This window comes from Brevibacillus aydinogluensis (assembly GCF_961514395.1).
Lineage (GTDB): Bacteria > Bacillota > Bacilli > Brevibacillales > Brevibacillaceae > Brevibacillus > Brevibacillus aydinogluensis.
In genome coordinates, this window is the sequence record NZ_OY569118.1 from 2,500,030 (window position 1) to 2,557,483 (window position 57,454).

56 protein-coding genes, 1 other RNA gene and 1 pseudogene (2 of these 58 running past the window's edge) are annotated in these 57,454 nt (G+C 57.9%); 23 read left to right on the forward strand and 35 right to left on the reverse strand.

Translation table 11 applies throughout. The annotated features are described in order from the left end of the window. The 4 genes from Q7F15_RS12310 to Q7F15_RS12325 form a co-directional block, all read right to left on the reverse strand. A protein-coding gene (locus tag Q7F15_RS12310) for a solute symporter family protein (protein WP_171566520.1) crosses the window boundary here: on the reverse strand, positions 1–903 show its 5' portion. The gene continues 624 nt to the left of window position 1, outside the view; only the first 903 of its 1,527 coding nucleotides appear in the window; it begins with the start codon at positions 901–903; the stop codon falls past the left edge of the window. After that, positions 900–1,247: a DUF485 domain-containing protein gene (locus Q7F15_RS12315; RefSeq protein ID WP_171566519.1), complete on the reverse strand. Its 348-nt coding sequence runs from the start codon at positions 1,245–1,247 to the stop codon at positions 900–902. The genes Q7F15_RS12310 and Q7F15_RS12315 overlap by 4 nt, the downstream gene beginning before the upstream one ends. A 161-nt stretch (positions 1,248–1,408) precedes the next feature. Beyond that, positions 1,409–2,134, reverse strand: a complete 726-nt coding sequence (locus Q7F15_RS12320) for a LytR/AlgR family response regulator transcription factor (protein ID WP_304414431.1) — start codon at positions 2,132–2,134, stop codon at positions 1,409–1,411. Then, positions 2,135–3,886: a LytS/YhcK type 5TM receptor domain-containing protein gene (locus Q7F15_RS12325; protein WP_171566517.1), complete on the reverse strand. Its 1,752-nt coding sequence runs from the start codon at positions 3,884–3,886 to the stop codon at positions 2,135–2,137. It lies immediately after the preceding gene. Between the two features lie 137 nt (positions 3,887–4,023). Between Q7F15_RS12325 and asnB the strand changes: the two genes are divergently transcribed. Continuing rightward, positions 4,024–5,871: an asparagine synthase (glutamine-hydrolyzing) gene (gene asnB / locus Q7F15_RS12330; RefSeq protein WP_304414432.1), complete on the forward strand. Its 1,848-nt coding sequence runs from the start codon at positions 4,024–4,026 to the stop codon at positions 5,869–5,871. 23 nt (positions 5,872–5,894) lie between these two features. Here asnB and Q7F15_RS12335 read toward each other — a convergent pair whose 3' ends face one another. The 3 genes from Q7F15_RS12335 to rnpB all read right to left on the reverse strand — a co-directional run bounded on the left by Q7F15_RS12335 (position 5,895) and on the right by rnpB (position 7,151). Beyond that, entirely contained in the window at positions 5,895–6,275 is a 381-nt protein-coding gene (locus Q7F15_RS12335; RefSeq protein ID WP_304414433.1) for a hypothetical protein, read from the reverse strand. A gap of 5 nt (positions 6,276–6,280) precedes the next feature. Next, positions 6,281–6,469 (reverse strand): hypothetical protein, encoded by a 189-nt coding sequence (locus Q7F15_RS12340; RefSeq protein WP_304414434.1) that lies wholly within the window; start codon positions 6,467–6,469, stop codon positions 6,281–6,283. A 292-nt stretch (positions 6,470–6,761) separates the two neighbouring features. Continuing rightward, an RNA gene (rnpB, locus tag Q7F15_RS12345) (RNase P RNA component class B) lies at positions 6,762–7,151 on the reverse strand. A gap of 133 nt (positions 7,152–7,284) precedes the next feature. Between rnpB and Q7F15_RS12350 the strand changes: the two genes are divergently transcribed. Together Q7F15_RS12350 and Q7F15_RS12355 are read left to right on the forward strand one after the other, a co-directional pair. After that, the gene (locus tag Q7F15_RS12350; protein ID WP_212132789.1) at positions 7,285–7,593 is read left to right on the forward strand and encodes a HesB/IscA family protein; all 309 of its coding nucleotides are present in this window, start codon (positions 7,285–7,287) and stop codon (positions 7,591–7,593) included. Positions 7,594–7,608: 15 nt separating this feature from the next. Further along, on the forward strand, positions 7,609–8,139 hold the full coding sequence (locus tag Q7F15_RS12355; protein ID WP_171566515.1) for a gamma carbonic anhydrase: 531 nt from the start codon (positions 7,609–7,611) through the stop codon (positions 8,137–8,139). 113 nt (positions 8,140–8,252) lie between these two features. Here Q7F15_RS12355 and Q7F15_RS12360 read toward each other — a convergent pair whose 3' ends face one another. Then, entirely contained in the window at positions 8,253–8,933 is a 681-nt protein-coding gene (locus Q7F15_RS12360; RefSeq protein ID WP_304414435.1) for a DUF1385 domain-containing protein, read from the reverse strand. 78 nt (positions 8,934–9,011) lie between these two features. On the opposite strand from Q7F15_RS12360, the gene yfkAB reads away from it, so the two are divergent. Continuing rightward, positions 9,012–10,127: a radical SAM/CxCxxxxC motif protein YfkAB gene (yfkAB, locus tag Q7F15_RS12365; RefSeq protein ID WP_171566513.1), complete on the forward strand. Its 1,116-nt coding sequence runs from the start codon at positions 9,012–9,014 to the stop codon at positions 10,125–10,127. Positions 10,128–10,158: 31 nt separating this feature from the next. Then, positions 10,159–10,413 carry an alpha/beta-type small acid-soluble spore protein gene (locus Q7F15_RS12370; protein ID WP_171566512.1) on the forward strand — a complete coding sequence of 85 codons (255 nt, stop codon included), beginning with the start codon at positions 10,159–10,161 and terminating at the stop codon, positions 10,411–10,413. 77 nt (positions 10,414–10,490) lie between these two features. Here Q7F15_RS12370 and Q7F15_RS12375 read toward each other — a convergent pair whose 3' ends face one another. From Q7F15_RS12375 to Q7F15_RS12395, 5 genes are all read right to left on the reverse strand, one after another. Then, positions 10,491–10,988 carry a hypothetical protein gene (locus tag Q7F15_RS12375; RefSeq protein WP_171566511.1) on the reverse strand — a complete coding sequence of 166 codons (498 nt, stop codon included), beginning with the start codon at positions 10,986–10,988 and terminating at the stop codon, positions 10,491–10,493. Between the two features lie 204 nt (positions 10,989–11,192). After that, positions 11,193–11,381 (reverse strand): hypothetical protein, encoded by a 189-nt coding sequence (locus tag Q7F15_RS12380; RefSeq protein ID WP_171566510.1) that lies wholly within the window; start codon positions 11,379–11,381, stop codon positions 11,193–11,195. A 177-nt stretch (positions 11,382–11,558) separates the two neighbouring features. Continuing rightward, complete coding sequence (locus Q7F15_RS12385) at positions 11,559–12,353, reverse strand: carbon-nitrogen family hydrolase (RefSeq protein WP_171566509.1); 795 nt, start codon at positions 12,351–12,353, stop codon at positions 11,559–11,561. A gap of 131 nt (positions 12,354–12,484) precedes the next feature. Further along, positions 12,485–12,769, reverse strand: coding sequence for a LysM peptidoglycan-binding domain-containing protein (locus tag Q7F15_RS12390; protein ID WP_171566508.1), 285 nt, complete (start codon positions 12,767–12,769; stop codon positions 12,485–12,487). A 264-nt stretch (positions 12,770–13,033) separates the two neighbouring features. Then, positions 13,034–14,569: a fumarate hydratase gene (locus Q7F15_RS12395; RefSeq protein WP_171566507.1), complete on the reverse strand. Its 1,536-nt coding sequence runs from the start codon at positions 14,567–14,569 to the stop codon at positions 13,034–13,036. A gap of 287 nt (positions 14,570–14,856) precedes the next feature. Between Q7F15_RS12395 and Q7F15_RS12400 the strand changes: the two genes are divergently transcribed. From Q7F15_RS12400 to Q7F15_RS12410, 3 genes are all read left to right on the forward strand, one after another. Further along, complete coding sequence (locus Q7F15_RS12400) at positions 14,857–16,782, forward strand: LTA synthase family protein (protein WP_304414436.1); 1,926 nt, start codon at positions 14,857–14,859, stop codon at positions 16,780–16,782. 130 nt (positions 16,783–16,912) lie between these two features. Next, on the forward strand, positions 16,913–18,862 hold the full coding sequence (locus Q7F15_RS12405; protein WP_304414437.1) for a beta-propeller domain-containing protein: 1,950 nt from the start codon (positions 16,913–16,915) through the stop codon (positions 18,860–18,862). 41 nt (positions 18,863–18,903) lie between these two features. Then, a complete protein-coding gene (locus Q7F15_RS12410; RefSeq protein ID WP_304414438.1) occupies positions 18,904–19,590 on the forward strand; it encodes a tetratricopeptide repeat protein in 687 nt (228 codons plus the stop codon). A gap of 26 nt (positions 19,591–19,616) precedes the next feature. Here Q7F15_RS12410 and Q7F15_RS12415 read toward each other — a convergent pair whose 3' ends face one another. The 13 genes from Q7F15_RS12415 to Q7F15_RS12475 all read right to left on the reverse strand — a co-directional run bounded on the left by Q7F15_RS12415 (position 19,617) and on the right by Q7F15_RS12475 (position 32,348). Beyond that, on the reverse strand, positions 19,617–20,309 hold the full coding sequence (locus Q7F15_RS12415) for an MBL fold metallo-hydrolase (protein ID WP_171566503.1): 693 nt from the start codon (positions 20,307–20,309) through the stop codon (positions 19,617–19,619). 88 nt (positions 20,310–20,397) lie between these two features. Beyond that, complete coding sequence (locus tag Q7F15_RS12420; protein ID WP_371808905.1) at positions 20,398–21,201, reverse strand: ABC transporter ATP-binding protein; 804 nt, start codon at positions 21,199–21,201, stop codon at positions 20,398–20,400. Between the two features lie 179 nt (positions 21,202–21,380). Next, positions 21,381–21,917 (reverse strand): hypothetical protein, encoded by a 537-nt coding sequence (locus Q7F15_RS12425; RefSeq protein WP_212132785.1) that lies wholly within the window; start codon positions 21,915–21,917, stop codon positions 21,381–21,383. Between the two features lie 18 nt (positions 21,918–21,935). Then, positions 21,936–23,219, reverse strand: a complete 1,284-nt coding sequence (locus Q7F15_RS12430; RefSeq protein ID WP_171566501.1) for a transglutaminase-like domain-containing protein — start codon at positions 23,217–23,219, stop codon at positions 21,936–21,938. Between the two features lie 82 nt (positions 23,220–23,301). Then, complete coding sequence (locus Q7F15_RS12435) at positions 23,302–24,702, reverse strand: DCC1-like thiol-disulfide oxidoreductase family protein (protein WP_171566500.1); 1,401 nt, start codon at positions 24,700–24,702, stop codon at positions 23,302–23,304. Between the two features lie 21 nt (positions 24,703–24,723). Then, positions 24,724–25,410, reverse strand: a complete 687-nt coding sequence (locus Q7F15_RS12440; RefSeq protein WP_304414439.1) for a DUF5819 family protein — start codon at positions 25,408–25,410, stop codon at positions 24,724–24,726. A gap of 97 nt (positions 25,411–25,507) precedes the next feature. Beyond that, positions 25,508–25,816 carry a hypothetical protein gene (locus Q7F15_RS12445; protein ID WP_171566498.1) on the reverse strand — a complete coding sequence of 103 codons (309 nt, stop codon included), beginning with the start codon at positions 25,814–25,816 and terminating at the stop codon, positions 25,508–25,510. Between the two features lie 314 nt (positions 25,817–26,130). After that, positions 26,131–27,660 (reverse strand): amino acid permease, encoded by a 1,530-nt coding sequence (locus tag Q7F15_RS12450; protein ID WP_171566497.1) that lies wholly within the window; start codon positions 27,658–27,660, stop codon positions 26,131–26,133. Positions 27,661–27,679: 19 nt separating this feature from the next. Next, a complete protein-coding gene (locus Q7F15_RS12455) occupies positions 27,680–27,817 on the reverse strand; it encodes a hypothetical protein (protein ID WP_171566496.1) in 138 nt (45 codons plus the stop codon). A gap of 53 nt (positions 27,818–27,870) precedes the next feature. After that, positions 27,871–28,638, reverse strand: coding sequence for an SDR family NAD(P)-dependent oxidoreductase (locus Q7F15_RS12460; RefSeq protein WP_171566495.1), 768 nt, complete (start codon positions 28,636–28,638; stop codon positions 27,871–27,873). 13 nt (positions 28,639–28,651) lie between these two features. Further along, complete coding sequence (locus Q7F15_RS12465; protein WP_230076791.1) at positions 28,652–30,037, reverse strand: glutamine synthetase family protein; 1,386 nt, start codon at positions 30,035–30,037, stop codon at positions 28,652–28,654. 46 nt (positions 30,038–30,083) lie between these two features. After that, positions 30,084–31,541, reverse strand: coding sequence for an NAD-dependent succinate-semialdehyde dehydrogenase (locus tag Q7F15_RS12470; RefSeq protein WP_409978418.1), 1,458 nt, complete (start codon positions 31,539–31,541; stop codon positions 30,084–30,086). Positions 31,542–32,006: 465 nt separating this feature from the next. After that, entirely contained in the window at positions 32,007–32,348 is a 342-nt protein-coding gene (locus tag Q7F15_RS12475) for a carboxymuconolactone decarboxylase family protein (protein WP_171566492.1), read from the reverse strand. A gap of 441 nt (positions 32,349–32,789) precedes the next feature. Between Q7F15_RS12475 and Q7F15_RS12480 the strand changes: the two genes are divergently transcribed. From Q7F15_RS12480 to Q7F15_RS12490, 3 genes are all read left to right on the forward strand, one after another. Beyond that, positions 32,790–33,140, forward strand: coding sequence for a hypothetical protein (locus tag Q7F15_RS12480; protein ID WP_171566490.1), 351 nt, complete (start codon positions 32,790–32,792; stop codon positions 33,138–33,140). A 361-nt stretch (positions 33,141–33,501) separates the two neighbouring features. Then, entirely contained in the window at positions 33,502–35,007 is a 1,506-nt protein-coding gene (hutH, locus tag Q7F15_RS12485) for a histidine ammonia-lyase (protein WP_171566489.1), read from the forward strand. Between the two features lie 179 nt (positions 35,008–35,186). Next, positions 35,187–35,603: a thiol-disulfide oxidoreductase DCC family protein gene (locus tag Q7F15_RS12490; protein WP_171566488.1), complete on the forward strand. Its 417-nt coding sequence runs from the start codon at positions 35,187–35,189 to the stop codon at positions 35,601–35,603. A 147-nt stretch (positions 35,604–35,750) separates the two neighbouring features. Here Q7F15_RS12490 and Q7F15_RS12495 read toward each other — a convergent pair whose 3' ends face one another. The 7 genes from Q7F15_RS12495 to splB all read right to left on the reverse strand — a co-directional run bounded on the left by Q7F15_RS12495 (position 35,751) and on the right by splB (position 40,782). Next, on the reverse strand, positions 35,751–36,260 hold the full coding sequence (locus Q7F15_RS12495) for an acyl-CoA thioesterase (RefSeq protein WP_171566487.1): 510 nt from the start codon (positions 36,258–36,260) through the stop codon (positions 35,751–35,753). A 163-nt stretch (positions 36,261–36,423) separates the two neighbouring features. Further along, entirely contained in the window at positions 36,424–36,744 is a 321-nt protein-coding gene (locus Q7F15_RS12500; RefSeq protein ID WP_171566486.1) for a hypothetical protein, read from the reverse strand. A 100-nt stretch (positions 36,745–36,844) separates the two neighbouring features. Next, the gene (locus Q7F15_RS12505; RefSeq protein ID WP_171566485.1) at positions 36,845–37,129 is read right to left on the reverse strand and encodes a 4a-hydroxytetrahydrobiopterin dehydratase; all 285 of its coding nucleotides are present in this window, start codon (positions 37,127–37,129) and stop codon (positions 36,845–36,847) included. Positions 37,130–37,203: 74 nt separating this feature from the next. Then, a complete protein-coding gene (locus tag Q7F15_RS12510) occupies positions 37,204–37,953 on the reverse strand; it encodes a class I SAM-dependent methyltransferase (protein ID WP_171566484.1) in 750 nt (249 codons plus the stop codon). Between the two features lie 213 nt (positions 37,954–38,166). Next, positions 38,167–38,853 carry a deoxynucleoside kinase gene (locus tag Q7F15_RS12515; RefSeq protein ID WP_171566483.1) on the reverse strand — a complete coding sequence of 229 codons (687 nt, stop codon included), beginning with the start codon at positions 38,851–38,853 and terminating at the stop codon, positions 38,167–38,169. 45 nt (positions 38,854–38,898) lie between these two features. Then, a complete protein-coding gene (locus Q7F15_RS12520; protein WP_171566482.1) occupies positions 38,899–39,534 on the reverse strand; it encodes a deoxynucleoside kinase in 636 nt (211 codons plus the stop codon). Between the two features lie 174 nt (positions 39,535–39,708). Then, positions 39,709–40,782 (reverse strand): spore photoproduct lyase, encoded by a 1,074-nt coding sequence (splB, locus tag Q7F15_RS12525; RefSeq protein ID WP_304414440.1) that lies wholly within the window; start codon positions 40,780–40,782, stop codon positions 39,709–39,711. 217 nt (positions 40,783–40,999) lie between these two features. On the opposite strand from splB, the gene Q7F15_RS12530 reads away from it, so the two are divergent. Together Q7F15_RS12530 and Q7F15_RS12535 are read left to right on the forward strand one after the other, a co-directional pair. Continuing rightward, positions 41,000–41,506, forward strand: coding sequence for a sigma-70 family RNA polymerase sigma factor (locus Q7F15_RS12530; protein ID WP_171566480.1), 507 nt, complete (start codon positions 41,000–41,002; stop codon positions 41,504–41,506). A 5-nt stretch (positions 41,507–41,511) separates the two neighbouring features. Then, positions 41,512–42,864: a DUF4179 domain-containing protein gene (locus tag Q7F15_RS12535; RefSeq protein ID WP_304414441.1), complete on the forward strand. Its 1,353-nt coding sequence runs from the start codon at positions 41,512–41,514 to the stop codon at positions 42,862–42,864. Between the two features lie 357 nt (positions 42,865–43,221). On the opposite strand, the gene thiD is transcribed toward Q7F15_RS12535, so the two are convergent. Continuing rightward, a complete protein-coding gene (gene thiD, locus Q7F15_RS12540) occupies positions 43,222–44,016 on the reverse strand; it encodes a bifunctional hydroxymethylpyrimidine kinase/phosphomethylpyrimidine kinase (RefSeq protein WP_230076783.1) in 795 nt (264 codons plus the stop codon). Positions 44,017–44,130: 114 nt separating this feature from the next. Between thiD and Q7F15_RS12545 the strand changes: the two genes are divergently transcribed. The 5 genes and pseudogenes from Q7F15_RS12545 (at position 44,131) to Q7F15_RS12565 (ending at position 49,887) form a co-directional block, all read left to right on the forward strand. Then, positions 44,131–44,940 carry a sensor histidine kinase gene (locus tag Q7F15_RS12545; RefSeq protein ID WP_171566477.1) on the forward strand — a complete coding sequence of 270 codons (810 nt, stop codon included), beginning with the start codon at positions 44,131–44,133 and terminating at the stop codon, positions 44,938–44,940. Further along, entirely contained in the window at positions 44,937–45,584 is a 648-nt protein-coding gene (locus Q7F15_RS12550) for a response regulator (RefSeq protein WP_171566476.1), read from the forward strand. Before Q7F15_RS12545 ends, Q7F15_RS12550 begins: the two co-directional genes overlap by 4 nt. Before the next feature lie 574 nt (positions 45,585–46,158). Next, entirely contained in the window at positions 46,159–47,538 is a 1,380-nt protein-coding gene (locus Q7F15_RS12555; protein ID WP_304414442.1) for a hypothetical protein, read from the forward strand. Positions 47,539–47,814: 276 nt separating this feature from the next. Then, positions 47,815–48,885 (forward strand): annotated as a pseudogene (locus tag Q7F15_RS12560) (flavin-containing monooxygenase). Positions 48,886–48,897: 12 nt separating this feature from the next. Next, complete coding sequence (locus Q7F15_RS12565) at positions 48,898–49,887, forward strand: cation diffusion facilitator family transporter (protein ID WP_304414444.1); 990 nt, start codon at positions 48,898–48,900, stop codon at positions 49,885–49,887. Between the two features lie 380 nt (positions 49,888–50,267). Here Q7F15_RS12565 and acsA read toward each other — a convergent pair whose 3' ends face one another. Beyond that, positions 50,268–51,983 carry an acetate--CoA ligase gene (acsA, locus tag Q7F15_RS12570; protein ID WP_230076779.1) on the reverse strand — a complete coding sequence of 572 codons (1,716 nt, stop codon included), beginning with the start codon at positions 51,981–51,983 and terminating at the stop codon, positions 50,268–50,270. A 169-nt stretch (positions 51,984–52,152) separates the two neighbouring features. On the opposite strand from acsA, the gene Q7F15_RS12575 reads away from it, so the two are divergent. The 5 genes from Q7F15_RS12575 to Q7F15_RS12595 form a co-directional block, all read left to right on the forward strand. After that, a complete protein-coding gene (locus Q7F15_RS12575) occupies positions 52,153–53,115 on the forward strand; it encodes a metallophosphoesterase (RefSeq protein ID WP_230076778.1) in 963 nt (320 codons plus the stop codon). A gap of 41 nt (positions 53,116–53,156) precedes the next feature. Continuing rightward, a complete protein-coding gene (locus Q7F15_RS12580) occupies positions 53,157–54,158 on the forward strand; it encodes a PucR family transcriptional regulator (RefSeq protein ID WP_304414445.1) in 1,002 nt (333 codons plus the stop codon). A gap of 115 nt (positions 54,159–54,273) precedes the next feature. Continuing rightward, the gene (locus Q7F15_RS12585) at positions 54,274–55,389 is read left to right on the forward strand and encodes an ABC transporter ATP-binding protein (protein ID WP_171566469.1); all 1,116 of its coding nucleotides are present in this window, start codon (positions 54,274–54,276) and stop codon (positions 55,387–55,389) included. 71 nt (positions 55,390–55,460) lie between these two features. Continuing rightward, a complete protein-coding gene (locus tag Q7F15_RS12590; protein WP_230076776.1) occupies positions 55,461–56,237 on the forward strand; it encodes a Cof-type HAD-IIB family hydrolase in 777 nt (258 codons plus the stop codon). A gap of 114 nt (positions 56,238–56,351) precedes the next feature. Beyond that, on the forward strand, positions 56,352–57,454 hold the 5' portion of the coding sequence (locus tag Q7F15_RS12595) for a S8 family peptidase (protein WP_304414446.1). It continues 289 nt past the right edge of the window; 1,103 of the gene's 1,392 nt are visible here — the first part of the coding sequence; it begins with the start codon at positions 56,352–56,354; the stop codon falls past the right edge of the window.

The following is a 57,454-nucleotide window of genomic DNA, read 5'->3' on the forward strand; positions in this document are numbered from 1 at the left end:
CGCCGGGTCCATGTTGTCCTGCCCGACGAACGCAGCCGCACCAAAGCCCAGGAAAATGGTCATGACGTAGAAAATGCCGATGATCCAGGTGGCGTACACTACCGACTTTCGGGCGGTCGGCGCATCCTTCACGGTAAAGAAGCGAATCAGGATGTGCGGCAGGCCGGCCGTGCCCAGCACCAGCGCCAGGTTGAGCGAGATCGTGTCCAGCCCGTCCTTGAACTTGTTGCCGGGATGGAGAAACTTCTCGCCCAGCGGCGTTGCCGTCTGCATGTGTTCAAACATGGCCGTAAAGCTGAAGCCAAATTTGGCAAACACCATCAGTGAGATGATGAACGTGCCGGCCATCAACAGCACCGCCTTGACGATCTGCACCCAGGAAGTGGCGGTCATCCCGCCGAAGACCACGTACACCGTCATCAAGGCGCCGACGATCAGCACGGACGTGGTGTATTCCAGCCCGAGCAAAAGTTTGATCAGCGCGCCGGCCCCCACCAACTGCGCGATCATGTAAAAAATGGAGATGGCGACGGAGTTGAGCGCTGCCACGCCGCGAATCTGCTTGTTGTTGAAGCGCGCCGCAATCATGTCCGCCATCGTGTACTTGCCCAGATTTCGCAGTGGTTCGGCCACCAGGTACAGCACGACCAGGTACGCGACGAGAAACCCGATGCTGTAGAAAAAGCCGTCGAAGCCGGACAGCGCGATCATCCCGGCGATGCCGAGGAACGAAGCTGCCGACATGTAGTCGCCGGCGATCGCCAGGCCGTTCTGCCATCCGGTCAGGCCGCCCCCGGCGGTGTAAAATTCGCTGGTCGTATTGGTTCGCTTGGAAGCGTAGTAGGTGATGATGAGCGTCAAGATGACAATGGCCAGAAACAGCAAAAACGCGGTTACGTTCATACCTGTTTCCCTCCCGTCTCCTGTTTGATCTGTTCCACCATCCGGTCAAACTCTTCCGAACGCTTGGTGTAGATGATACAGAGCGTCCAGGTCATGATGAACTGGGCAAAAGCAAATACCCATGCCCAGGTGATCACCCCGATAGCGGGACGGTTCAGGACTTCAAAGTAAGAGGTCATGATTGGGAGGGTGAAATAGAACACGAAGAAAAAAATGGAATAAGGCAGAATGAAAGCTTTTTTTCGCCTCAGCAGTTCCTTGAAGGCGGCGGAACGGCTTACGGCCGTGTAGTCAATCGACTGCGGCTTCGACTTTCCTTGGACCGCCGGGCTCGTATTTCCCATTGGAACTCCCCCTCTTGCAAATGTGGCGCCTACTGGATTGTAAGCGCTTCCTTTAGTTTTTTACAGTTTACAAAAAAATATCAATATTGCGTATATTTTTGCGTATCTTGCACAATCTCGTGCGCCACATGCACAAAACGAGGAATCAGCGCAGGCAGCCTTTACCCTTCCAAGCGTTTCAGCAGGTCTTTTGCCGCCGTGCGGGAGACGGGTACGCGCACTTTTTTCGGTCCTTTCAATATCAGGTTGTACGCCCCGTTGAACCATGGCTCCAGCTCGCTGACGTACTGCAGGTTGACCAGGTAGCTCTTGTGCGTGCGGAAAAAGGAATGGGCTTGCAGCTTTTCCTCCAACTGCTGCAAGGTCATCCGGGTGGTGTACACCTCTGTCTCCGTGCAGATGCGCACTACCCGATCGTCCCGAACGGCGTACAAGATCGCGGCCGGATCGATCACCACCAGCCGGCTGCTCTCTTCCACAATCAGCTTGGAGACTTTTCCCGCCTGCGGCCCGGATGTCTCCGCCAGCCGCTTGCGCACGCGCTGCAGTGTTTCCCGCAGACGTTGGGGTTCCGTCGGCTTCAGCAGGTAATCGACGGCATTCAGCTTGAACGCTTCCACCGCGTAGTCCTCGTGGGCGGTCGAAAAGACCAGCAGCGGGCGATCCTTGCGCGCCGCCAGCATGCGGGCTGCCTGATCCCCCTCCAGTTCCGGCATTTTGATGTCCAGAAACACCACGTCCGGGTCGTGCTCTTCCACCAGGCGCAACAGTTCCCTGCCATTGGAGGCACAGGGCAGGAGTTCTACGTCGCTTTCCTGCTGAAGCAGGTAGGTCAGCTCTTCCCGAGCCAGGTGTTCGTCTTCGGCTATCATGACACGAATGACCATCTAGGCATCCTCTCCTCCTCTGTGAGGTATGAAAAAGGTGATCCGGCTGCCCCCCTCCGGTTTGTTGGCAAAACGCAGACGGGCTGATTGGCCGAGCAGGCTGACCAGCCGCTGGTTGACGTTGTAGACGCCGATCCCGTTTCCGTCGCGGCTCTCCAGCGGCATCGCGCCCAGCTTGTCCAGGATGTCCGCGGGGATGCCCGCACCGTTGTCCTCGATGACCACGGCCACCCGTCGTCCGTCCTGCTTTACACGCACCTCGATCTCCCCGCCGCTGGTCTTGCCCCGCAGGCCGTGGTGAATGCTGTTCTCCACGAGCGTTTGCAGCGTTCCCGGCGGGATCAGCGCTTCTTCGACTCCGTCGTCCGCCTCACAGCGGACGACAAACTGTTCCGCAAAGCGAATGTTGATGATCTCCAGATATGCGTTCAAGTGATTCAGTTCCTGTCCGACGGTGACCAGCGGGCTCGCCGTCAGCTTCAGGTTGAGGCGCATGAACACGCCGAGCTGGATCGTCATGTGCCGCGCCAGATCGGGATTGATCCGAATCAGGGTGACGATGGAATTGAGTGTGTTGAACAGGAAATGCGGCTGAATTTGCGCCTGCAGCATCCTGAGCTCCGCATCCTTCATCAGCCCTTTCATTTTCTCAGCCAGGGTCAGCGTCAGCTGATTGGACAGCAGGTTGCCCAGTCCTTTGGCCAGTGCTTCCTGCACCTTGCCGATCTGTTGGGGACGGCGAAAATACAGCTTGATCAATCCGACCACGCTGTCCCCTTCCCGGATCGGCACCACCACTGCCGCTTGCAGCGGACAGTGCTTTTGCCCACAGGAGACGCTCTCACGGGTAAGTCCCGTCTCGATACCGCCGCTGAACATCGCCCGCCGGTCCAGATCGCTCCCGATCGGCTCGCCGGGCAGGTGGTGATCCGCACCGGCACCGACGTGGGCGAGCAGGCGCTCCCGGTCGGTGACCGCCACAGCAGCCGCCTTCGTCTCCCGCAGCAGCAGCTGAGCGGCGGCTTGAGACGTCTGCGGCGTCAGGCCCTGCTTGAGATGCGGCAGAATCCGCTCGGCAATGGTAAAGGCCCGTTCCGCTTCCGTCGCGGCGGAGCGCTCCTCCTCTTTCAGGGCGACGTGAATCATCGTGGTAAAGATGGCGATGGAGATGCTGTTGGTCAACACCATGGGAATGCCGATCAGATTGACGACAGTCCGAACCAGCTCGGGAGGATGTGCGAAAATCAGCAGCAGCGACATTTGGATGATGGGGGCGAACATGCCGATAAACAGCGCTTTGGCGGGAGAGATTACCCGCTCCTGGGAAAAAAAGCGCGCCACGTAACCGGCGAAGAGACCGGTGATCGGCACGGATAGTCCCGCCGGCCAGGCGGCAAATCCACCCAGGCTGTAGAGATGAGCTCCGGCGATCAAGCCCGCTCCCAGTCCCACCAACGGCCCGCCCAACAGCCCGCCGATCACCACGCCCACCAGGGTGGAGTTGGCGATCGCTTCATCGGACTGCAGGGAAAAGATCCAGAAAGCAGGGTGGTACACCTCCTCCCGCACCACCACGCCCGCATAGGTGCCGGCCATTCCGAACAGGCCAAACAACAACGAATACGCAATCGACGTCCCGAGGTGAACGTCCCGGTCCAGCAGCTGGCGAAACAGCGGGATGCGCGTCAGAATAAAGGCGAGCGTAAGCAATATCCCCATCCGCTCAATCAACAACAGCGTCAACTGTTCCACTGCGCCATCCCTCCGCAACTCTCTCCATCTGTTAACAATTCCGCTTTCGCTTTTGCTTTCCCTGCTGGACAGACAACTTGGCTGGGCGCCCTGCATAGGCTGGATGTGCAACGCTTCATGCGGAAGGGTGACCGATTATGTGCGGAATTGCTGGATGGGTTGACTGGGAAAAAGACCTTTCCCGGGAGAGAGCCACGATTGAAACCATGACACAGACGCTGACCAGCCGGGGACCTGACGACGAGGGATACTGGCTGTCGCCGCGGGTCGCATTTGGACACCGACGGCTGTGCGTCGTCGACCCTGCGGGCGGCCGTCAACCGATGACGCGCTACCGGGGCGGACACGCCTATACCTTGATATACAACGGGGAGCTGTACAACACGGACGATCTTCGCCAGATTCTAGTGGAAAAGGGCCATACGTTCCACTCTCACTCGGACACGGAAGTGCTGCTCGCTTCCTACATCGAATGGGGCAGCGAGTGTGTCCACAGGTTAAACGGCATCTTTGCCTTTGCGGTCTGGAACGAACGGGAGCAAACCCTGTTTCTTGCCCGCGACCGTCTGGGGGTAAAGCCGCTCTTTTACGCCAGACGGGGCAGTTCGTTTCTGTTTGGGTCAGAGCTGAAGGCGCTGTTGGCCCATCCGGATGTAGAGCCGGTCTTGTCCCGGGAAGGGATCGCGGAAATTTTTGCCCTCGGTCCGGCCCGGACACCTGGACACGGCGTTTTTCACGACGTCTTTGAACTGCGCCCCGGCTGCCACCTGACGGTCACCCGCGAGCGCTTCACCATCAAGCGGTACTGGCAAGTGGAAAGCCGCCCCCACACCGACGACGCGGACCGAACCGTCCAAACCGTACGGACGCTCTTGATCGATTCAATTCAGCGGCAGCTGGTCGCGGACGTCCCGATCGCCACGCTGCTCTCCGGCGGGCTGGACTCCAGCGCCATCACCGCGATCGCGGCCGAGACCTTCCGGCGCGACGGACGGGGCCCGCTCCACACCTATTCCATCGACTATGTGGACAACGACCGCCACTTCCAGGCAAACGCCTTTCAGCCCAATGCCGACGCCCCGTACGTGCAGAAGGTCTCCCGCTTCTTTGGGACCATTCACCACGCCATCGAGATTGACACGCCCGAACTGGTGGATGCCCTGCGCACCGCCGCGTACGCTCGCGACTTGCCCGGCATGGCTGACGTTGACGCGTCTCTTTACCTGTTTTGCTGCGAGATCAAAAAGGAAACTACGGTGGTCCTCTCCGGGGAGTGCGCAGACGAAATCTTTGGCGGCTACCCCTGGTTCCACCGCGAGGATCTGCTCCACTCCCGCACGTTCCCTTGGTCACAGGCCATCGAACAGCGGGCCGCCTGGCTTTCGCCCGATCTGCGGGAGTGGGTGAAACCGGTGGAATACGCAGCGCAGCGGTATGAGGAGACGCTTGACGAGGTGCCGCATCTGCCCGGCGAAAGTCCGCTGGAAGCACGCCGCCGGGAAATGTTTTACTTAAACCTCACCTGGTTCATGAACACGCTGCTGGATCGCAAGGACCGGATGAGCATGGCGGCCAGCCTGGAAGCACGTGTGCCGTTTTGTGACCATCGGCTGGTGGAATACGTCTGGAACATCCCCTGGTCGCTAAAAATGTGGGGCGGCCGCGAAAAGGGCATTCTGCGCAAGGCACTGGAGGGCATCGTGCCGGACGACGTCCTGTACCGCAAAAAAAGCCCCTACCCGAAAACGCATAATCCTGCGTACACGGAAGCGACCCGCACCTGGCTTCTGGAGATTCTAAACGATCCCTCCTCTCCCCTGCATCAGCTGATCGACACGGCAGCGATCAGACGGCTGGCCATGACAGATGCGAAAGCGACGGACGTCCCGTTTTTCGGCCAGTTGATGAGCACGCCCCAACTGTTTGCCTACCTGGCACAGATGGATGTGTGGTTGCGGGCGTATCACGTCACGATCCGTTCCTGACGAAAAAAGCTCCTCGACCCCACTTACGGGGTCTTGAGGAGCTTTCTTTTTTTCCTGACGGCGTTCCGCTTCGCGGCCGGTTGGGCGGTCGGCTTTGCGGCGGGAATGATGAACGGTTCGGCAGCTGCCGCTGGCTTCGCCGAACAGGAACGGTATCGGATATCAAACTGTCGGGCTGTGCGTTTGGCGATGGAAAAGGGACTGGACGGCCCTGTGCGGACAAAGCGGTAATCAATGCAAACGCGGGTGGCGCCTCCGGTGAGCACGGCCCGGACCACTTTTTGATTGGGGCGATTTCGTACGATGCGCAGCGATTGGACCATGGTGGGGAACAACGGCACGTCCCCTGCCGGCACGCACAGTTTACCTTTGACGAGGCGCAGGTTCAGATTGCACACCATCACCCGTGTCAGTCGCTTCCCCAATATCGACGAAAATACCGGGCTATTTTGCGTCGAGTGTTAAACCGATCCGGCAAGGGGGTGTAGTCGACGCCGTTGACCGTGTAGATGACCTTGCGACGCGGAGAAGACATCACCCTGCTCCAGACCTGTTCCGCCTGTTCGATCATGTTTCGGAAAAAGCGTTCGTGATCCAAGAAATCACCTCCTCCTAAAACCTATGGAATAGGGCTTGTGCTAGTACGCCCGATTGACCGCCTGTTTTTCCGGCGTGAGCCGTCACGACAGGCTGTTCGCTTGCTTCGTTCGGGTGCCTGAAAGGCGGGAGTATGTATTGACGATATGCTCGAAGGAGTTGGCAAACATTCGGATTTGGGGAGCGAGTTGAAGGTTTCTTTGAGGACATCCCTCGCTTGCGTCGGGAGAAGCAGGCAATAAAAAAACCGTCTGGTGACCAGACGGTTTTGCGTACGTCGTGATAGCAAGGAATGCTGTAAGCCAGGTTCTGTGTCTCCCGTGCTGCAAGCGGGGCTTTTTCCCCTCGCACCAAGAGCGGTAGTCATCTATCTATGGCAGCTTACAGCCGCCATCCGTCCCTCCGTTCATTTCCTTCGGGACGGTTCCCCTACCAAATTTGGGTTTCTCGCTCGCAGGGTTTACCGCGTTCCATCTCCCCTGTCGCCAGGGAAGCTCCGTTTCTGTGGCACTTTCAGCGTACTCGGGTCTCAGGGAGAACCCTTTCCGCGCCGTCAGCGAAGCCGAAGCCTCACTGCCCTGGTTTGCACCAGGTACGAACACTCCAGGCATCTCAGCCTGGGCGAGCCTGGACTTTCCTCTACCGCCGACCGAGAACGGCCGCGGCAGCGACTACCCACATTCCTTGCTATACCGAATCAGTACCATATAATTTAGCACATGGCGGATGTTCAGTCAACGAGAATCATCTGGCAAGCATGGCAAATTGTTAACAGGACCCGCCTGTAGTACAATGAGGGACAAAGGAGGGCTGAGCGTGATCACCATTACTCCGGCCGCTGCCGCCCGTCTGTCCGCGTTGATCGCACAAGAGCAGGACGCCGACCGTCTGGGCATCAAAATCATTGCAACCACATCGGGCTGCGGCAGTTTAGCGTACAGCATTGCCATCACGGAGGCGAGCCGCATGGACAAATCGATCGACGTGAGTGGCATACGTCTGTTTTACCGCGAAGAAGAAAAAGACATGCTGAACGGAATTATTGTGGACTTTGATCCAATGACCGGCCGATTTTCTCTCGCCCATCCCCGTCCGCCGCAGACCGGCTGCCCGTTATCTCACTGACAGGAGGGATTTTTCATGCTGCTGCTTCCATTTGAAAATAGCGTTCCCCGGATTCACGAATCCGCATTCATCGCCCGCGGGGTCGTCATCTCCGGCGATGTGACCATCGGCGAAGACACCTCGATCTGGTACAACACCGTCATCCGCGGCGATATCGCGCCCACCGTCATTGGCCGCAGGGTGAGCGTCCAGGACAACAGCACCTTGCATCAAAGCCCCGGCAAGCCGCTCATCCTGGAAGACGAAGTGACAGTCGGCCACAACGTTGTGCTGCACAGCTGCATCGTTCGCCGCGGGGCCCTCATCGGCATGGGCGCGATCGTCATGGACGGCGCGGAAGTGGGCGAAGAAGCGATGGTGGCCGCCGGTGCGCTGGTTCCGCCGGGGATGAAGGTGCCGCCCCGCTGCCTGGTGGTGGGCTCTCCCGCCAAGGTAAAGCGGGAACTGACAGAAGACGACTTCCGCGAGATGCGCCGCATCCGCCAGTCCTATGTGGACAAGGGGAAAATCTACCGGAAGCTGGAGGAACAGCCGCTCAGCCGGTAAGCGTGCATGAAAAAAGCCGCGTCTTGGCGGCTTTTTTTATTCCGCTCAAGCCTTTTGCCCCTCGTCGTTCGCAGTAAAAAGCACGCATGTCGTCAACACGTCTTGGCCGCAAGTCACGCCGCCCGCTGCAGTTCCTTGCTGCGGATATGCTCAAACAGGCGATACGAACGAATGGCTGTCTCCAGGTGCAGACGTGCCGGTTCTTTTGTGGTCACATGCCGTTGAAAAAAGGCAGACAAACGGTAGATCACCCGGCAGTACCTGCGCAGATGGCGGTCACCGATCACGCCGGCCAGCAGGAACGCGACACCCGCCGCCACGCACCACTGCAGCGGCGCAAACGGCAACGTCAGCAAAAACCCGGCGAAGAACCACACCACCAGATTGGTGGAGCAGCCGGCATTGACAATGTCGGCCCTGGCGATCTCACGCCAGGACTCCAACCGCTTTTCCCCGTGATAGCTGAAGACCTTGTGCTCTGCACCGTGAAATTTTTTCAGCTCCCGCGGAAAGATGAAGTGCAATCCCGCCACATACACGGCAGCCCACCACGGATCGACCACGGCCAGACGCGGAAAGGCGACCGCCGTGATCACATAGAGGACGAGCGCCAGATGCAGCAGCTGATACGGCCAGGGGAAGGAAAAACAAATGCGCAGCCATATTTTTCCGATGGTCCGAAAGGTGATTTTTTCCGCCCAGAGGTGAATGACACCGTCTTTCACTTCTGCGCAGGCCAGCACGTTCCGGTCGTGAAATATGACACCGCGTCCAAAAGACATGCCCATTATCATGTTATTCGCTATTCTCCTTCCGCTCCCTAGTCGGTATAATTATATGAATGTACGTGTGTAATTGAAGGAGGTCTCACCATGATCCGCATGGTTCCAACCACACCACTGACTCCGCGGCACGACCCATGGGAGCCGCTTTTTAACGCGACGCCGCCTGCTTACAAGCTGACCAGCGTCGAATTGACCGTGACCAATCTGTGCAATCTCCGCTGCGAGCATTGTGCCGTCGGCGATACATTGCGATTCAAGGACGATCCCGCTCTGCCTGTCGACCTGATTCTGCGTCGGCTGGACGAAGCGGAAGACCTGCTTACACTCAGTATAACAGGCGGGGAACCGATGTACAGCGAACGGACCGTGCGAGAGGTGATTCTGCCGATCCTGCGCTACGCGGCGGACCGCGGCCTGCGCACACAGATCAACTCCAACATGACCCTGCCGTTCTCTCGGTACGAACAAATCCTGTCTTACATAGACGTGATGCACATCTCCTGGAACTGGTCTACGCCCGAAGAGTTCCTTGAGATTGTCTACGCAAAAAGCGGGCGAACGGTTTCACTCAAACAAGCAGAACAGCAATTTGCCCAAATCGGGGAAAATGCGCGAAAACTGGCGGAAGCCGGCGTGTTTGTCTCTGCGGAGACGATGCTCAACACGCGGACGTGGAAAAAAATGGACACCTTGCATCGGCAGATTCAGGAGATGGGCTGCCGCCGTCACGAAGTCCATCCGATGTACGCCAGCGACTTTGCCCGCGATCTGCAGGTGCTGACGCTGGATGAACTGCGCACCGCGATCCATTCGCTCCTGGACGTGCGCAACGAAGAGGTGTGGATGCTGTTCGGCACGCTTCCCTTCTTCGCCTGCAGCCCGCTGGAAGAGGACCGGGAGCTGATCCTCCGGCTGCGGGAAGCGAAAAACGTCACCGTGCGCAACGACCCCGACGGCCGGAACCGCTTGAACATCAACATTTTCACCGGCGACGTCATCGTTACCGACTTCGGGGACGTAGCGCCGCTCGGCAACATTCAAAACGACCGGCTCCAGACGATGTTTCAGCGTTGGCAAGAGCATCCGCTCAACCAGACGATCAACTGTCACTGCCCGGCGGTCAACTGCGCCGGCCCCAATCTGCTGGTTGCCAACACCTACTACGCCGATACCAACTTCAAGCAGCGTAAAGCGCTGGTCTAAACGGGCAGACTAGGGACAGAGGTGATGATCGATGAGCAGGCGCAGACGTCCCCTCGTCCCGCAGGCACAGCACGGGCTGGACCGGCTGAAAGCCAAGGCGGCCGGGGTGAACGACCCTGAGCAGGCCAAGTATGAAGTGGCAAAAGAGCTGAACATTCCCCTGACGAGCGGCTACAACGGCCACCTCACCGCCCACAGCGCCGGCCGAATCGGCGGTCAACTGGGCGGCAGCATGGTCAAGGAACTGGTGCGGTTGGCCTTGGAGCGGATGAAATCTCATCCGTGACCCTAATCCGCACAGCCAGGGTGATACGCATAATGAACAAGGACGGGCGCTCCCCGTCCTTTTCGTGTACAGACCGTTTATTTCATTGTTTGAAAACTCCCTCCAAGATACTCCCCGGTTTCCGCATCATACATGCCAGTGGCCAAGCAGTTTTGGATCAGGCCGAAACGAGGATGTTCCAGCCCATTTGGATAATAGACCTGAACAGCCAAGACTACGCGATCTTTGGCGATTTCGGTGGAAACGGCGTCATCTCCCGTAAGTTTCACAAATTGCTCGTACGTCATGTACTCGGTCAGCTTCACTTCCGCGTTATGTTCTTCCAGGTATTTATCGTCAAGAACACCGCTTTTGGTGGCTTTGAAGGACTGGCTATGCACGGCTAATTTGTCAGCGTTCCCTTTTAGAATGGGTTCAGGATTTTTGTCGAGCGGCTTACTGTCGGCTTTTACCTCCGCGTACGCTTTCGGAGTGACTGCGTCCTCGTTTCCGTCGCCTTGAAATGCGAACGCATAAGCACCGACCGATCCAACCAAAACGAACGCGAGAGACAGCGAAAGTATCTTCCTGTTCATTTTGTTCATCTCCTTCCCACAGTTTTAAGACGTCAGGAAATTCCTATTCGTTCCAGTTCATTTTCGGATGTTCCCCTAACGCCGCCGTGTTGCCCGCTGTCATTGGTTGTTTTCACTGCCGTTCCGTTTACAAGTGAAAAAGAAGTGAAAAAGGAACCGCTTGACGTCCATCGCGGTTCCCCTGTGATTTTTGTATGGTGCGCTTTAGCGCAGACGATCAAATTGTTTGGCCCTCGGCTTGCGCGGCCCGAACATAGAGCGGCTGATGTCGTTTACCCTGTGGAAGGAATCGAACATCTGGTCGAGCACTTCCACCAGCTCGCGAATCTGCACCACTTTGCCGTAGACACCGTCAAAATGGTGGCGAATCGTTTTGCTGTTCAGTCGTAACAATGACCGCACCTCCTTCGGTTCCTCTCTTATCACCCTATGCCGCATGGGCCTGAAAGGAAATGTGGAGGCAGCAGCCGCTATCGCCCATTTTTGGCGGCAGGTGTGCCGATCAAGTGCCAGCTGTTTGAAATGCGCGTCACTTCCTGGCCGCTCGCAGCCCGTGCCCAACAAGGCTGGTTACAGCTCGTACAGTTCAGTACGCCGATCGGCAAACACGGGAATCCGTCCCCGCACCTCGTCCACCAGCGCGAGGTCCAGCTCGGCGAACACAATCTCCTCCTGCTGCATCCCTTCCGCGATCACTTCCCCCCACGGATTCACCACCATCGAATGACCGCAGAACGTGTTGCCGCCACCCTCGCCGACGCGGTTGCAGGCGACGACGTACATCTGGTTTTCGATCGCGCGCGCAATCAGCAGTTGGCGCCAGTGATCAAGCCGGGGGTGAGGCCACTGCGCGGGCACGCACATGACTTTGGCCCCTTTGAGCGCGTGGACGCGCAGCCACTCCGGAAAACGGATGTCGTAACAGATGACAGAACCCGCCGTCTGTCCGTCCAGTATGTACAATCCAGGCTTCTCTCCCGCCGCCAGGTACTTTTCTTCGTCCATCAGGCGAAACAGATGAGCTTTGGAATAGGAACCCGCCAGATTTCCTTCCCGGTCAAACACAAACGTGGTGTTGTAGACGCGCCCGTCGCGGCGTTCGGCAACGGAACCGCCGATGACGTGGGCCTTCAGTTGCACGGCAACTTCCCGCAGCAGCGTTTTTGCGCGCTCGCCATTGTCATCTGCGATTTCGTCCAGGCGGGTCAGATCGTACCCTGTATCCCACAGTTCAGGCAAAACCACCAGATCCGGCTGCTGCTTGGCCTCCGCCAATTGGTTTACCAACCTGCGCACCGTTGCCGCATTCAGGTCAGGCCGGCCGAACGCGATATCCATCTGCAGCAAGGCAACATTCCACTTCATGCTTCTCCCCCCTATTAATATTGTCTTTATCGTAGCTTTCCGCTATCGGGAGTTCAAGTGTAATCTCGCTCGGCGCATGCGGCCGGTGCAAAAAAATCCCGAGGAAATTCCTCGGGAGACGAACGGGTCGTTTACGAGCGAGGGCGCGGGCGGCCTTCCAGACGGGTGACGCGCACTTCCAGGCGTTCCACACGGCGGTCCAGTTCGCGCACCTGTGCCTCCAGGCGGCGCAGGCGGCGGTCTACGTCATCACGCGGCGGTGTCGGCGATTCGCGGATTGGAATAAAAAGCGTCTGGCCAATGTAGATAAAGAATGGAGGCTGAAGGTTGTTGGCGCGGATCAGATCCTGCACCGACACTCCAAAGCGGGCAGCGATTGAATTTAGCGTGTCGCCGGGGCGGACTACATAATTCACGCATGACCATCTCCTTTTGGGATAGTAATTCGTTAATAACCTATTCCTGCCTGCGAAGCGAGGAGATAAACCAATACCCAATTTCAGCAGATTGGTCAAACACCCATGAAATTCGCCGTGACAGGCTCTGCCCATTCGATGTCGGCAAATGCCAGCGGTGAGGCAACGGATGAAGGTTGCTTCTTCAGAACGCCCCTTGGTTGCGGATGAAAAAAACCTTTGGCCCCCGCAGCAGGTGACCAAAGGTTTTTGACCGTATATCCGTTACGATTTGAAGACTGGCTCGGCAAACTGCGCCAGCTTTTCCTTCGAGCTTTTTTCCACGTCGGCATGCAGGCTGTTGCCGTGTGCGTCCATCGTGACGATGGCGGCAAAGCCCTTGACGCGCAGGTGCCACATCGCTTCCGGAATGCCGAATTCCATAAAGTCGACGCCTTCCACTTCTTCAATACAATCGGCATAGTACTGAGCCGCACCGCCAATCGCATTGAGGTAGACGGCACCGTGTTCCTGCAGTGCCTTCAGCGTTTTGGCTCCCATGCCGCCTTTTCCGATGACGGCGCGGATGCCGAATTTCTTGATAATGTCGCCTTGGTACGGCTCTTCGCGAATCGACGTGGTCGGACCGGCAGCCTTTACGTGCCACTTGCCCGCCTCGTCTTTCAGCATCACCGGACCGCAGTGGTAGATGATGCCGCCGTTCAGGTCGACCGGACAGTCGTGATCCATCAGATACTTGTGCAGGGCGTCGCGTCCCGTGTGCATCAGACCGTTGATGATGACCACGTCGCCCACTTTCAGGCTGCGGATCTGCTCTTCCGTGATCGGCGCCTCCAGCACCACTTCGCGGCGTTCGCCGGCTGGCTGCTCGATGCTGGTCGGCGTCATGTCCATGGAGACCGCTTCATCCTTGTACAGATAGCGGATGATCTCGCCCGTTTCTGCGTTGAGACGCACACCCTGACGGCGGAACGCCCAGCAGTTGTATGCAACGGAGACGAAGAAGCTGGCCGGCAGGCGGTTTTCTACGCCGATTTTGCAGCCGAGGAGCGTGGAATTGCCGCCGAAGCCCATCGTCCCGATCCCCAGTTGGTTGGCCGCTTCCATGATGTAATTCTCCAGCTCAGCCAGGGTCGGGTTTGGATTGACATCGTCAACGCGGCGGAACAATTGATGCTTGGCCAGCGCGTAACCGGACGTCCGGTCGCCGCCGATGCCGACGCCGATGAAGCCGGCACTGCATCCCTGTCCTTGGGCCTGGTAGACGGCGTGCAGGATGCACTTGCGAATGCCATCCAAGTCGCGGCCGGCCTTGCCAAGCCCCTCCAGTTCACAGGGGAGCGAGTACTGGATGTTCTTGTTTTCGCAGCCGCCTCCCTTGAGGATCAACTTGACTTCGATCTCGTCTTCTTCCCATTGTTCAAAGTGAATGACCGGCGTACCCGGACCCAGGTTGTTTCCGCTGTTTTCACCGGTGAGGGAGTCCACGGAATTGGGACGCAGTTTCCCGGTTTTGGTCGCTTCGGCAATCGCTTCGTGAATCGCTTTTTTGATCACCAGTTGATTGACGCCGACCGGTGTTTTGATTTCAAAGGTAGGCATGCCGGTATCTTGGCAGATCGGCGAGACGTTTTCCTCCGCCATTGTGATGTTTTGCGCAATGGTGGACAAAGACAGAGCGGCACGAGTGCCCATATCTTCTTTCGCTTTCGCAGCGTTGATCGCGCGGCGCACATCCGGTGGCAGGTTGGTGGACGTCTCCGTAATCAGTTCCAGAATGCTTTGTTTTAGCTTTTCCATCTATGTCGCCCCTTTTTGACCAAGTGGTGTGTGCGAGGTAGCGTAAGCCGCCTACTATTATATCACACCCGCCCCCCTCTGTCCGTAGATTGTATGCACTTACATGGAGGAATGGAAAAAAGCAAGCATCATCTTTGACTTGTGAACCGGTGCAAACGGGATTATCATGTCAAGAGGGGCAGATCGACATAAAAAGAGTTCTCGCTAAGAAACAGGAAAATCAGCGCATTGGAAGAATATGTTAATACGAAGGACAAGGTTTGTTCATAGAGTAGAGAGGTAGGGTCATGAAAGAAAAACAGCTTGTACGAAACATCACCTACTTGCTTCAGGCGAAGATCGACTTCATCCTGCTCGTCGCCATCTTTGCCTGGAAAGTGCCGTTGTTTTACCGCATCGTCAACATGAATCTGGACATCATCGTGTACGCCATCTCCCTGTTGGCCGTGGCAACCCTGTTGATCTGTCGCAACGCGCTTCCGTTTGCCTTCCGATTCGCGTATGTGATGCTGGTCGACCTGGTGTTGAGCACGCTGATGTTTATCGATTCCATTTACCTCAGCTACTTCCACGACGTCACGTCGGTCAGCCTGCTGCGCCAGATCGGGCAGGTGAGCGAACTTGGCGGCAGCATCTGGACGCTTGTGGACGGAAGATATGCCTTCTATTTTGCCGACATTCCGCTGCTGATACTCTTGTACTATACCAAGATGAAGCAGATGCTGTCTGCACATCGCGGACCGGTCTGGAAGACGGCAAGCCGGATATTTGCGATGGTGATCGTGTTTCTGCTGGTGTTTGGTTCCACGATCAACATCGAGCGGACACTGGCAAAGGTGCCTTCCCTGCTGGACTCCCGCTATTCCAACAAGGCGGTCTTAAAGGAATTGGGCATCTACCACTATCACCTGTTTGACGTCTATCAATACGTGAACCGCGCCCTAAAGAACCGAAAGGCCACACCGGAAGAGATCAACGACGTGAAGAACTGGTTTGCCGCTGAAAACGTCAAATGGCAGACCGGTCCCCTATTCGGAAAGGCCAACGGGCAAAACCTGATCGTCATCCAGGAAGAATCGCTGCAGGCGTTTGTCGTGAATCTGAAGATCAACGGTCAGGAGGTAACGCCCAATCTGAACAAGCTGATTCGCGAAGGCGTTTACTATTCCAACTACTACGACCAGACGTACCACGGCCGCACGTCCGACGGCGAATTTACCTCGCTGGTGTCGCTCTACCCGTCTTCGGTGCCCGGCAGCATCTACTTTAACTTTGCCGAAAACGAGTTTGATTCGCTGCCCAAGACGCTCAAGCAAGCGGGGTACACCACCTTTTCGGCGCACGCCTATGCCGGCTCCTATTGGAATCGCGCGGTGATGCACCGCAATCTCGGTTTTGAACAGTCCATGTTTATGGAGAGTCTGGAAAAAGGCGAAAAGGTCGGCTGGGGCTTGTCAGACGGGGACTTTTTCAAGCAGATGGGCGAAAAGCTGAAGGAACTGCCGCAGCCTTTCTTCGCCTTCCTGGTCTCGCTGTCCAACCACCATCCGTACAACGAAGTGCCGGCTGCCTACAAAACGCTGCAGTTGGGCGAGCTGGAAGGAACGATGATGGGAGATTACCTGCATTCCGTGCACTATGCGGATCAGGCGCTCGGCGAATTTATTGAATCGCTGAAAAAAAGCGGACTGTACGACTCCTCCGTGCTGGCTGTGTACGGCGATCACGACGCCGGTCTGCCCAACGAGGAATTGGCGCGCATCGGCATTCAGCCGCAGTACGGCCAACTGTACGACAAAGTGCCCCTGGTGATTCACAGCTCTGCCCTGGGCAAGAAAAACGGGACCGTCGACGAACAGGTTGCCGGCCATCTGGATTTGACTCCTTCGCTCCTGTACCTGTTGGGCATACCTCAGGAAGGCCATTACTTCATGGGACAGCGGCTCTTCGATGTCCCCTCCGGCAACAACAAGCTGGTGGTCTTCCGGGACGGCTCCTACGTGACGCAGAACCATGTGTTCGTGGTTCAGAACGGCATGTTGGAGGAGGGGCGGTTTCTTGACAGAATCAGCGGCAAACCGGTCGACAGAGAAATGCCTCAACAAGATACGCTGGCGGCACAAACCCGGCTGCGCATCTCCGATTTGATCCTGGAGAGCAACCTGATTCCTTCCTTACAAGCAAAACAAGAACAGCAAAGCAGCGACGATTGACTGGACTCCTGCCGCTGACAGGACTCCTGCGCAAAAACCCGGCATGTATGCCGGGTTTTTTGCCGTTTTGGACGTGCTGAAACAATTTTTGTCGCTCTCCCGTCTTATGAGTATCGAAAGGGGGATGTGCATGAAAAAACCCGTCACGTGGTTCTTGGCCTGCGTTCTCCTGTATGCGGCCATGCCTGCTTTCGTCGCCCCGAGCGGGAACAGCATCCAACAGGCAGCCGCTGCAGGCGCAGATGAGCTGCCTGTCATCGGCACGTACGAGCATCTGAAACAGCTGCTGAAAACCAATTGGGAGCATTTCTCCTTTGCAGAAGCGCAGAAATCGGCGGCCGCTGCCCCTCCTGCTGCGGGCCGCGCCGACAGAATCGCTGCCTATTCCGCAACCAACGTCCAGGTGCAGGGCGTCGACGAAGCGGACGTGGTCAAGACGGACGGCACCTATCTGTATCAGGCGACACCAGATGACGTGCGGATCATCCGGGCCTCTCCCGCAAACGCCATGAAACTGATGAGCCGTCTAACCTACCAGGACGGTCAGTTTCGTCCGCTCGAACTCTACGTGGACGAGAAGCGGCTGATCGTGATCGGCCACTCGAACGCTCCCGCGCTGAGCGGGAATTCCCGCCTTGCCGCCCACGTGCCGGCGGCAGTGCAGGCGCTGGTGTATGACATCAAAGACAAGCAGAACCCGAAATTGACGCGGCGGTTGGAGCTGGACGGCGAGTACCTCTCCTCGCGCAAAATCGGGTCCAGTCTCTACCTGATCGCCAACAAGCGAATCAATCCCCACCTCATCCTGGAACAAAATGAAGAAGCGCCGGGACCTGTCTACCGCGACAGCGCTCGCGGTGATGACTATCAAACCATTCCCTATCAGGAGATCCGCTATTTCCCGGAGGCGATCCAACCGGCATACCTGCTGGCAGCGGGCATCAATCTGGATGATCCCCGTCATCCCCTGTCGGTGCACGCCTATCTGGGTGCGGGCGAAAACATCTACGCCTCTCCCAGCAATCTGTACGTCGCCGTCACCGCACAGCCGGCTCCTGCCGAGGGCGTCAAAGCGTTCAAACGGGCACTCCTGCCCCAACCGCTGCCGCCCGACAACACAAGTACGGCCGTGTACCGGTTTGCGCTGAAAAACGGAACGCTCTCCCTTGACGGCAAAGGTATGGTTCCCGGCCGCATCCTCAACCAGTTCTCCATGGACGAACACGGCACATACCTGCGGATCGCCACCACCAGCGGCGATGTCTGGCGCACAGACGAAGGCATCTCGAAAAACAACCTGTACGTGCTGGACGAACGGTTGAACATCACAGGCAAGCTGGAAGGGATTGCACCGGGGGAACGCATCTACTCCGTCCGCTTCATGGGTGAACGGGCGTACATGGTTACGTTTAAAAAAGTGGACCCGCTGTTTGTCATCGACCTGAAGCAGCCCAATGCGCCCACTGTTTTGGGCGCGCTGAAAATCCCCGGCTACAGCGACTACCTGCATCCCTACGACGAGCACCACATCATCGGCTTCGGCAAGGATGCCATCGCTGACAAGGAATGGGCCTACTACCAGGGGATGAAAGTGGCGCTTTTCGACGTCACGGATGTGAACAACCCGAAGGAAGCGTTCAAGACGGTGATCGGCGATCGCGGCACGGACTCGGACCTCTTGTCCAACCACAAGGCGCTGCTCTTCTCTTTGGAGAAGCACCTGCTCGCCTTTCCGGTTACGGTGCGTGAGCTGACGGACGCACAGAAGACAGCCGGCGACTTCCGCGGGTACGGGCAGTTTGTTTTCCAGGGGGCGTACGTCTACCGGCTTGATCTGCAGCACGGTTTTACGCTGCGCGGCCGGATCACGCACCTGAGCGCGGCCGATTACAAGCAGGCCGGCGTCGACTGGTACGAGAGCGAGAAAAACGTACAGCGCATCCTCTTGATTGGCGATACGCTGTACACTGTTTCCCGCGCTGCTGTCGAGGCCCACGACCTGTCCACGATGCAGAAGCTGGGCAGCCTCTCTCTTTCCAATTGCCACAAATATCTGTCACGTCTGCAAGATCTGTGCTAAGATGATTAGCAGATGCAGCAGTGAGAAAGGGTGTCAACCGCTTGGAATATTTAGACCTGAACGTCACATCGACACTGTCCGGCGTAGCGGCCGTGCTGCTCGTGGCTTTCTTCAGGCTACACTGGCCGTTTCGCTTTCAATACATTGGCAATCTGTACAAACGCCATCCGGAAAAGCGGATGCGCTGGCTGGACGCCTCCTACCGGCGGAACCGCTCCCGTTCCGTGGCGATGCTGGACAAATCAACGCACGAGATCATGGCCGGCAACTACGAACTGGCGGAAAGATACATTGTGCAGGGACTGAACATCTGCAAGGAACAGCCGTCCCTGTTTAACCAGGCGTTGATTCACTATCTGTTTTTCAATCTGGCCTACGTCTACTTCAGCCTCGGGCGTTACAGCGAAGCCCTGGAGATCGCCTTTCGCGTCTATCAGCGCGATCACGGCATGACCGACTCGCTCGGCGTTATCGCCTGCTCCCACGCCCGGCTGGGGGAAATCGACAGCGCGCTGGAAGCCTTTCGCCTGATCGACGGCAAACGTTCGTCGCGCGACTGGAAGTTGTTTTGTCTGGCCGAAATCGAAGCGGCCAAAGGCAACTACGAGCGGGCCATCACCCACGTGCACCAGTTGATGACCCATGCCGGTGTCGCGCTCTGTCTGAACCGGGCCGAGCTGGAAAAGCGGGTGCAAGAATGGACAAAAGCCTCTACCCATGCCGGGTGAGGCTTTTTTTCGCTTGCTGGCGCTTTTTACGGCTGGCGGGCCAAGGCGATCAGTTCCTGCAGAAACGGAGCGATGTCGCCCGAAAGAACGGTGCCATGACCGGTGGCGAGCTGCTCAATCGGCCAGCTGAGCAGCATTTCCAGGCCTTCCGCCATGCCGGCCGCCTTCTCCGGCTCCTGCTCTTTCCAGCGAAGGAGAAACTGCCGCCACGATTCCCGCAGGTCCGCCCCGTAATCGACCACTCGCTGCATCGGCTTGGCAAAAAAGCTGAGGTGATCGCCGATAAAACATACTTTGGTTTCGGGGTCAAAAAAAGCGACGGAACCTGCGGTATGAAACGGAAGTTGGCGAAATTGCAGCAGCGGCAGGTCCCCGCCGGTACCGGTAAATGTATGTCCGAACAAGGTTTGGGAAAAATCGTCCAGCTCGTAATAGTCATCCAGGTGAATCCAATTGTGACGGGAGGGGAACAGGTCGGCGTTTCCGATGTGGTCAGCGTGTCGGTGCGTGAAGTACACGTAACCGATTTGCTCCGGTTTGACTCCAATCTCCGCAAGCGCCTGCTGAAAATAGGAGCGGTGCTTGCGCAGATGGGAGTCAATCAGCACAAACGCGTTGTTTTTGGCGATCACATAGCTGTTGATGTAGCTTTTCCACGCTTCTTCATAGGTGAGAATGGCCCAGGTGGAATCGGCTATCAACGCGGTTACATTGGTCAAGCCTCCATCTCTCCTCTCCTTCCAAAATGTCATTGATTCTACCTAGTATTATACACGAATGCGGAGAGGCATGCCGTCGAAAAAGCGGCTAACAAGCGGACGACGTCTCTGCCAGACTGACCCAGGTCCTCCCCTGTGCCTGCCGAATCGCGATCGGCACACCGAAGAAGCGGCTCAGTTCGGCTTCTGTCAAGACGTCAGCCGTTCGCCCCGCCCGGTCCACCTCGCCGTTTTTCAGCAGCAGGGCATGCGTGAAGCACGGCAGGATTTCTTCGATGTGATGGGTGACGTACAAGAGCGTGGGACCGTCCGGCTGACGAGCGATCTGGCTGATCATGTCCAGCAGCTGTTCCCGGGCCAGCAGGTCGAGACCGGTACACGGCTCATCCAATATCAAAAGGCGCGGCGATGCCATCAGCGCCCGGGCGATCAGCACCTTTTGCCGTTCTCCCTGGGAGAGCGTCCGGTAGGGGCTGTGGATGAGCGATGCACACCCAAACATCTCCAGCAGTTCCGCTGCCTTTTGCAGATCACCCTCCTTAGGCACCGAGTACAACCCGATGCTCGCCTCCCTGCCGCTGAGGACGACCCGCAGTGCCGTCTCGCGTTCGTGCAGTCGGGCCATCAGTGCTGAGCTGACCCAGCCGATTGATTTTCGCACCTCACGGAGGTCCACCGTGCCGTAGCGCTGGCCCAATACAGAGACCTGCCCCGCCGTCGGCCACTCGTAGCCGCAGATGATGTTCAGCAGGCTGGTCTTGCCGGAGCCGTTCTGCCCCACCAGACACCAGTGCTCTCCTTGTTTTACCTGCCAATTGATCCCGCGCAGGATATACCTCTCCTCTCGCTGCCAGGAAACGTCCCGCAGTTCGATGGCCAGCTGTTCGTTCATCTCTCTCCACTCCTTTACGCGAAACATTTTGATTATTATGAGTATACAAGGATACGAGCGGAATCGCACGAATTTCTTTTTCCATCAAGTGCAGAGGAACATCTGCCATCCAGTAAAGACAAAACAGCCACCCGGCAATGAAGACTGCGGGATGGCTGTTCTGGCGGCTGCCGGTTTCTTTAGGCCAATCCGTTATGTTCCAGGCAGGTCTGCTCCGTTCCCTGCGGCGCTTCCTTGATAAACCGCTCGTAAGGCAGATAAACCGCCAAAAAAAGCGTAAAGACATAGAGCAGCATCTCCACCACTTCCAGCAAACTGGTGACGAATCCGGTGCCGTTTACAAGCTCGGCCGAGTAATACAGCCAGGGAACCAGCCAGGTGGTCACACATGCAGCCGTCCCCACCTTAAACGGCGCCTGCTTCACCTTTTTTCCCGACAGGTGAACGATGAGACTGAACGTAACGAAATGGCACATCACGTTGAGCAGGGTCATCACCAATTGACCGGTTTGCTCGGGCGGCAGCGAGGCGGCCTGCCACAGCGTCACCAAAAGCGGCTTTACGGCGGGCTCGATCGCTTGGAACGCCAGCACGCACAAGGTAAACAGCAGGGAACTGAGGACAATCCCCAACAGCGAATACTGAGCCCATTTGCCCCAGGCCATCTTCCCTTCACGGTTCCACCGCTGCTTGATCAAACTGTACGACATTTTCACAACGACGCCCTCCCTGGGTCAGTAAAGTTGAAAGCTTGACAGCAGACTTAACGTCATCAGGACAGCAAACAGATACGTCACCCAATACGCTTCCCGCCGCAGGATCAGCGTCAGCAGCAACAGGGTAAAGAAGGCGGTGCTGAGGGTATTGAGCCTCTCCAGCCGCATCTGAAACAGCGACAGTCCGTGATACAAAAACAGAAAGAGGAAAAACAGCACAAACGAGATGCGCTTGATCCACAGGGACGCGGCGGAACCAAACGCGGTCTCATGCACCCGCCAGGTCCCCATGTAATCCGACACCTTGTCGGGTTCGGGTTTTCCGGAAAACCGGACATATGCCGGCTGCAGGTAGGGCGCGTTTCCCTGCTGGGATCGGTAGCCCCAGGCCAGCATTTCTCCCCCGACCATGAACGACTGGTACCCCTCAGGCACGGGGGGCTGAGTGTCATCCGGGTAGGCGGGGATCAGCGGCAGACTGCTGTCGAAGCTGAAGATGATCCGCTTGCCTTCCAGATTGCCGAAATAACTGCGGCCTGAGCTTCTCGTCCCGTAGCGGGTGACGAAGGCGAGCTGTTTCACCGGATTTTTCATCACGGCGGCTACGCTGGCATCAACCGGAATCCAGCCTACCCCGTCGACGAAAAACTCGTTCCACGCATGCGGCTGGAATGTACCAGTCGCCCATGCGCCGATCACCGTCCGGCAGGGAATGTCCAACGACCGGCAATAGGCTGCGAACAAAAACGCAAACTCGCCGCAGTCTCCTTTTTTGTGGCAGCGCATCGCCAGCGCGCCCCGTTCCTGCGGCGGCCAGTGATAGCGATAATGAGCGACAATGTGGTCAAATAATCTGCGCGCCTGTTCGATCGGCTCGCGAGCGTCTCCGACGATGCGCAGCGCCTCTTCGCGAATCTCATCGGTCACCGGTACGAGCGGGGTGGAGCGCAGGTAAAACTGCCGCTCCTCATCGGTCAGTACCGCCGCCCCGTCCGTTTCGCGCACCGTCTGGTCCCCCGACGCTTTAACAGGGACAAGCCGCGTCTCGTACGCGTCAAAGGAAAACGAAAGCACGACCCGCTGCCCCGCGCCAATTTCATAGTAGGCGAGCGGGTTGCCGGTCGGCAGCAGAGCCGTTTCCTGCGGAGGCGTCTGCGACAGGATGCGAATGTTGCGCTGTGACATACTGGGTGCGGGCAGGGCCAGCCACAAATCCACCTGCGAACGCTGCCGATTGTCGTACGTGTAGTCGATCCGATATGTTTTTGTCTTCTTGTACACGAGCTGGTACCGCTGTTCCATCATAGCCCTCCTTTTGTTCTTGCTGCGCTCCTGCCGTATGCGAACGAGGCCGTATCACGCCTTGACTTACGCGTCCTTCTGGTTACGCGTCCTGTTTGGCCGGGCGCGCTTGCGGCAAATAGCAGGCGTCATCGCAGCCGCCGGCAGGCAGGATCGTCCGCCGGGAAGCGACGAAATCATACGCCTTCTGGCCGATGCCGAGCAGGTTGGCCAGGCACAGGAGCGGACTGATCGGCCACATAGGCACCAGCCGCTTGCTGATCTGGATGAAGGCGTGGATGCCGTCACGCATGACCATGTCGTTCACCCGCCTGCTGTGCATCCGCTGTTCCGCCTTTTGCGGGTCCAGGCCGTACACGTCGCAGACGCCAGGTTCCCGGAACGAGACAAAGCGCAGCAGTCCGAACCAGTCGAGCTTCTTCAGCGTCCGGACCGAAGCTTGACACATCGGGCACCAGCCGTCGTAAAACACGATCACTCGCTGAGCCCGTACCGGCTCCATGCGCCCGAGCCTACGGGTGCGGGTCAGAAGCGCCAGACGGACGCGGCGCCACAGCCGGGCCAGGCCATTATGCATGCGCAGGTACTCCCGGTCGGTAATCAGCAAAAAGTCGATCATGCACATAATCGCCGAGAAGGTGATCAGCCCCATGACGACGGCGATGCCGGTGTGAAAGGCAATCACGCCGCCGACGACCAGGTACTTCGTGATGCGGTTGAACAACAGGAACGGAAACGCCAGCTTGACGATGATTGCAGCGTATGTCGACAGCACGATGAGGACGTCGTTATGAAGGATCAGGTCTCGGAAAAACGGGTGGCTGTACTCGTCCACCTGCAGGATATAGTACACCGCCGTTCCGTTGTGCCAGACCTCCCCCATCACCTGGTACAGGCCGGAGGCGAGGTACATGATGCACAGGTTGACGATGCAGAACAGCACGGCGAAGTTGTGCAGCACCGCCTTGATTTTGTACCACATGGTGTGTTCCACCAGCGGACGACGGCGCCAGTATTCTTTTGCATCTGCGGAAAAGTAGGCGGTCGTGTTGGCAAACAGCAGATAGAACAGCACCAGCCGCAGGATGTTGTCGCCGCCGTCTGAAATGAGCACGTTGCGGTCCATCAGCGAGATGGTGAAGATAAAGTTCAGCACCGAGATGATGCGCCCTTTCCAGCCGATCAGGTAGAGGATGGTGACGACAATTCCCAAGTGATAGATCAGGTCAAAATAGGCCAGCGAAGGACTGAACATGTACAGCGAGTACGAATGGTCTTTCATGGAAGCGGCCACGTAGGTCTCGTGGTCAATCAACCCCGCGTCCGACCAGAGCAGGTAGCGCTGCGCGTAATGGATCAGGTACATGTACAGAATGATCAGGCCAAATCCGATTCGCGCCAGCGACGCCCCGATCAAAAACTCTTCGCGGTACAGCCAATCCAACCAGTGACGCTTGGTGTTGGCGCGCAAGGCGTTACCCATGTACGGACTCCCCCTTCTCTATCAGATTGAAGACACCACAGGTTCATATCGTTTCCAGTCAAACTCCACGTACTGACTTTCGACCTCATAGTTGGGATTGTGGCGTTCCGAAAACGGCTTGCTGGAGCGGATGAGGACACGCAGGCGAATCGAATCCACGTCCTGGCCGGCAAAGTACTTGGGTACATTGGAAAAGCCGTAGCGGTACAACAGGTGCACCCCTTGTTTTCGATATTCATCCAGAAGCTCCAGATCCTCTTTGGGGAGCTTCAGATCTTCCTTGTTTCGCTTTTGTTTCTTTTCTTCAAACATGTTGATCACGTCATCCTGATGAAACGCCTGCGTGAACGCGCCCCCGCCGAAACGCATGATGCGGTTGATGGGCGAAAAGCGATCTTCCCAGTTGGCGGTGATCAGCGGGGTGGTGATGTCGACCCAGCCGCTTTCCACCAGGCTGCCGTTGGCGTCCTTTACTTTTGCCTGTATGTAAATCGTTCTGTTATGGCTCACCGGATTGGGAGCAAACAAGTGCCAGTTTTGCGAAAAAAGCGGATGGGTATAGCTGTCGACGATGTGCCGCCATTTGTTTGTCAGCGGGTTAAACGGTATCACGTGCAGCAGGACCATGCTGAAATGCCACAGCATCAGGGCAACCAGCAATACGGGAAAACACACAAGCAGTCGCTTTTGCCATTTGCCGAGTTCCACGCGAATTGACCACCTTTCCAGACAGGTTGGAGAAGGGAAAAGAGAGGGAGAGTCCTAGACACGGACGCTCCCCTCTTTTTTGTCAGTCAAACCGGGTTTAGTTGTCAAACACAACTTCCAGGTTTTGGTTGGCGTGCAGAGGCACAGTGGACCATCTTTGTTGATACTTTTTGTGCGCCCATGCAGCAGCTTTCTCGCCGACGTATTTCCCGACACCTGCAGCTACGCCGGTCAGGGCGGCTACGCCGATGGCAGGAAGAACTTGCGGCTGGACGGAACCGACCTTTTCAACCGACGCGAAGTTGGCAGAGGTTTGAACGTTGGTGGAAGCCGCGCCGACCGATGCGGACAGCATGCCGCCGGACACGAGGGTAAGAGCAAGGGCGACCGTGACGACCTTTTTCACGAACAATAACCTCCTCATTATTGATAAACAGATAAAATCGATGTGTGTTCCCTTCATTCATCAATCCGCCCTAAGCCGGGTGGGCTGGCCAGCCTTTTTTCAAGGAAGTACACGAAAAGACACCCTTATCCTTAATTGGCGAATTTTTGAAGATGCGGGAACAATTTCATTATAGACCACTTGTCCAAACGACGTAAATTTCTAATTTTCGCATTTTACTAAAAATAGTTCTATTCTCTCATAATTGCATCTGAACGTATGACTGTCAGCACAGAAACAGCCCCTCCAAGATTGGAAGGGCTGGTCGTTTCCGCTCATTTTTCAAACCGTGACTCCTGTCGCTTAATCTCCTCCTCCGACGTGTCGAGCGCTGCCTGCGGCCCCGGGAAGTGACGGCGATAGTAGGCCAGATCCATGACCAGCAGGAGCAGGAACATGCCGATCAAGGCGAAACCTGCGTTTTGATTGGGCGGAATTACCATTACGATGCTGATAAAGACGATCCAGATGAGACTGATCACGTTAATCGGCTTGCTCCATGTACCGAGATTCCACGGGCCGTAATGCTCGGGCCGGAACAGACCTTTTGCCTCCGCCCGCAGTTTCAGGTAGAGCGGGATGCCGTAGGCAACGTACAAACCGACGACGCTCACCGCGGTCAGAAAAGCGAGCGTGGTGTAGCTGGTATCCGGATTGATCCGTTTCAAAATGTAGTCGAAAAGTGCCAGGGCAAAGGACAGGATAACCACCAGCCAGATCGCCTTGGCCGGCGTGCGGTACCGGACGGAGATTTGTGCCCAATGGCGGCTCCACGGAATACCCTTGTCGCGGGAAAACGCGTACAGCATCCGGGAAAACGAGGTGACAGACGAGAGGCCGCAAAACCACATCGCAAACGTCACCAGCCAGAGCACCGCCGTCCCGAACGTCCCGCCCAGCGCTTCGCTGATGACGTAGATAAAGGCGTTCTCCGCCCCGCTCGCGGCGGCCGCGTCCTTGATGGAGAGAGTCACAAAGGCCAGCATCACAAATCCGAAGATGAATGAAAAGGCTACGGAACTGAAAATGCCCCAGGCGGCGCGAACCCGCGGGTTGATCGTTTCCTCGATCGTGTGGGCGGATGCGTCGTAGCCGGTAAATGTCCACTGCGCCTGCAGCAGACCGATCAGGAACGCCAGGGCGTACGGTTTGTCAGAGAACGTCTGCCCCACCTGGAACAGATAGTCCAACGGCTGCAGTTCGTGCCGGGAGAAGAAGGCCAGGCTGCCTACCAGAATGACGACGACGCCGATGTGGTACCAGGCGGAAAAGTCGTTCAGCCTGGCCACTAGGCGAATCCCGATGTGATTGAACACGCCGTGCAGCAGCAGGGTGATCCCAAACAGCACCAATGTCGTCGTCTCCGTGGACGTATACCCGAACGTGCCGGCCAAAAGCGGATCGGCAAACAGGGCGAACGAGTAGTCAATCCCGGCGACGATCCCGATCTGGCCGATCAGGTTGATCCAGGCGGTGTACCATCCCCAGCGCTTGTTGGCGAGGATGGCTGCCCAGTGGTACAGCGCCCCCGCAGTCGGGATGGCGGAGGCCAGTTCGGCCATGGAAGCGGCGATCAGCAGGACGAACAGGGCGACGATCGTCCAGCCGAAGCCCATCATGCCCGGCCCGCCGTAGGTAAGGCCGTGGCCGTAGAGCGACACCGCTCCGGTGAGAATCGAGATGATGGAAAACGAAATCGCGAAATTGGAGAATCCCCCCATGTCACGCAGCAGTTCCTGGGCATATCCGAACCTGTTCAGGTCCTTCTTGTCCTCCAGAATCTGTTGCTGTTTGTCTCGTTGCATCCGCGACTCCTCCTTTCGCTCAGGTGTTCCGGTTGGAACCGATAAAACTCTCGTGCCGGCTTTCGTCAAACCGGCGAACGCTTTCATTGGCGCGGTAGCCGATCGCGACTGCCACACCGATTGTCAGCAGTAACAGGACCAGGCCCAGCAGCAGCATCCCGCTTCCCTCCCCCTGTCGTTATGAAGAACGTCCCGGACCAGCCGGGCTGCTTAAAAGTAGTTGCAAGTGATGCCGCCGTCCACGTTCAGAATCGCCCCGTTGGTCCAGTCGGACTCGTCGGAGGCGAGATAGACGGCACAGTGAACGATGTCTTCCGGTTTGCCGAAACGGCCGGACGGCTGCCGGCTCAGACGGATGCGCCGGGCCTCTTCGTCGTTTACCAGCCATTCGGTCAACAGCGGCGTTTCGATCGGACCGGGACAGATGGCGTTGGCACGGACTCCTTTGGGACGGAATTGGATGGCCAGTGAGCGCGTCAGCGAAACGACCGCCCCTTTGGAAGCGGTGTAGGCATCCTGCGGGACGCTGCAGCCCATGAAGGCCACAAATGAGGCAATGTTGATAATCGAGCCTTTGCCCTGCCGGATCATCGCCGGAATCACGTGCTTGCACATCAGAAACGTGCCGCGCACGTTGACGGCCATCACGCGGTCCCACACCTCGACGGGCGTATCCAGGACGGAGTGATCCTCCGCAGGCATGATCCCCGCATTGTTGTACAGAACGTCAATCCTGCCATACCGCTCCAGGGTGGCGTTTACAGCCGCCTTGACACTCTCCTCGTCAGCCACATCGCAGACGAACAGCGACGCGTCGCCGCCCGCCGCCTGTACCCGTTCCACCGTCGTCCTGCCAGCCGATTCGCTGATTTCAAAGACGGCCACCTTGGCTCCTTCAGCCGCAAACATGGCTGCCGCCGTTTGTCCCATGCCGCTGCCTGCTCCGGTGATGACGCACACTTTGTCCTGCAAACGCATATTTGCCTCCTCCTCATCCCTGTTCGAAATAACGGGCCCGCTCCCACGCCGTCACCACGGTGTTGAACGCCTGCTGTTCCACCCGGGCCATGTTGTAGTAGTGCTCGGCAACCGTTTCGCCAAATACGCGGCGAACCGCTTCGCTCTCCCGCCACAAATTCATCGCCTCGTAAAGCGAGTACGGCACCCGCGGAACGCCCTCGGCCAAGTAGGCGTTGCCCCGCCACTCCCCTGGCAGCGGCAGCCTTTCCTCCACGCCGAGCAGACCTGATCCGATCATCGCTGCGTACGCCAGATACGGGTTGATGTCCGCGCCCGGAATCCGCGACTCGATCCGCAGGCTGCTGCCCTCACCCACGATGCGGAAACCGGCGGTACGGTTGTCGCGGCTCCACACTGCGTGCACCGGTGCCCAGCTATCCGGGGCATAACGCTTGTACGCGTTGACTGTCGACGCATAGAAAAGCGAAAACTCCCGTACGTGGGCCATCACTCCGGCGAGGAAATGCTGCATCAGCGCCGACATGCCGTACGGCTGGCTCTGGTCATCAAAAAACAGATTGGACCTGCCGTCTGCATCCCACAAGCTGAGGTGCAGGTGGCCGCTGGAGCCGGTCCACTGGTGGTGGGGTTTGGCCATAAACGTAACGGCGCAGTCTTCCAGGATGCAGATTTCCTTTGCCCCGTGCTTGAACAGCACGTGCCAGTCGGCCGACTGCAGCGCATCCGCATAGTGGATGTTAATCTCGTGCTGGCCGACATACGCTTCTCCCTTGGACGATTCGACGGGAATGCCCGCTGCCAGCATCAGATTCCGAATTTTCCGTAAAATGTGTTCATTTCTCGTTCCCTGCAGCAGATTGTAGTCCTCGTTGTAATGGCCGGCCGGCTGCAGCTCCTCGTACCCGCCGCGATGAATCTCTTCGTACGTCTGCCGGAACAGGTAAAACTCCAGTTCGCTCGCCATGAACGGCCTGAATCCCAGCTTTGCCGCTTTTTCCAGCTGCTGTTTCAGCACACTGCGCGGCGCGATGGGAATCAACTGGCCGGTCTGTTCATCCACTGCGTCGGCCAGGACGAGTGCCGTCTTCTCCTGCCAGGGCACGATTCTAAGCGTGCTCCAGTCAGGCATCGCCAGCCAATCGCCATACCCGCTCTCCCAGTTCATCAGCGCGTAGCCGGGCGGCGTATTCATCTCCATATCGGTCCCCAACAGGTAGGTGCAAAAGTGCGTCCCTTTGCGCAGACCGCTGCGCAGGCAGTAATCGGCCGTCAACCGCTTTCCCATCAGACGTCCCTGCATGTCGACGATGGCGATCATCAAATTGTCAATCTCGCCTCTGCGCATGGCGTGCTCCAATTCTTCCACGCTCAGCAGTCCTCTTGCTGATTCCGTCATCGATACCCACTCCTCTCTATGGCATCGTCAGGTTGACCTTCCCCTCTCAATCAGGCAGTGTCAAAGCAACGTATTTGACGTCCATGAATTCGGCCAAGCCGTGATGCCCGCCTTCGCGCCCAACGCCGCTTTCCTTGATCCCGCCGAACGGCGCCTGCGGAACGCTGAGCGACGTGCCATTTACCGCCACCATGCCAAACTCCAGCGCTTCACTCATCCGCCAGGAGCGGCCCAAATCGCGCGTGAAGACGTACGCTGCCAACCCGTACGGGGTCTCGTTGGCCCAGCGGAGTACCTCTTCCTCTGATGCAAAACGGACAATGGGGGCAATCGGGCCGAAAATTTCCTCGCGGGTGACGGCCATGGCACGGGTGACGCCGTCCAGCACGGTGGGTGCAAAGAAATGGCCGCGAGCATACGCCCCCGCCGTCAGCCGGTAACCGCCCGTCAGGACGCGCGCGCCTTTTTCACGGGCGTCCGCCACCAACTGCTCTGCCCGGTGAACGGCGTTCTCGTCGATCAGCGGCCCCACCTGCACGCACGGTTCCGTCCCCGCACCCACCCGCAAATGGCGCACCCGGGCGACGATCCGCTCGGTCAGCGCGTCTGCGATCTCCTGGTGGGCGTAAATGACGTTGATCCCGTTGCACATCTGTCCGGCATTTTCAAACTTGTTGGCGACGATGGCTTCGGCTGCCCGCTCCAGATCGGCATCGGGAAAGACGATCACCGGGGCGTTTCCGCCCAGTTCCAGCGAAAGCCGCTTGACCTGGTCGGCCGCCCTGCGCATCAACTGCTTGCCCACTTCCGTAGAGCCGGTAAACGAAATTTTGCGTACACGGGAGTCAGACAGCCACGTGCCGCCAATCGCATCGGCCGCGCCCGTCACCAGGTTGGCCGCTCCGGCGGGCAGCCCCGTCTCCATCAGACGATCGAACAGCGCTACGGCAATCAACGGCGTCTGCCGTGCCGGCTTCAGCACTGCGGTGCATCCCGCCGCGAGCGCCGGAGCCATTTTGCGCGCCACCATCGCGGCCGGGTAGTTCCACGGCGTGATCAGCGCGGCTACACCTACGGGCTGGCGCAGCACCATGATGCGCTGCTGGTGTCTGGAGGCGGGAATCACCTCACCGTATGCGCGTTTTCCCTCTTCGGCGTACCAGCGGATAAACGCAGCGGCACCTTCGAGCTCGTCACGCGCTTCATCCAGCGGCTTGCCCTGTTCCGCTGTCAACAGTTCCGCCAGCACGTCCCGGTCCCGGACGATCCGCTCGGCCCACTCCATGAGGTAACCGGCGCGCGTTTGGGCTGGAAGCTGAGCCCATTGCGGAAAGGCCTGTGCCGCCGCATCGACGGCCAGCCGCGCTTCTCGTTCGCCTCCCAGCGGCACCCTGCCGACCATCTCTCCCGTCGCGGGATTCGTCACGTCCAGCGCAGTCGGCAGGCAGTGTTTCTCCCCGTTGATCCAGCAGTGATTCCACTGATCCTGCAATCCGTTCGTCACTGCCATTCCTCCTCTCGGCACGACATTTCTACAGCTTGTGCAGCGATTAGTACATTGTACGTGCCATTTGACCGGCTATACCTGAGAAGTGAGCCAAGCAGACAATCCCATATTTTTACATAAAAGCAGAGCAGCCCCTGTCGGGCTGCTCCGCACAAACTGAAGACAACGTGCTTTTTTATCGTGGAGGTTGCATGGAGGTTGGCAAGGCCTGCACACCGATCAACCGAAGGTGGAGAAAAAGGACATGGCATGGAGTGATGGACCAAGCGAGCTCCTTTGACGACCTGCCCAGCGGAAAAACGAAAGACGCGGGGAAGACAGGGGGTACAGGTCTCACTTCCTCGAAATACCCAGATGTTTGCCCCCTGCCCGCGTCGCGTTTTGAAGCGGACGCTATCTACTTTCTTTGCTGGTCGTCAAGAGAGCGAGCGGTCCCGATCACCCATGCGCCACGTACTTTGTCTACACGCTGAGCTTTTTTTCTTCCATGACCTCATGGATCAATATGACGCCGTGCGACAGCGTCGTCCCCCCACCGAACGCCCCTGCCACTGCCACAGTCTCGGTAATTTCTCGTTCGCTCGCGCCTTCCGCCAGCGCCGCTTCCAGGTGATAGACAATGCAGTGCTCATTTCCGGCGAACAGCGAGATGCCGAGTGCCATCAGGTGCTTCTCCTTTGACGACAGCTCGCCAGGGGAAAAACACTCGCTGGTAAACCGGTTATAAGCGTTCAGCGCTTCGGGCATCATTCGTCCAAACGCCTGCAATCCTTCCCGATACTGCTCTGACAAGTAGTGCTCCATTTCCAGTCTCCTTTGATGATTCGTTGATTCGTTTGGCAGATAGGTTTCCCCAAACGAACCGCTTCATGCAGGAGCGCGTCACGCAAAAACGCCGCTCACTGGGAACGGCGTCGCTGCGTATTATTTGTTTAGGAGCGGCACCGGCCACCGCAGCCGCAGCCGCAACTGGAACTGGAGCGGTAGGACGACGAGTCGCATCCGCACGAACTGCAACCCGTGCTCTCATACATGCAGCGTTCGTAGTAGTGGCGCATTCTCCGTTTGTGGTGCGAGTACAGTTCGTAGTACTTGCCGTATTTTCGGCGATGATGACGGTACTGCTCGCATCTTTGCTTGTAGTGATGCATCCGCTCCTGGTGGTAATAGTATTTTTCCCAATCGCGGTCGCTGCCCCTCCTTCTGTCATGCCTGCGCCATTCGGAACTGGGCGGGTGCGGCATATTGGGGCTGACGTTCGGCGGCCTGAAGGGCACGTTGGGCCGAACACACGGTGGTCTCCTCGGTATGTTGGGCGATGGCATATTCGGCGACGGCATGTTCGGCGACGGCATGTTCGGCGACGGCATGTTCGGCGACGGCATGTTCGGTGACGGCATGTTCGGCGACGGCATGTTCGGCGACGGCATGTTCGGCGACGGCATGTTTGGCGACGGCATGTTCGGTGACGGCATGTTCGGCGACGGCATATGTGGCAGCGGCTTTTCCTTCGGCTTCCGTTTGGGCATTGGCATCGCCGGAGGCATCGGCGGAATCTTGCGTCGTTTCTCCACAGTCACACATCCTTTCTGGTAAAATCGCACAGTACATGGTATGACATTCACCCTCTCCGAGAAACGACACCTGCCTACTTATACCGAATTAGCTGAGCCCGTTTTTTGCCTTTGCCGAGCAAACGCCGTGACGGGATTCCCCCTTGACTGCTTGTCTCGATCAGGTACAATTAAAAAAGATGAAATCATCTAAATATTCGAGAGGACAGAAAGTAGGGAAACGCATGCCAGGCGGGCGTCTCGCACGTTTTGCCAACTGCATAGATACCCTGAAAGAGGGGATAGGATCAAACATCCTATCCCCTCTTCCTTTTTGTTCTCTGCTTTGCTAACGCAGAAAAAACCATGTGCATGACACACTAATTGGTAAAAGGAGGACAAACATGAGCAATCAACAAACCGTCATTTTTCTGGATGGCAATCATTTGTCGATTGATCAGGTGACAGCCATTGCCCGCTGCGGGGCAAAAATCCAACTCACCCCCGAAGCGGCAGAACAGGTCCGCCGCTCCCGCTCCCTGGTGGACCGCATGGTGCGGGAACGTCGCGTGGTGTACGGCATTACCACCGGTTTTGGCAAATTTTCCGACGTCGTCATTCCCGACGCGGACATTCACCAACTGCAGGAAAACCTGATTGTCAGCCACGCCTGCGCCATGGGGGAGCCCTATCCGGCAGAGGTGGTCCGGGCGATCATGGCCCTGCGCATCAACGCGCTGGCCAAAGGGTATTCCGGCATAAGAGAAGAAACGCTGCAATTGTTGGTCGAGATGTGCAATCGTGGCGTCCACCCCATCATCCCCCAACAGGGATCACTCGGCGCCAGCGGGGACCTCGCCCCGCTCGCCCACATGGTGCTGGTGATGTTGGGCAAGGGAGAAGCGGAATATCAGGGCAAGCGCCTGTCCGGCGCAGAGGCACTGCAAGCCGCCGGCCTGGAGCCGATCCGCCTGGAGGCCAAGGAAGGATTGGCACTGATCAACGGCACGCAGGCGATGACAGCCTTGCTCGCCATCGCCCTGCATGACGCCCGCATCCTGATGGAGAGCGCCGAGGTGATCGCCGCGATGACCGTGGAGGCGCTGCGCGGCATCCCGAAAGCGTTTGATCCGCAGCTCCATCTCACCCGCCCGCATCCGGGGCAGCAGGAGTCAGCGCGCCGGCTGCTGGCTCACCTGCACGGCAGCGAACGAACAACCGCTCCGGGCGAACTGCGCGTCCAGGACGCGTACAGCCTTCGCTGCATTCCCCAGGTCCACGGAGCGACGCGCGACGCACTGGAATACGTCTGGACGGCCGTCACACGGGAATGCAACAGCGTTACCGACAATCCCATCCTCTTCTCCGACACCGGAGAGGTGATCTCGGGCGGCAACTTCCACGGTCAGCCCATGGCGCTGGCAGCCGATTTTCTCGCCATTGCGATCGCCGAGTTGGCCAACATTTCCGAACGGCGAACAGAACGGCTGGTCAATCCGCAGCTCAGCGGTCTGCCCGGTTTTTTGACGGAACACGGCGGACTGCACTCCGGGTTCATGATCACCCAATACGCTGCGGCGTCGATCGTCTCGGAGAACAAGGTCTTGTGCCATCCCGCTTCAGTCGACTCGATCCCCTCCTCAGCCAACCAGGAGGATCACGTCAGCATGGGCACGACAGCTGCGCGCAAACTGCGCACCGTTGTCGCCAATACGGCCAAGGTGCTGGCGATCGAATACCTGGCGGCTGCCCAGGCAATCGAGTTTGGCAGCGGCCGATTGGGAGAGGGCACACAGCGGGCCTATGAGCTCATCCGTCGCGAAATTCCGCGCCTGACGGAAGACCGGGAGATGCACGTCGACATGGCCAAAGCAGAAGAGCTGATCCGAAGCGGTGTGCTGGTCTGGTAAGGTTTTATGAAACCGCCTCCATCGTTTCCAGACAATGGAGAAGCAGCCGCAGATCTGGTATGCTGAAAGGGGGAGGAAACTGCGGCGGCTCGCAACCAGATGATGCCGTCTGCGGTTGGCCTGACACGTTCATGCCCCTCCTCTTTCGCACCGATTTTACGTGACAGGAGGCGCTTACGATGAACAAGCCGCCCCGCTCGGAAGTCATCCTGCTGTTTGACGGCGTCTGCAACCTCTGCCACGGCGCTGTCCGGTTTATCATCCCGCGCGATCCAGCCGGACAGATCCGCTTCGCTTCGCTTCAGTCGGAGACAGCCCGCCATCTGCTCGCCGGACACAGCTTTCTCGCAGACGAGCTGCGCACCGTCGTGCTGATCGATGGAGACCGGCTGTACACCCGCTCTGACGCAATCCTTCGCGTCGGCCGCAAGCTGAACGGGTGGTGGCCTCTGCTCTCCTCGCTGGGACTAATGATTCCCCGTCCTGTACGGGACTGTGTGTACAACTGGATTGCCCGCAACCGCTATCGCTGGTTTGGACGAAAGGAACAATGCCTGCTGCCCACACCGGAGATCCGAAAGCGTTTTGTGGAGTGAGAAGGTCATGAGACAGGCGAGGTCTTTCCCCGCCCCTCCGACGCGATCCTGTTGACACAAATGAGAACAGCATCCACAGATGACACAACAAAACCCCGCCGGATGTGATGAACATCCGCGGGGTTTTTTCTGCTGTGACAATGCGGGTCAAATGTTTTTCTTGATGTTTAACTGGCCGACGAACGCTTCCGTGCTGCGCTTTCGTTCCTTGCGCATCTGCTTCCGCTCTTCGGCGGTCTCAAACAGGTACTTTTCCTCTTCTGTTTCCGGAATGACCGGCGGAACCGGTGTCGGCTTGCCGTCTTCGTCGAGAGCGACGAAGGTCAGGAACGAGGTAGCAGTCAGGGCACGCTCCCCGGTCATCAAGTTCTCGGATATGATTTTCACAAACACTTCCATCGACGTCGTACCCGTCGAGGAGACGATCGCCTCCAGGCAGATGGATTGGCCCATCTTGACAGGGGTCAAAAAGTCGATGGAGTCGATGGATGCGGTGACGACCGGCCGACGGCAGTGGCGCATGGCGGCAATGGCTGCCACTTCGTCGATATAGGACATCATTTTCCCGCCAAACATCGTATTGTGATAGTTGGTATCGGACGGCAGTACCAGAGAAGCCTGGATGGTTCGGGACTCTTTTGTCGTCTTAGCTTTCATCGCTGTTGCTCCTTTGCCAATCAACTCTAGTTGACGTTCTCATCATACCACAATGCACACAGGTTTCAAGCGCGTGACCATCGTGATCATCCGCCATTTCCTGCCTCCTGTCGCATGCAGCCAAACTGGCCGTTTATTGCAAGTGTACAGAACAGCCGGTTTCTTATCGTTTCAGGACGATCTCAGCTTCCGTGCCGAAAATGGAAAGACGCCCGTCGACAAAAGCGGCCAAATCCTCTTCATCTGCTGGAATCTCCATGAGGATGTCCACGACCTGGTCGCCGTCAATCGCAAACGACATCTGCAAATCCTTTTCCCCAAACTCGTTGTCCGACAGCCGCACGTCACTCAACTCACCGCGAAACTGCGTCACTTCCTCGTCTTCGCCGTCACTGTCCCACTGGGTAAACTGAATCTCGGCCGCCTGCCCGCGAAAGTCCTTTTCCAGAACCGCAATCAACTGAGCGTGCTGGTGAATATCCATGTGACTCCCTCCGTTTCATTATGTGCACAACCCCATCTTACCAGACCCAGCCGCCAAACAAAAATGCCGCCCGGATGAACAGGGCGGCGCAACTGCCGTTCTAGCTAAACTTGCTGATCGTCTGGGCGAGGGCAAAATCCTTACCCGTCAGTCCTTTCGCGTCCCGGGTCGTCAGCGTAAACGTGACCGCCCCGCCGGAGATGAGGATTTCCACATGCTGGCTGTCGTGTTCCAACTGCTCCGCCACGCGGTTGACAAAGCTGACGGCGGAAGCAAAATCGGCACAGTGGTACGTGCGGGCCAACGCCATCCGGTCTTCCACCAGCCTCCAGCCGGGCACTTTGTTCATGTACACTTTCACCTGTTCCAGTGTCAGTCTGGTCATCAGCACGCCCCCTTCGTTCAGTGAACGGAATTATCACCATCTTATTCACTGACACGTCCGGTTAGTCACGCTGATCAGCTCGTCGCCTGACACTTATGGGCGTAGAAAATCATGCGCGGTGACGTTTCCGCTGCGTACGGCCGGAATTCGTAATCGCCGTAAATTTCGATCCGTTCAAAACCGGCCCGGCGCAGCATGGCCGTCATCTCTTCCACGGAGAACAGGCGCACCTGCTCCAGATAGATGCGGGGCTCGGACTGCTCCGCATCGTTGACGACGATCCGCTTTTTGACAAACCCGTCTTCGATCCAGCGCTCTTCCTCAATGAACAAACCGGTGACCTCTTTCGTCGAGCGCGGCACAAGATGAGCCTTGACGTAGGCTGGATTGAGGTAATCAATGACGACTTCACCGCCCGGTTTCAATGCGGCGGCCATGTTGTGGACCACCTGTTCGTTTTCCGCGTCGGAGGTAAAGTAACCGAAGCTGGTAAACAGGTTGACGACGATGTCAAACTCTTCCCGAAACGGGATGTGGCGCATGTCGTAGCGGTAAAAACGCAGGTTGGGAAATGAGTTCTGCTCCTCTGCCAACTGCAGCAGGACAGACGACAAATCCACCCCGACCACGTCGTATCCCCGGCGGGCCAACGCTCGCGAGTGACGTCCGCTCCCGCAGCAGAGGTCCAGCACCCTGCCCGTGCGCTTGATCGGCAGCCGCTCCAGCAGATTGGCGATCTCCTCGTCTGCCGAAGCATCGTCGCGGTGTTGATACACCAGCACGTAATCTTCACGAAAGCTGCGTTCAAACCAATCTTCTGCCATTTCTGAGCTCCTTTGATTTCCAAGATGCCACTATTATACCACAGCCGGATTGGTCCAAAGCCCATTCGCTCACCTCGAAGTGCAGCGCAATGCGGAGAACCTCGCCCTTCGCGACAGTACAGGTCCTACGGACTGACAATCGCGCCGATCCGCTGTAAAAAAATCCCCCTGGACGCGGCATGACACACGCCGTCAGGGGGATCACTTCGCGGCCTAGCGGCGGAACGACCGACCCAGGCGGATTTTTTCCGCCACCCGGGACAGGACCACTTCCACCGAGGACTGGTCGGCCACCACGTCGTACTCGTTGATGTTGATCCTCAGGACAGGACAGGCGGAAAACGAGCAAATCCAGGCTTCGTACCGTTCGTACAAATCCCGCCAGTACTCGATCGGGGTGCGCTGTTCCATCGGCCGCCCCCGCTCCTTTACCCGGCTGAGAATCTCCTCAAAACTGCCCTCCAGATAAATCAACAGGTCGGGATGAGGAAAGTACGGGGTCATCACCATCGCTTCAAAAAGCTGGGAGTAGGTCTGGTAATCTTCCTCGGTCATGTGCCCCTGTTCGTACAGCATGCGGGCAAAGATGCCCGTGTCCTCGTAAATCGAACGGTCCTGAACGAACCCCCCGCCGTATTCAAACATGCGCTTCTGTTCCTTGAAGCGCTCCGCCAGAAAGAAAATCTGGAGGTGAAAGCCCCAGCGCGAGAGGTCCTCGTAAAAGCGGCCCAGATATGGATTGTTGTCCACCTTTTCCACGGAGACGCGGAAGCCCAACAGCTCCGCCAGCGCGCGCGTAAACGTGGACTTGCCCACCCCGACCGTTCCGCCAATGGTAATCACCGCGTTACTCGGTATGCCGTATTTTTCGCGAAGATGGCTGTTCCTGAATCCTGACATGACGTAACTCCTTCTCCTGTAGTTGCGGTTGGTCTGCGGAATCGCTCACGATTCCTGCAGCGCCCTGATCTGCGGCCCGATCTGACCGAGCACGTAGGCAAGATCCTCCGGCCTGTGCACAAAATCCAGATCGTCGCAGTGAAACTTGATCACCGGCGTATCGGGATGACGCTGTTCAAACGCTTTCATAAATTCGTCGTAATCGGCGATCAGGTTTTTCATGTACCCCACATCCATGTTGCGCTCCACGTCCCGGTCGCGCATCTTGATCCGCTTCATGACGGTGTCGATCGAAGCGGTCAGGTAGACGACCAGGTTGGCTTGCGGCAGGCCTTCGGTGAGAATGTCGTAAATCTTTAAATACTTTGGCAAATTTTCGCCGTCAAGGGTCCTTTTGGCAAAGATCGTGTTCTTGAAAATGTTGTAATCGGACACGACGGACACGCCCTGCTGCAGGTACTGGGAGCGGATGTCCTGCAGCTGCTTGTAGCGGTTGCAAAGAAAAAACATCTCCAATTGGAAACTCCACTCCGCGATGTTTTCGTAAAATTTCCCCAGAAACGGATTCTCGTAGACGATCTCTTCCAACAGCCGCAACCCGAAAGCCTTGCTGATTTCCCGGGACAGCGATGTTTTGCCGATACCGATCGGCCCCTCGACGGTAAGCAAAATGGGTTTCATGACTATGTACAAATCCTTTCCCACGATATGAGAGCACTCCATATTGTAGCATGGACGGTCATGGTTTGTCGAAAAGATTCGATTCACTTGGGAAACATGGGCAGCATACTGCCTGAAGGCCGGCCGGGCGTGCTCCCAGGCCGGCCGTGCATGCTCGATCGATCTTCGGCGGCGTCAGGTAAAGTACTCGATTTTGGCCTGCGGAAACAGCCGGGCAATTTCCTGCTCCAGGTGGGTTTGCAGTTCCTTGGCCTGTTCGTCCGGATAGACGTATTTGCCTCTGCCGTACTTCCCCCACTTGTATTTGCGATCGGCTTCATTCATCTCCAGGCGGGTTTTGGGATATCGCTGCAAGATGAGCTTCTTGGCCACGGTGGTAAAGCGGTGCTGGATCAGCTCAAACGTCAGGTCCTCCAATGCCTCCGGTGCCAACTGCTGCCGTAGCCTCTCCAGCAGATCGGTGTAGCCCGCTTCCCATCCGTCAAAGCGGTACAGCGGCGCCAGAATGAAGCCGAGGGGGTAGCCGGCCCGGGCCACTTTTCCGGCCGCTTCCAGTCGCTGTTCAAAACTGGACGTGCCGGGTTCAAAGTTCTTGATCACGTAGTCCGCATTCATGCTGAAGCGAAAGCGGGTATGCTTGTTGTGTCGGGCGTCGAGCAGGGAGTCTACATGATGAAACTTGGTGACGAACCGCAGCCTCCCCAGCGGCTGATCGCCGAAAAACTCGATGGCCCGCTTCAGACTGCCGGTAATGTGCTCGATACCGACCGGATCTGACGTACAAGCGGCCTCAAACCGGGTAATCTGCGGAGCTCGCTCGCGGATGTACCGCTCGGCCTGGGCAAAGATTTCGTCCGTGTTGACGTAGACGCGGATGTACGGCTTGGTGCCGATGTTGGTGTTCAGGTAGCAGTAATGGCAGTGGCCAGCGCAGCCGGTGGCAAGCGGCAGGGCGTACTCGGCAGACGGCTTGGACTGCTCGAACTTCAGTGTCCTCCGCACGCCCACCACCAAGGTCCGCTTGGCATTGCGGTACTGTTGCACCTCTGTCTCTCCCGGAATGCCGCGCACCTGATTGTGACTGGTCGTCATCCGGATAGGCAGGCCTTGTTGTTGATACCGCCGGTACAGTTCCCGGCCCAGCGGATAGTCCAGCGCGGCCGGTTCAAAGAAGACGAAATCGGGCTCAAACAGGTTGGCATCGCTGCCGGCCGTTGCTTTCGCCTTGTCCAACGTCATCGTTTCCATGGCTGGTTCCCTCCTCATGCTAGTATCTCCTGCCCGCCAACATCTCCACCGCGGAGAAACCTGGCTGGCACTTACTGCACGTTTGTGTGAAGCGGCGCAGCCACTGCTCGGCCTTTTCCCGCCCCTCCGCAACGGTTCAATCTGGACAGCGGATCAACCACGCGCAGGCAAAACCGTTTGCCGCTCCCGGGCGTCTAATAAGACGGGAGGGGTTGACGTGAACCTGGAACAGCTTGTCGCGGCCGCGCAGCGCGGAGACGACGACGCGTTTTACCAATTGATTCGCGCACACAAGGAAAAACTGTACAGGGTGGCTTACGCCTTTTTCCGCAACGAGACGGACGCCCTGGAAGCGCTGCAGGAAGTGACCTGTCGAGCCTACCTGAAGCTCTCCAAACTGAAAACTCCCGCCTACGTCTCCACCTGGCTGACACGGATCATGATTCACACCTGCATTGACGAGCAAAAGCGAAAGCGGCGCTGGCAGTTGGAGCCGACCGAGCGGGAGGCCGCCCATGTGGAGGACACCGACAGCCGGCTGCAGATCGACGAGGCTCTGTCCCGCCTGGCTCCGGTCCAGCGCCAGGTGATCATATTGAAGTACTTTGAAGATTTGACCATCCGGGAAATTGCCTCCCTGCTCGGTCACCCGGAAGGCACAATCAAGACGTGGCTGCACAAAGCGCTCGGCGCCCTGCGCGAAGATCTGGGAAAAGGATGGTGATCACGGTGCGTGACTGGGAGCAAACGGAACAGCAGCTGTCCGAGATCAGGGAGCGGTACCAGCATGTGGCGGTCCCGGAACAGGCAGATCGTTACATCCTGGCCGGCATGGCAGAAGCCCGGCGGCGGCAGATGCGCACGCAGCGGCTGCACCGGATTGGCTGGTCTGCGCTGACCGCCTGCGTGCTGATGCTGGGGCTGGTCTTCTCCATCCGCCTCTCCCCAGCCGTCGCCGCCTACGTCAGCCGCGTTCCCGGCTTGAAGCCGCTGGTGGAGCTGATCCAGTACGACAAGGGACTGCAGATGGCGGCCCAGCACGGTTTGACGCAGCAGGTTGGCCGGTCGGCCGTCCGCGGCAAGGTGAGCTTTACGGTGGATCAGGTGTTGATGGACCAAAAACGGATGCTGATTGTGTACACGATCAAGAATGCGGAGCCGGGACATGTGACGAAGCTGGAAAAATTGGAACTGTACGATCCGGAGGGAAACCAGTTGAAGGCAGGCTTTTCCTGGTCACACAAGCCTGCTGACAAGGAGGCGGTCGTGAGCCAAAACAAACTGGATGTCTACTGGCAAGATGACGTCCCGATCCCGGACCGCATCACCGCCAAGGTCACCCTGTCCGTAGACAATCAGGTATGGGAACCCTTGTCCGTGGACATCCCGATCGACAAGTCCACATATGCCGACCTGACAGAAAAAGTATATCCCGTCAACAAAACCGTGATCGTGGACGGTCAGGCCATCACGGTGGAGCGCGTCACCGTCTATCCGACGCAGACGGAGGTGGCCATCCGCTTCGACCCGAAAAACAGCAAGCGCATCTTCGGCTTTGACAACCTTCGTCTGGTCAATGAAGAAGGGGAGTCATTCGCCTTCTGGGGAAACGGCGTATCCAGCCATTCGGTCGATGAGGACAGCGTGGTCTACTACCTGGAGAGCAGCTACTTTACCCCGCCGGAAAAGCTGTATGTCACAGCCGACGGCATCCGGGCCCTGGACAAGGAGAACTTGCACGTGGTCATCGACGCGAAAACCGGCCGGCTGCTGCAGGCGCCGGACGACAGACTGCGGGTGGAAGCCCTGCGGCAGAACGAAGACGTGGTGGGGCTGGACCTCGCGCTGAGGGTGGAGGAGGGCGATCTTCACCAGCTTCACCCGTTAGTCCGGGATTTGTATGACGACCGGGGCAACGAGTACGAGCATGTTCAGGGGACTTCCTACGCGTACGGCGGCGTCCAGTATTTTGGCGAACTGTTCAAGCGGAAAACAGAAAAGGGTGTTCCATCAACGTATCGATTTACCCTGTCCGATTATCCCGCGAAACTGAATGGGGACTTTACCGTTGGCATCAAATGATCGGCTGCGGCCGGTGGAACGCACTACGGACTTTAAAAATGATTTTCAGGCCGAAAGGCCTGCCCATTCATCAACCGAAGCGGAAGACAATGGGCATCGCATGGCGGGATGGGCCAAGCGAGCTCCTTTGACGACCGACTCAGCGGAAAAACGAAGACGCGGGAATCAACAGGGGACACAAGTCTCACTTCCTCGAAATACCCAGATGTTTGTCCCCTGCCCGCGTCTCGTTTTGAAGCGGACATCATTCGCTTCTTTGCTGGGCGTCAAGCGAGCGAGCGGGCCCGCTCTCCCATACGCCGCGGACTTTGTCTGCAAACTGAGAGCTCGAGGAGACCTCGAGCTCTTGCCGTAGTTTTATTCAATGGCTGCCCAGTGATTGGTCGGGCCGTGCCCGCCGCCGATTTGCGGTGCGGTGGCGATCGCCTGGACGATGAACCGGTTGGCCCGCTCCACCGCTTCCACCAACGGTCTTCCCTTGGCCAGTTCCGCCGTCAGGGCGGCGGAAAAGGTGCAGCCGGTCCCATGGGTGTGACGGGTTTGAATGCGGCTGTGGGCCATTTCGTAAAACGCTTGTCCGTCGTACAGCATGTCGACGATCTCATCGCCGTCCAGGTGTCCGCCTTTCATCAGGACATGGCGTGCGCCCAAGGCGTGAATCGCCTTTGCCCCCTCCCGCATGTCGGCTGGTGTGCGGATCGTCATGCCGGTCAGGCACTCTGCTTCCGGCAGGTTGGGCGTCACCACTTCGGCCAGCGGGAGCAGGTGTGTTTTCAGCGCCTCAATCGCTTCGTCCAAAAGCAGCTTGGCGCCGCCCTTGGCGACCATCACCGGATCGACCACCAGCTTTTCCAGGCGAAACGCGCGCACTTCCTCCGCCACCGCCCGGATGATCGCGGCGTCAAACAGCATGCCCGTCTTGGCCGCGTCCGCGCCGATGTCACGCAGGACTTCGCGGATCTGCTGCGTCACCGCTTCAGTCGGCAGCGGGTAGACCCCTGCCACTCCCAGCGTATTTTGCGCTGTCACCGCCGTAATGGCGCTGGTGCCGTAGACGCCGAGCTGATGAAACGTCTTCAGGTCCGCCTGGATGCCGGCGCCGCCTCCGCTGTCCGAACCCGCGATGGTCATCGCTTTTGCCACCGTGCTCATGTCTTCTCCTCCTGTCAGTCTGTCACTCTTACCCGAGTATACCATCCGCCCGGTTCCTTCGGTATACTAGATTACGAGATCTCAAGGATCAGGCAATTGGAAGGGAGAGGTGGCATGACGTACCGCAGCCTTTACTGGCTGACCGTTCTCTTGCCGCCATTCATCATCGGCGGCTTTGAATTTGTCCGGCACGATTTTCTGCTCGATTACCTCTCGATGGAAGCGGGCAATGTCTATATCACGATCCTGACCCTGTTGCTGTCGTTTTTGTTTGCCACCTGGATGTTCCGCAAGATTGAGCGGATGAATGCCAAACTGGTGGAAGAACAGGCGCGCCGCGCTGTGTACGAGGAGCGGGAACGGCTGGCGCGGGAACTGCACGACGGCATCGCCCAGTCACTCTTTTTCCTCAACGTCAAACTGAAACAGGGACAGCTCGAGGATGCGCGCGTCGCTGTTTCGGCCATTGACAATCACGTACGGCAGGCGATTTTCAACCTGCGCTCCCTGCCGGAAGAAGGCAGCAGCCTCACGCAACGTGTGGAAAAGTGGCTCTCCCAGTGGAGCGCGCTGTCGGGAGTGGATGTGACGCAGGAGGTGCAGCTTGTGGATGGCATTTTTTCACCAGCCGAAGAAGTACAGTTGTTCGGCGTCATCCAGGAGGCGTTTGCCAATATCCGCAAACACGCCAATGCCCGCCACACGTGGCTGAAGCTGGTCGGCACCGAACCTGGAAACTGGCAGCTTGTGATCGAGGATGACGGCATCGGAATCCCGTCGGTTGACGGCGAAGCGAAAAAATACGGCTTGGCGATGATGGCCGAGCGAGCCAGGCAGTTGGGCGCTGCCATCGTCATCCGCCAGCGCGCGGAAGGCGGCACGCACATACAGCTGACGGCCGGAAACGGAGGAATCGGGAGATGAGCGCATACCGCGTGTTGATAGCCGACGACCACCCCATGGCGCGGATGGCCATTCGCAGCCTGTTGGAACAAGATCCGTCCTTTGAGGTGGTTGGCGAGGCGACCAACGGAGAGGAAGCATACACCCTCTGCGGACAACTACAGCCCGATCTGGTGCTGATGGACATCAACATGCCCGGGTGGAGCGGCCTCGAAGCCACGCGAGTGGTGAAAAAAGCCTACCCGCACATCAAGGTGGTGATCCTCAGCGTATCCGACGATGTCGGCGACCTGATCACCGCCATCCAGTTCGGTGCCCAAGGGTACCTTTTGAAAAACCTGGAGCCGGACGACTGGATCACCTATCTGCATGCCCTCCTGGGCGAAGACAGCGACGTCTCCCGCGAAATGGCAACGCGGCTGTTTCACCACTTCCGCCAGGAGCAACGACTGGACGAACCGACGCCGGACGTGCTCACCCCGCGCGAACGGGAGATTGTCAAGTACGTCGGTGCAGGCAAAACCAACCGGGAGATCAGCGACGCACTGGTGATCGCGGAAAACACGGTGAAAAATCACATCAAAAACATCTTGGAAAAACTGCAGTTGGCCAATCGGGTACAGCTGGCCGCCTATGCAGTCCGCCACCATCTGCTGAAACAATGACGGGGACAGGCAGCACAATCGCCTGTCCCCAGCGCTTTTCTAAGGGACAGCCCTTTTAGACTCCTCATCACACACGGAAATTGGCGGAATTTTACAGCAACACTTTTTTTCCAACCATTCCGTTTTATAATAGCTGCAAGAGGTGATCGCGTGAGCACCAGGGAATGGCTCAAGTCATCTACGCTCGTCGCATGCGGGATAAGGATTGCCGCCGGATAGCGGGGGCCCCGCGTGCAGCTGAAGAATGACGCGGACGTCATCACATGATTTGGCGCTCGGTGGCGATCGCGTGCGACACCTCATTTTCTCAGGCGTGGAGCGCCGCCCGCAAAGTTGCTCCTGTTCGCTGCAGCCATTCCGGCATGATTCCCGAGCCAGCTCGTTTCTCCTCCGCTGCCCGGCTCCGGAATCGCTTCCTCTCCCTATCGCTGCATCCTATCCATCACTCATCCAAACCGAACCGTTTCGCCCACACCTGAATAGGAGGTGATCTCCCCGTTCTCGGTCCGTTTTCACATCGGTTGACGTTGCCGCTTGTCCGGAGAAAATCTCTTGATGATGGGAGGCGCTACGGATGAAACAACCTGATTTTTCCAACCTGCAGGCGTGTATTGAAGAGGCAAAAACGGCCGCATTGGATACAAACCCGGGACCGGCCGACCCGACGGATTACCGGCAACTGTTGATTCGCCTGGAGGCCGCACGGGACAAACTGCCGCCGCTCTATCGGGAGAAAGTGTTTCAGCCAATCGCGCGCACACTGGACGAGCTCTCCGAGTCCGGATTTGCCGAGCTGCTCAAACGTGACCCAAACCGGGAACGGGAAGCCGGTCTGCTCATGGACATCGTCCAGGCAATCCTGCAAAACGGGGAAGGATACGAACAAACCGCAACAGATGCCTTCCAGGAAGTAGTCAGCGACTTGTACGACGGTTTTCTCAGTGCGGGTGACCGGGCCGGAATCAAACCGCCGGACCGCAGCGTAATCGCTCCGCTGGTCAAATGGGGACGGCCCCAATACGGACCGTACACGTGGCCAATTGACGCCGCAGCCCATTTTGGACTGGAGACAGGCATTGTAAACCTTCCCCCTTCCCATGCCAAGCAGGGACTGCTCGCCTGGTCCGCGCTCGCCCACGAAACGGCCGGACACGACATACTGCACGCCGATACGGGGTTGCTGCAGGAGCTGTCACAGGTCGTCCGCCAGGAGCTGCTCGGGCAAAAGTTCAGCCGCAGCTTGGCCGAGTACTGGGCGCTCCGCATCGATGAAACCGCCTCCGACGTGTTGGGCGTGCTCAACATGGGGCCAGCCGCGGGCATTGGCTTGATCGGTTACTTCCGCGCCTTGAACGGCGCTTGGGGAGGCACACCGAAGCTGCGCAATACGGGTCCCGACTACGATCCTCACCCCGCCGACATCCTGCGCGGATACTTGGCCGCCGAGACGGTCCGGCTGCTCCGTTTTGACGGTGCGTCGATCTGGGCAGATGCCCTCATGGCAGAAACGGACAAAGATCTCGGCACGATCGTATTGGGCCGTACAACCATCGACGCTGATACGGCAAAGCGTTCCGCCGCCGCAGTAGCTTCCGTCATCGCGGAGTCGCCGTTGAAGAACCTGGAAGACCACGCACTTGCCCAGATCCAGAACTGGCACGACCGCGACGAGCAGATTGCTGCCAGCATTCGCTCCCATCTCACCTCCTCCGGCGATCTGAACGAATGCTACATGTCGGGATTGTACGCCGCCCACGTGGTGGCAGCTGCTGTCACCGGTGCTTTGGAACAGGGCGCCAATATCCAGGAGATTTTCCAACGCATGATCACCGTGCTGAAAGGCATGCACGATGCCAATCCAGCATGGGGACCGCTGTATGTCAGACATCCGGGCGATCTCCAGCCCCATCGGGTCTACACCCGACCTGCCGCCCAATCGGTTGCCGCCGGCTGATCTGAGATACAAGCTGGCTGATCCGAGATACAACAGGACGTCTAGGAGGCATTTTGTTCTGACTATTTAGAATTAACAGCCTCTTTCGAGAAGCATGGCTCCGCCGAAACGCGGAAACATGCTTCTTTGCTTGCCGATGTTGCGGCATGGCTCTGTGTGCAGCCGCCCGGAAGTGGCAGAAGATGCAGTCAAATTACATAAATATATGATTGAATGTTCATATATTAATGTGTTATCATTTTCTTGCCATCACTTGTGGAAAAGGGGAAACATTGCATGAACGCGTATGATGTGCTGGTAATTGGTGCCGGTCAAGCGGGGTTGGCCATGGGCTACTACCTGCGGCAAGCGCGGCTCCGTTTCCTGATCGTCGACCAGTGCGAGCGGGTGGGCGATCGTTGGAGGCAGCGGTACGACACGCTGGTGCTGTTCACCCCGCGCTCTTTAAGCGACCTGCCCGGCCTGCCCTTCCCCGGCGATCGTGACGGACTGCCTGGGAAAAACGACGTGGCCGACTATCTGGAACGGTATGCCGCCCACTTCTCCCTGCCAATCCGGACAAAAACGCCCGTCTCGTCGGTTGAGAAGTACGGCGATGGATTTCTCGTCACCAGCGGACAGGAGCAGTGGTTCGCCCGGCAGGTCGTGATCGCTACGGGACCGTTTCAGTCGCCGTGGATCCCTGAGATCCATCGCGATGCTGCCCCTGATGTCGTCCAATTACATACGGATGCGTACAAAAACGAACACCAGCTCCGCCCCGGCCCAGTCCTGGTGGTCGGAGACGGCAATTCAGGGGTCCAGATCGCCGTGGAACTTGCCGCTTCCAGACCGGTTGTTCTCTCCATCGGGCGACAGCGTTCGTTTCTTCCCCAGCGCCTTTTGGGAAAACCTATCTTTTGGTACTTCAAGCTGTCCGGACTACTCTCCATTCCCGTCACCACCCTGCCGGGCCAATGGCTGAGCAGGCAGCCCGATCCGATCATTGGCTGCAAGCGCCAGTTTCAATATCTAAAGCAGCAGGGACGGCTGCGCGTAACGGGGCGGACCATCCGCCTGTCAGGCAATACCGCAACCTTTTCAGACGGCAGTCAGGCGGAAGCTGTTAATATCATTTGGGCGACCGGATTTCGCTGCACGTATGACTGGCTTCATGTCCCGGGCGTATTGGACGCAAACGGCCGTCCGATTCACCGGCGAGGCGTCACGCCAACCGCCGGCCTCTACTTTCTCGGCCTGCCATAGCAATATCGCCGTTCTTCCGCTCTCTTGGGCGGGGTTGGCGAGGATGCGCGTTACCTGCTCAGGCACATCCTGCACACATCGGGCCGACATCCTGTGACGTAAGGGGGAATCCGCATGGGTCTGCATCACCATCACGGCCATGCCCATGACCACGGACACGGTCATCATCACCATCACCATCACGGCAAAGGGGCCAGCAAGCGCGCCTTGCTGATCGCGTTTTTGATTATCACCGCCTTTCTCGTCGTGGAAATCGTCGGCGGCATCCTGACCAACAGTCTCGCGCTCCTGTCTGACGCCGGCCACATGGTCAGCGACGCCTCTGCCCTGCTCTTGAGTCTGATCGCGCTGCATGTGGCGGCCCGTCCTCCTTCCACCCAGAAAACGTTTGGGCTGCGCCGCCTGGAAATTCTGGCTGCCTTGACCAACGGTGTCACACTGGCCGTGATCTCGCTGGCAATCCTCTGGGAGGCGTACGAGCGGCTGCGTACCCCTCCCGAAGTGGCGAGCAGCACCATGATCCTGATCGCCTCGCTGGGGCTTGTCGCCAATATCGCTGCCGCGTACGTGCTGATGCGCGGCGACTATCGGGAAAACGTAAACGTGCGCAGTGCCTTACTGCACGTGCTGGGCGACCTGCTAGGCTCCGTCGGGGCCATCATCGGCGGTCTCCTGATGCTCTGGTTCGGCTGGTACATCGCCGACCCGCTGATCAGCATCGTCGTCGCCGTCCTGATCCTGTTCAGTTCGTGGCGCGTGACCAAGGAATCGGTCAACATCCTGATGGAAGGATCGCCGGCCCACATTGACGTGACCCGCGTCAGCGAACGCCTGCTGCAGCTCGACGGGGTAAAGGGTGTGCACGACCTGCACGTCTGGACCGTCACGTCAGGATTTGATTCGCTCACCTGCCATCTCACCGTGGAGGATGACCGGCCCAGTTATCCGATCCTAAACGAAGCGATTCGGTTGTTGCACGATGAGTTTGGCATCTCCCATGTGACCATTCAGATTGAAGACGATACAGTGTGGCATGCCGAACTGGCCTGCGAACACAGGGAACCGGCGAAGTGCAGCCATGAGCACGACCATCCCCATTCGTAAAACAAAAATCTCCTGCGCTTTCTGCACAGGAGATTTTAGACTGAAGACAAACCGATTGTACGAAGGAGAAGCACGTTTCCAGGCAGAGCGACTTGTGAGCCCTACCGAGCGGAGCAGCGATTTGCGGGAAAAAGGAGCGCAATCTCTGAATCGGCTGCGTAGCCATGCGGCTTTGGCGATCCCCCGCAAATCGATGAGGAGCGTGCAGTTCGTGCTTCCCTGCTGCGCGAGCACGGGCCCCGCCGAACGCGAGCGTTAGCTTGTGTTCGGTGGGTAAAGCACGGAGCGGATGACGGAAACGTGTTCTCCTCACAGCGACCACTTTGTCTACAAACCTGAAATCTCCTGCGCTTTTTAACGCAGGAGATTTTTTGCCAGGATCAGTCTTCCATCGTGGACAGGTCGCCGGTCGGCAGGCCCAGTTCCCACGCTTTGAGCACGCGGCGCATGATCTTGCCGGAACGCGTCTTCGGCAGCTTGTCGCGGAATTCGATTTCGCGCGGCGCGGCATGGGCGGCGAAGCCTTCCTTGACGAATTTGCGGATGTCTTCCATCAACTCTTCGCTTGGTTCGTAGCCCGCACGCAGGGAGATAAACGCCTTGATGATTTCCCCGCGCACCGGATCCGGTTTTCCGATGACGCCCGCTTCTGCCACTGCCGGATGTTCCATCAGCTTGCTTTCCACTTCAAACGGACCGACGCGCTCGCCGGAGGTGTTGATCACGTCGTCAATGCGGCCCTGGAACCAGAAGTAGCCGTCTTCGTCCTTGTAGGCCGAATCGCCGGACACGTACCAGCCCGGGAAGCGGAAGTACTCCTCGTACTTCGCCGGATTTCGCCAGATTTTGCGCATCATGGACGGCCAGCCGGTACGAATGGCCAGATTGCCCATCCGGTTGGGCGGCAGTTCATTCCCCTGATCGTCCAGGATGGCTGCGTAGATGCCGGGGAACGGTTTGCCCATCGAGCCGGGCTTGATCGCCATGCACTTGTAGTTGCAGATGAGCTGTCCCCCTGTCTCCGTCATCCACCAGGTATCGTGAATGCGCTGGTTGAAGGCCCGCATGCCCCAATAAACCACTTCCGGGTTGAGCGGTTCACCGACGCTGAGGACGTGGCGCAGTGATGACAGGTCGTAGCGCTTCACGATTTCATCGCCGGCCCCCATCAGCATGCGGAAAGAAGTCGGGGCACTGTACCAAACAGTCACCTTGTACTTTTGAATTGTGTCGTACCACTCCTCCGGCTTGAACCGTCCGCCGCGCACCACGTTGGTGGCGCCGTTTAGCCAGGGGGCAAAAATCCCGTAGGACGTACCGGTTACCCAGCCCGGGTCAGCGGTGCACCAGTAGATGTCGTCCTCCTGGAGATCGAGGACCCATTTGCCGGTCTGGTAGTGCTGAATCATCGCGTTGTGTACGTGCAGCACCCCTTTCGGCTTGCCGGTGGAGCCGGAGGTGTAGTGCAGGAGCATGCCGTCTTCGCGATCCACCCATTCGATCTCCAGTTCGGAGGATGCGGATGCCATCGCTTCTTCATAGCTGATTTGACCTTTCTGCAATTCGTTTGTAGCCCCGACCAGGATGATGTGCTTCAGCGCAGGCAGATCCTTAACCGGAATGCGCGGCAGCAGCGCAGGCGTGGTGACAATGGCCACCGCTTCGCTGTCCTCCAGCCGGTCGCGGACAGCGGCTTCCATGAACGCCTCAAACAGCGGTCCCACGATCGCTCCGATTTTCAATGCCCCTAAAACGCTTACATACAGCTCCGGCGAACGAGGCATGAACACGAAAACGCGATCTCCTTTGACGATGCCCAGGCTGCGCAGCACATTGCCGAATTTGTTGGATAATTCGCTCAACTGTGCAAACGTGTAGCGCTCATCCCTGGTCGCGTCGCTGTACAGCAGGGCGATCTTGTCTCTTCGTTCCGTCTGCAGGTGGCGGTCAATCGCCTCATACGCGATGTTGACTTTTCCTGTTTCATACCAGGAAAACTGCTTTTCCACGTCGGCCCAGTTAAAATTGGCGTAAGCCTCGTCGTAGTTCTTCAGGTTGTACTGTCCTTCCGCGGGCGGAATCAGGTCGACTTTCATACTCTCTCACTCTCCTTGTGTGACTGAAGGATCACTGCTTCATTCAGCTTTTTCATAATATTTCTGCACTTCTTGACAAATTCCTCCTCCCAGAAACCTACTTATCAGAAAACGCCAGAAATCTTGTATAATGATCAGGTAGTTTGCTAGAAAGCGGAGGTGACAGCAGATGTTTTGGTTATTGATTGTGTCGCTTTTTGCCGTTTTACTTGCGCGCGCCTACCGCAATACGTTTGATCTGAACATCCGCCGCGTCAACGTGGCCGTCCAGCCGTCGGAGTGCCGCGGCGAGTCCGGCAGCTTTAAGCCGCTCACCGTGCTGCATCTGTCCGACCTTCATATGGAGAATTTTTCCATCCCCGCAGAGCGGATCGTCCGGGACTTTTCCGGACAGCACATTGATTTGATTGCGATTACCGGCGACCTGTTGGACCGCCATAAAAATATTCCCAAAGCTGTAGCCTACGTGGAAACCGTGATGAAATTGAACCCGCGTCTTGGCACCTTTGTCGTCTTCGGCAATCACGACTATGTGCTGGCGCCCCCGAAGCTTGGGCAGCTGAAAGCAGAGCTGGAGCGGATCGGCTGTCGGGTGCTGGTGAACCAGCACGTGACACTCATCCACGACGGAATGCCACTGCACGTGATCGGCGTGGACAACTACTCCACCGGCCACAGTGATCTGGCTGCATCATTTCGGCATGTGCCGACAGATGGCGTGCGCCTCGTACTGACGCACGATCCCAACCTCGTCCTGGAGATGCGGGACTATTCGTATGATTATCTGCTGTCCGGCCACTTTCACGGCGGACAGATCCACTGGCCAAAGCCGTTTCACCTCGTCACGATGGGCCAACTGCCCAAGCTGAACATGGTAAAAGGACTGCATCACTACGACGGACGCCCCTTTTACATCAGCGAGGGATTGGGGCAGACGGGGCTGAACATTCGCCTCCGCTCCCGTCCGGAGATCACGCTGCACACGCTGGTTCCTGCCGGCGCGCCGTCTGCTCTTCCGACTGCGGAGACGGCTGCTGCCGCTCAAATGAAAGGCTCCGCTGCAAAACCACACGCCGCAACCAATCCGGGCAAGGTTGCGACTGAAGCCGGCCGCACACTGGCCCTGGAGTAATGTATAATGATGGCATCTCGCAGTGAAACGGGGTGCCGAAGATGGACGCATGGAAACGGGATGTGGAACGAATTCGGCAGGCGACAGGCCTGCCGATCGTGTATCTGAACGTGGCACAGGAAGAGATCGAGGCCGTCCGTGCCGCACAGGAGCAGTCCGGCTGGGAAATCGTCCAAAGCGGGTCTTTCGCCGGCCGGGCGTTGATGGTAGCCATACGGCCGGCACAGTGGCCCGATGCCGCACGTTCGCTGCTGACGCTGCTGTTGACCAAGCCGGAACAGGCCGGCCCCGCCCAGGAACAGGTCACCGCCTGGTTGACGGAAGTGGCGGCGGGCCTGCCCGCTTCTCCGCCCGACGGACTGGAACAGCACTGGGCGTGGCGGGAGAAGCGGGTCTGCTTCCTGTTGGAATCCACCCGAAGCGAGGGACTGTTTGAACTGGCCATACTGCAGCCGCTCCTGCACGATTTTTTCAAAGGGGCCCTCGTCTCGCTGTTTCCGCTGCCTCCTTCACACCTGCTCCTGGCCGTTCCCGTCTCCGCCCTGGATGGCGGCGATGCGGAAAACTGGCTGGAGTGGGCCTATGGCCTGCACGACCTCATCTCCACCGAGTTGATGGAAAACGTGCGCGTCATTCTCGGACCGGCCGTGGAGACACCTGTCCTCCTGGACCAGGCGCTGACCGACTGCCTCCGCCTCTCCCGCGCCCTGCAAAAATACCGGCCGAAAGTCATGGTAGCGGACAGACGGCAGTACCCGCTGGAACAGTGGGCCGCTTCCCTGCCTTCCGACATCGCCTCTCTGCTGGGCGATACACTCTTGCATATAATGCCGGCACCGAAGCTGAGCCGCGAACAGATCCAGACCCTGGAGACCTTGTTTGCCCGGCAGCTGAATGTGAGCGAAGCCGCCCGGCAGTTGTATCTGCACCGCAATACCCTGATCTACCGGCTGGACAAGCTGACGGAAGAGACCGGTCTGGACCCCCGGCAGTTTCCCGATGCCGTGCTTCTGCAGTTGTTTCTCCTGTTTCGGCAAAATTGACCAAACAATTCGTACAATTTGACCGTAGCGCTGCCCATCCCCTGCTGGTAACATATGGGCTACAGCGAAGAGGAACGACAGCATTGCAACTTTCGGGAAGACGGAGGTGCCGGAGTTGGCAAAAGTGACGCTCCATCACGTGTACAAACGGTACAGCAATAATGTCACCGCGGTACACGATTTTCATCTGGAGATCAAAGACCGTGAGTTTCTCGTACTGGTCGGTCCGTCCGGATGCGGGAAATCGACCACGCTGCGCATGATTGCCGGACTGGAGGAAATCTCCGAAGGCGACTTGTACATCGGGGACCGGCGGGTCAATGACGTGGCCCCCAAGGACCGCGACATCGCCATGGTGTTTCAAAGCTACGCCCTCTACCCGCACATGAACGTCTACGAAAACATGGCGTTTGGCCTCAAGCTGCGCAAGTTTTCCAAAGCGGAGATTGACAAACGCATCCAGGAAGCAGCGCGCATTCTCGACATTGCCCATCTGCTCGACCGCAAACCAAAGGCGCTCTCCGGCGGCCAGCGGCAGCGCGTCGCCCTGGGACGAGCCATCGTCCGCGAACCGCAGGTATTCCTCATGGACGAACCGCTGTCCAACCTGGATGCCAAACTGCGCGTCCAGATGCGCACGGAAATCCTGAAATTGCACCAGCGGCTCAACACCACCGTGATTTACGTGACCCACGACCAGACCGAAGCGATGACCATGGGCGACCGCATCGTCGTAATGAAAGACGGCGTCATCCAGCAGGTGGCCACCCCGACCGACATTTACAACCACCCGGTCAACCAGTTCGTGGCCAGCTTTATCGGGTCCCCGGCGATGAACTTCATCAAGGGGCGCATCGTCGAAACGGACGGAAAGCTGTTCTTTGAAGCTGCCAACCTGCGGATTCGCTTTCCGGAAGACAAGGCGAAGGTGCTGCGGGAGAAAGGATATGCCGACAAGCAGGTCACGTTTGGCATTCGCCCGGAAGACATTTACAGCGACAACCAGTTTATCGAAGCCAATCCGTTTGACAGCAACGTCACGGCAGAGGTGGACGTCGTCGAGAACATGGGCTCCGAACTGTACGTCTACTTTTCCAATGTCGGCGGCACACAGCTTGTAGCTCGCGTCGACGCCCGCGAAGGCATCAAGCCGCGGATGTCCGTCAAACTGGGCATGGATTTGTCCAAGTGCCATGTGTTTGACAGCGAGACGGAAACGGCTGTATTCTAAATGAAAAAAAGAGAAAAAAGGGATGTCTTTGCAGGCACTCCCTTTTCCTGTTTTGTAGAGAGGAGAGAAACATGTCATACAAAATCGTGTTTTTTGACATCGACGGGACGCTCTTGAATACGGATCACACCATCCCCGAGGAGACGCGGAGGGCTGTCAGGCAGCTGCAGGATAACGGCGTTTTGGTCGCGATTGCCACAGGCCGCGCGCCGTTCCACCTGCTGCCGGTTGCACAGGAACTGGGGATCGATACCTATGTCGGGTTCAACGGCTCGTACGTGGTTGCAGAAGGCCGGCTGATCCGCGAGACGCCGCTGTCCAGGAAAACGCTGGCCGACCTGGAAGCGACAGCCCACGCCAACGGCCACCCGATGGTATTCCTCAGTGCCGATACCTGTTATGCCAACACCGCCGACCATCCGCACGTAATCGAGTCGTTTCACTCCCTGCGCCTGGCGCCGCCCGTATGTCGGCAGCGCTACTGGGAAGAGGCTTCGATCTACCAGGCGTTCCTCTACTGCGGCGAACAGGAGGAACACAATTACTTCACCCGCTTTCGTGACGACGTGTCGTTCGTCCGCTGGCACCGCGTCGTCCTGGACGTGCTTCCTCCTAACGGCTCCAAAGCGCGCGGCATTGAAGCGGTGCTGCGTCATTACGGACTCAAGCCGGAAGATGCGGTGGCGTTCGGCGACGGCCTGAACGACAGGGAAATGCTCGCCTACGTCGGCATGGGTGTGGCGATGGGCAACGCCCACGAGCAGGTGAAGCCGCTGGCAAACATGGTGACCCGCCACGTTAACGATGCGGGCATCCACTACGGACTGCGGCAGCTCGGCCTGATTTAACCGATACCCTCCTCGTTACATCCACCATCCAGGGAAGCATGTCAGCTTTTTCCGTCATAATCACTCCCTCCGTGCGCACGCTATGTCTATACAGCATGGAGGGAGTGAGTTTTTTTGCGAGTCTTACCCCCGATTATCGCAGCGATTGCTCTGGTCGGGCTGGCCGTGATCCCGCTTCGCTGGCATCAGCAGCAGGAAATGCGCGAACCTCACCCCCAGGTAACTTCGCTATCGGCACATATTCCGCGGATCAACTACATTGAACAGGTTAAAGACACGCGGCGCGGGTTGGAAAAAAGCGCCCATATCAAAACCCTGCACCACAATACGCGCGACCGCAGCCACTATGTAGAGCATGAGGTCGTCGTCCGCTTTTCTCCCCGCCCTGACCAAGCGGCCCTCCAAAAGCTGCTGGATTCGGTCGACGGCAGGATCAAGCGGGATTTTGGGCAGGCGATGATTATCAAGTCGCGCAGTTTGACCACCCAACAGCTGATGAAAAAGCTGGCCGAGCATCCCGATTCCGTCTACGCGGAACCCAACTACCTGCTGCTGCCGAACCGTCGGCCCAACGACCCCTATTACCGTGAGTATCAATGGAACCTCCCCCTGATCGGCATGGAACAAAGCTGGGACATCAGCCAGGGCTCCAACGACGTCGTGGTGGCGGTCATCGACACGGGCATTGATTTGCGCCATCCGGAATTTGCCGGCAAACTGGTGCAAGGCTACAACGTGCTGGAAGACAACAACGTCCCCCAGGACGACAACGGTCACGGCACCCACGTCGCCGGAGTGATTGCCGCCAAAACCAACAACGCCGACGGTATCGCCGGCATGACCTGGAACAGCAAGCTGATGCCGATCAAGGCGATCGGTGCGGACGGGGCCGGATCCGCGTTTGACATCGCCCAAGCGATCTACTGGGCGACCGACCACGGCGCCGACGTGATCAATTTGAGCGTGGGCAACTACACCTCCTCGGCCGCCTTGAAAGAAGCGTGCCGTTACGCTTATGACCGCAACGTGGTGCTTGTAGCCGCATCCGGCAACGACGCGACCAACCAGCCCAGCTATCCGGCTGCCTACGAGGAAGTCTTGTCCGTGGCGGCTGTCGACCATAACAAACAGCGGGCCGATTTTTCCAACTACGGGGACCATGTGGATGTGGCCGCACCGGGCGTCGACATTCCCAGCACTTACATTCACAACGACTA

Bases quoted from the DNA above. Each gene is read 5' to 3' on its own strand.
- Q7F15_RS12315 (WP_171566519.1), bottom strand. From the start codon at position 1,247: ATGGGAAATACGAGCCCGGCGGTCCAAGGAAAGTCGAAGCCGCAGTCG.
- Q7F15_RS12320 (WP_304414431.1), bottom strand. From the start codon at position 2,134: ATGGTCATTCGTGTCATGATAGCCGAAGACGAACACCTGGCTCGGGAA.
- asnB (WP_304414432.1), top strand. From the start codon at position 4,024: ATGTGCGGAATTGCTGGATGGGTTGACTGGGAAAAAGACCTTTCCCGG.
- Q7F15_RS12355 (WP_171566515.1), top strand. From the start codon at position 7,609: ATGCTGCTGCTTCCATTTGAAAATAGCGTTCCCCGGATTCACGAATCC.
- Q7F15_RS12360 (WP_304414435.1), bottom strand. From the start codon at position 8,933: ATGATAATGGGCATGTCTTTTGGACGCGGTGTCATATTTCACGACCGG.
- yfkAB (WP_171566513.1), top strand. From the start codon at position 9,012: ATGATCCGCATGGTTCCAACCACACCACTGACTCCGCGGCACGACCCA.
- Q7F15_RS12370 (WP_171566512.1), top strand. From the start codon at position 10,159: ATGAGCAGGCGCAGACGTCCCCTCGTCCCGCAGGCACAGCACGGGCTG.
- Q7F15_RS12375 (WP_171566511.1), bottom strand. From the start codon at position 10,988: ATGAACAGGAAGATACTTTCGCTGTCTCTCGCGTTCGTTTTGGTTGGA.
- Q7F15_RS12385 (WP_171566509.1), bottom strand. From the start codon at position 12,353: ATGAAGTGGAATGTTGCCTTGCTGCAGATGGATATCGCGTTCGGCCGG.
- Q7F15_RS12395 (WP_171566507.1), bottom strand. From the start codon at position 14,569: ATGGAAAAGCTAAAACAAAGCATTCTGGAACTGATTACGGAGACGTCC.
- Q7F15_RS12400 (WP_304414436.1), top strand. From the start codon at position 14,857: ATGAAAGAAAAACAGCTTGTACGAAACATCACCTACTTGCTTCAGGCG.
- Q7F15_RS12405 (WP_304414437.1), top strand. From the start codon at position 16,913: ATGAAAAAACCCGTCACGTGGTTCTTGGCCTGCGTTCTCCTGTATGCG.
- Q7F15_RS12420 (WP_371808905.1), bottom strand. From the start codon at position 21,201: ATGAACGAACAGCTGGCCATCGAACTGCGGGACGTTTCCTGGCAGCGA.
- Q7F15_RS12430 (WP_171566501.1), bottom strand. From the start codon at position 23,219: ATGGAACAGCGGTACCAGCTCGTGTACAAGAAGACAAAAACATATCGG.
- Q7F15_RS12435 (WP_171566500.1), bottom strand. From the start codon at position 24,702: ATGGGTAACGCCTTGCGCGCCAACACCAAGCGTCACTGGTTGGATTGG.
- Q7F15_RS12450 (WP_171566497.1), bottom strand. From the start codon at position 27,660: ATGCAACGAGACAAACAGCAACAGATTCTGGAGGACAAGAAGGACCTG.
- Q7F15_RS12455 (WP_171566496.1), bottom strand. From the start codon at position 27,817: ATGCTGCTGCTGGGCCTGGTCCTGTTACTGCTGACAATCGGTGTGGCA.
- Q7F15_RS12460 (WP_171566495.1), bottom strand. From the start codon at position 28,638: ATGCGTTTGCAGGACAAAGTGTGCGTCATCACCGGAGCAGGCAGCGGC.
- Q7F15_RS12465 (WP_230076791.1), bottom strand. From the start codon at position 30,037: ATGACGGAATCAGCAAGAGGACTGCTGAGCGTGGAAGAATTGGAGCAC.
- Q7F15_RS12475 (WP_171566492.1), bottom strand. From the start codon at position 32,348: ATGGAGCACTACTTGTCAGAGCAGTATCGGGAAGGATTGCAGGCGTTT.
- hutH (WP_171566489.1), top strand. From the start codon at position 33,502: ATGAGCAATCAACAAACCGTCATTTTTCTGGATGGCAATCATTTGTCG.
- Q7F15_RS12490 (WP_171566488.1), top strand. From the start codon at position 35,187: ATGAACAAGCCGCCCCGCTCGGAAGTCATCCTGCTGTTTGACGGCGTC.
- Q7F15_RS12495 (WP_171566487.1), bottom strand. From the start codon at position 36,260: ATGAAAGCTAAGACGACAAAAGAGTCCCGAACCATCCAGGCTTCTCTG.
- Q7F15_RS12500 (WP_171566486.1), bottom strand. From the start codon at position 36,744: ATGGATATTCACCAGCACGCTCAGTTGATTGCGGTTCTGGAAAAGGAC.
- Q7F15_RS12505 (WP_171566485.1), bottom strand. From the start codon at position 37,129: ATGACCAGACTGACACTGGAACAGGTGAAAGTGTACATGAACAAAGTG.
- Q7F15_RS12510 (WP_171566484.1), bottom strand. From the start codon at position 37,953: ATGGCAGAAGATTGGTTTGAACGCAGCTTTCGTGAAGATTACGTGCTG.
- Q7F15_RS12515 (WP_171566483.1), bottom strand. From the start codon at position 38,853: ATGTCAGGATTCAGGAACAGCCATCTTCGCGAAAAATACGGCATACCG.
- Q7F15_RS12520 (WP_171566482.1), bottom strand. From the start codon at position 39,534: ATGAAACCCATTTTGCTTACCGTCGAGGGGCCGATCGGTATCGGCAAA.
- splB (WP_304414440.1), bottom strand. From the start codon at position 40,782: ATGGAAACGATGACGTTGGACAAGGCGAAAGCAACGGCCGGCAGCGAT.
- thiD (WP_230076783.1), bottom strand. From the start codon at position 44,016: ATGAGCACGGTGGCAAAAGCGATGACCATCGCGGGTTCGGACAGCGGA.
- Q7F15_RS12545 (WP_171566477.1), top strand. From the start codon at position 44,131: ATGACGTACCGCAGCCTTTACTGGCTGACCGTTCTCTTGCCGCCATTC.
- Q7F15_RS12550 (WP_171566476.1), top strand. From the start codon at position 44,937: ATGAGCGCATACCGCGTGTTGATAGCCGACGACCACCCCATGGCGCGG.
- Q7F15_RS12555 (WP_304414442.1), top strand. From the start codon at position 46,159: ATGAAACAACCTGATTTTTCCAACCTGCAGGCGTGTATTGAAGAGGCA.
- Q7F15_RS12565 (WP_304414444.1), top strand. From the start codon at position 48,898: ATGGGTCTGCATCACCATCACGGCCATGCCCATGACCACGGACACGGT.
- acsA (WP_230076779.1), bottom strand. From the start codon at position 51,983: ATGAAAGTCGACCTGATTCCGCCCGCGGAAGGACAGTACAACCTGAAG.
- Q7F15_RS12575 (WP_230076778.1), top strand. From the start codon at position 52,153: ATGTTTTGGTTATTGATTGTGTCGCTTTTTGCCGTTTTACTTGCGCGC.
- Q7F15_RS12580 (WP_304414445.1), top strand. From the start codon at position 53,157: ATGGACGCATGGAAACGGGATGTGGAACGAATTCGGCAGGCGACAGGC.
- Q7F15_RS12590 (WP_230076776.1), top strand. From the start codon at position 55,461: ATGTCATACAAAATCGTGTTTTTTGACATCGACGGGACGCTCTTGAAT.